Source organism: Methanomassiliicoccales archaeon (genome assembly GCA_038740345.1).
In the GTDB taxonomy this organism is placed as follows: domain Archaea; phylum Thermoplasmatota; class Thermoplasmata; order Methanomassiliicoccales; family UBA472; genus JAJRAN01.
In genome coordinates this window covers 87,992-145,662 of the sequence record JAVYMA010000001.1, presented here as the reverse complement: position 1 = coordinate 145,662, position 57,671 = coordinate 87,992, and the positions used below count along the sequence as shown (strand labels likewise).

47 protein-coding genes, 1 tRNA gene and 1 rRNA gene (1 of these 49 cut by a window edge) are annotated in these 57,671 nt (G+C 50.7%); 25 read left to right on the top strand and 24 right to left on the bottom strand.

Features of this window, described 5'->3' with window-relative positions; all coding sequences use genetic code 11:
- The 5 genes from QW520_00695 to QW520_00675 all read right to left on the bottom strand — a co-directional run.
- Positions 1-313, bottom strand: partial view of an isopentenyl phosphate kinase gene (locus QW520_00695; GenBank protein MEM0448329.1) — the 5' end (the start) only. Its footprint begins 473 nt before the window's first position; 313 of the gene's 786 nt are visible here — the first part of the coding sequence; its start codon is at positions 311-313; its stop codon lies beyond the left edge, outside the window.
- A gap of 41 nt (positions 314-354) precedes the next feature.
- The gene (locus QW520_00690; protein MEM0448328.1) at positions 355-1,224 is read right to left on the bottom strand and encodes a zinc-ribbon domain-containing protein; all 870 of its coding nucleotides are present in this window, start codon (positions 1,222-1,224) and stop codon (positions 355-357) included.
- A 140-nt stretch (positions 1,225-1,364) separates the two neighbouring features.
- A 5S ribosomal RNA gene (gene rrf / locus QW520_00685) occupies positions 1,365-1,485 on the bottom strand.
- A 190-nt stretch (positions 1,486-1,675) separates the two neighbouring features.
- A complete protein-coding gene (locus tag QW520_00680) occupies positions 1,676-2,407 on the bottom strand; it encodes a DUF92 domain-containing protein (GenBank protein MEM0448327.1) in 732 nt (243 codons plus the stop codon).
- 55 nt (positions 2,408-2,462) lie between these two features.
- A complete protein-coding gene (locus tag QW520_00675; protein ID MEM0448326.1) occupies positions 2,463-8,519 on the bottom strand; it encodes a PKD domain-containing protein in 6,057 nt (2,018 codons plus the stop codon).
- Between the two features lie 216 nt (positions 8,520-8,735).
- Here QW520_00675 and QW520_00670 point away from each other — a divergent pair, with 216 nt between their 5' ends.
- Positions 8,736-9,101 (top strand): hypothetical protein, encoded by a 366-nt coding sequence (locus tag QW520_00670; protein MEM0448325.1) that lies wholly within the window; start codon positions 8,736-8,738, stop codon positions 9,099-9,101.
- Between the two features lie 10 nt (positions 9,102-9,111).
- Here the strand turns inward: QW520_00670 and QW520_00665 are convergent, their stop codons facing one another.
- Positions 9,112-9,390, bottom strand: coding sequence for a hypothetical protein (locus QW520_00665; GenBank protein ID MEM0448324.1), 279 nt, complete (start codon positions 9,388-9,390; stop codon positions 9,112-9,114).
- Positions 9,387-9,923, bottom strand: a complete 537-nt coding sequence (locus QW520_00660) for an AAA family ATPase (protein ID MEM0448323.1) — start codon at positions 9,921-9,923, stop codon at positions 9,387-9,389. The genes QW520_00665 and QW520_00660 overlap by 4 nt, the downstream gene beginning before the upstream one ends.
- A 267-nt stretch (positions 9,924-10,190) precedes the next feature.
- On the opposite strand from QW520_00660, the gene QW520_00655 reads away from it, so the two are divergent.
- Positions 10,191-10,628 carry a roadblock/LC7 domain-containing protein gene (locus QW520_00655; GenBank protein ID MEM0448322.1) on the top strand — a complete coding sequence of 146 codons (438 nt, stop codon included), beginning with the start codon at positions 10,191-10,193 and terminating at the stop codon, positions 10,626-10,628.
- A gap of 185 nt (positions 10,629-10,813) precedes the next feature.
- On the opposite strand, the gene pyrI is transcribed toward QW520_00655, so the two are convergent.
- Genes pyrI through QW520_00640 form a run of 3 tightly spaced genes read right to left on the bottom strand, consistent with a single transcriptional unit; the run spans position 10,814 to position 12,645 of the window.
- A complete protein-coding gene (gene pyrI, locus QW520_00650) occupies positions 10,814-11,272 on the bottom strand; it encodes an aspartate carbamoyltransferase regulatory subunit (GenBank protein ID MEM0448321.1) in 459 nt (152 codons plus the stop codon).
- Positions 11,269-12,201, bottom strand: a complete 933-nt coding sequence (gene pyrB / locus QW520_00645) for an aspartate carbamoyltransferase (GenBank protein MEM0448320.1) — start codon at positions 12,199-12,201, stop codon at positions 11,269-11,271. Before pyrB ends, pyrI begins: the two co-directional genes overlap by 4 nt.
- 60 nt (positions 12,202-12,261) lie before the next feature.
- Complete coding sequence (locus QW520_00640; protein ID MEM0448319.1) at positions 12,262-12,645, bottom strand: helix-turn-helix domain-containing protein; 384 nt, start codon at positions 12,643-12,645, stop codon at positions 12,262-12,264.
- Between the two features lie 86 nt (positions 12,646-12,731).
- Between QW520_00640 and QW520_00635 the strand changes: the two genes are divergently transcribed.
- The 9 genes from QW520_00635 (at position 12,732) to QW520_00595 (ending at position 18,214) form a co-directional block, all read left to right on the top strand.
- Positions 12,732-12,962 carry a sulfurtransferase TusA family protein gene (locus tag QW520_00635; protein MEM0448318.1) on the top strand — a complete coding sequence of 77 codons (231 nt, stop codon included), beginning with the start codon at positions 12,732-12,734 and terminating at the stop codon, positions 12,960-12,962.
- Between the two features lie 255 nt (positions 12,963-13,217).
- A complete protein-coding gene (locus tag QW520_00630) occupies positions 13,218-13,628 on the top strand; it encodes a DsrE/DsrF/DrsH-like family protein (GenBank protein ID MEM0448317.1) in 411 nt (136 codons plus the stop codon).
- Positions 13,629-13,635: 7 nt separating this feature from the next.
- Entirely contained in the window at positions 13,636-13,938 is a 303-nt protein-coding gene (gene tusB / locus QW520_00625; GenBank protein ID MEM0448316.1) for a sulfurtransferase complex subunit TusB, read from the top strand.
- Between the two features lie 9 nt (positions 13,939-13,947).
- Positions 13,948-14,310: a DsrE family protein gene (locus tag QW520_00620; GenBank protein ID MEM0448315.1), complete on the top strand. Its 363-nt coding sequence runs from the start codon at positions 13,948-13,950 to the stop codon at positions 14,308-14,310.
- A gap of 4 nt (positions 14,311-14,314) precedes the next feature.
- Positions 14,315-14,674 carry a DsrE family protein gene (locus tag QW520_00615; protein ID MEM0448314.1) on the top strand — a complete coding sequence of 120 codons (360 nt, stop codon included), beginning with the start codon at positions 14,315-14,317 and terminating at the stop codon, positions 14,672-14,674.
- A gap of 213 nt (positions 14,675-14,887) precedes the next feature.
- Complete coding sequence (locus QW520_00610; GenBank protein ID MEM0448313.1) at positions 14,888-15,025, top strand: hypothetical protein; 138 nt, start codon at positions 14,888-14,890, stop codon at positions 15,023-15,025.
- A 155-nt stretch (positions 15,026-15,180) separates the two neighbouring features.
- Positions 15,181-16,905, top strand: a complete 1,725-nt coding sequence (locus tag QW520_00605; protein ID MEM0448312.1) for a DUF5591 domain-containing protein — start codon at positions 15,181-15,183, stop codon at positions 16,903-16,905.
- 191 nt (positions 16,906-17,096) lie between these two features.
- On the top strand, positions 17,097-17,249 hold the full coding sequence (locus QW520_00600) for a hypothetical protein (GenBank protein MEM0448311.1): 153 nt from the start codon (positions 17,097-17,099) through the stop codon (positions 17,247-17,249).
- A gap of 89 nt (positions 17,250-17,338) precedes the next feature.
- Entirely contained in the window at positions 17,339-18,214 is an 876-nt protein-coding gene (locus tag QW520_00595) for an MBL fold metallo-hydrolase (GenBank protein MEM0448310.1), read from the top strand.
- Positions 18,215-18,245: 31 nt separating this feature from the next.
- Here the strand turns inward: QW520_00595 and QW520_00590 are convergent.
- Positions 18,246-18,317 (bottom strand) — tRNA-Gly (locus tag QW520_00590).
- Positions 18,318-18,483: 166 nt separating this feature from the next.
- Between QW520_00590 and QW520_00585 the strand changes: the two genes are divergently transcribed.
- Positions 18,484-20,346 (top strand): PAS domain S-box protein, encoded by a 1,863-nt coding sequence (locus tag QW520_00585; protein ID MEM0448309.1) that lies wholly within the window; start codon positions 18,484-18,486, stop codon positions 20,344-20,346.
- A 33-nt stretch (positions 20,347-20,379) separates the two neighbouring features.
- The gene (locus QW520_00580) at positions 20,380-22,242 is read left to right on the top strand and encodes a GNAT family N-acetyltransferase (GenBank protein ID MEM0448308.1); all 1,863 of its coding nucleotides are present in this window, start codon (positions 20,380-20,382) and stop codon (positions 22,240-22,242) included.
- A gap of 16 nt (positions 22,243-22,258) precedes the next feature.
- Here QW520_00580 and acs read toward each other — a convergent pair whose 3' ends face one another.
- Both acs and QW520_00570 read right to left on the bottom strand, forming a co-directional pair.
- Positions 22,259-24,238, bottom strand: a complete 1,980-nt coding sequence (gene acs, locus QW520_00575) for an acetate--CoA ligase (protein MEM0448307.1) — start codon at positions 24,236-24,238, stop codon at positions 22,259-22,261.
- A gap of 237 nt (positions 24,239-24,475) precedes the next feature.
- On the bottom strand, positions 24,476-24,718 hold the full coding sequence (locus tag QW520_00570; protein ID MEM0448306.1) for a hypothetical protein: 243 nt from the start codon (positions 24,716-24,718) through the stop codon (positions 24,476-24,478).
- A 409-nt stretch (positions 24,719-25,127) separates the two neighbouring features.
- Between QW520_00570 and QW520_00565 the strand changes: the two genes are divergently transcribed.
- On the top strand, positions 25,128-29,402 hold the full coding sequence (locus QW520_00565; GenBank protein ID MEM0448305.1) for a tetratricopeptide repeat protein: 4,275 nt from the start codon (positions 25,128-25,130) through the stop codon (positions 29,400-29,402).
- A gap of 15 nt (positions 29,403-29,417) precedes the next feature.
- Here the strand turns inward: QW520_00565 and truD are convergent, their stop codons facing one another.
- The 5 genes from truD to QW520_00540 form a co-directional block, all read right to left on the bottom strand.
- Positions 29,418-30,782 carry a tRNA pseudouridine(13) synthase TruD gene (gene truD / locus QW520_00560; protein ID MEM0448304.1) on the bottom strand — a complete coding sequence of 455 codons (1,365 nt, stop codon included), beginning with the start codon at positions 30,780-30,782 and terminating at the stop codon, positions 29,418-29,420.
- Entirely contained in the window at positions 30,779-31,054 is a 276-nt protein-coding gene (locus tag QW520_00555; protein ID MEM0448303.1) for an RpoL/Rpb11 RNA polymerase subunit family protein, read from the bottom strand. Before QW520_00555 ends, truD begins: the two co-directional genes overlap by 4 nt.
- A 418-nt stretch (positions 31,055-31,472) precedes the next feature.
- Positions 31,473-33,233 (bottom strand): ATP-dependent DNA ligase, encoded by a 1,761-nt coding sequence (locus tag QW520_00550; GenBank protein MEM0448302.1) that lies wholly within the window; start codon positions 33,231-33,233, stop codon positions 31,473-31,475.
- A gap of 38 nt (positions 33,234-33,271) precedes the next feature.
- On the bottom strand, positions 33,272-34,900 hold the full coding sequence (locus QW520_00545) for a helicase-related protein (GenBank protein ID MEM0448301.1): 1,629 nt from the start codon (positions 34,898-34,900) through the stop codon (positions 33,272-33,274).
- A 53-nt stretch (positions 34,901-34,953) separates the two neighbouring features.
- Entirely contained in the window at positions 34,954-35,298 is a 345-nt protein-coding gene (locus tag QW520_00540; protein ID MEM0448300.1) for an iron-sulfur cluster assembly accessory protein, read from the bottom strand.
- 120 nt (positions 35,299-35,418) lie between these two features.
- Here QW520_00540 and QW520_00535 point away from each other — a divergent pair, with 120 nt between their 5' ends.
- From QW520_00535 to QW520_00525, 3 genes are all read left to right on the top strand, one after another.
- On the top strand, positions 35,419-35,877 hold the full coding sequence (locus QW520_00535; GenBank protein MEM0448299.1) for a GNAT family N-acetyltransferase: 459 nt from the start codon (positions 35,419-35,421) through the stop codon (positions 35,875-35,877).
- Between the two features lies 1 nt (position 35,878).
- A complete protein-coding gene (locus QW520_00530; GenBank protein ID MEM0448298.1) occupies positions 35,879-36,736 on the top strand; it encodes a DUF2099 family protein in 858 nt (285 codons plus the stop codon).
- An 88-nt stretch (positions 36,737-36,824) separates the two neighbouring features.
- Positions 36,825-39,164, top strand: a complete 2,340-nt coding sequence (locus tag QW520_00525) for an amino acid permease (GenBank protein ID MEM0448297.1) — start codon at positions 36,825-36,827, stop codon at positions 39,162-39,164.
- On the opposite strand, the gene QW520_00520 is transcribed toward QW520_00525, so the two are convergent.
- Positions 39,148-40,116 (bottom strand): DHH family phosphoesterase, encoded by a 969-nt coding sequence (locus tag QW520_00520; protein MEM0448296.1) that lies wholly within the window; start codon positions 40,114-40,116, stop codon positions 39,148-39,150. The two genes, QW520_00525 and QW520_00520, sit on opposite strands and share 17 nt — an antisense overlap.
- A gap of 87 nt (positions 40,117-40,203) precedes the next feature.
- Here QW520_00520 and QW520_00515 point away from each other — a divergent pair, with 87 nt between their 5' ends.
- Genes QW520_00515 through QW520_00505 form a run of 3 tightly spaced genes read left to right on the top strand, consistent with a single transcriptional unit; the run spans position 40,204 to position 42,629 of the window.
- The gene (locus QW520_00515; protein ID MEM0448295.1) at positions 40,204-40,914 is read left to right on the top strand and encodes a DUF429 domain-containing protein; all 711 of its coding nucleotides are present in this window, start codon (positions 40,204-40,206) and stop codon (positions 40,912-40,914) included.
- Positions 40,904-41,605 carry a YgjP-like metallopeptidase domain-containing protein gene (locus QW520_00510; protein MEM0448294.1) on the top strand — a complete coding sequence of 234 codons (702 nt, stop codon included), beginning with the start codon at positions 40,904-40,906 and terminating at the stop codon, positions 41,603-41,605. The genes QW520_00515 and QW520_00510 overlap by 11 nt, the downstream gene beginning before the upstream one ends.
- Before the next feature lie 40 nt (positions 41,606-41,645).
- The gene (locus QW520_00505; protein ID MEM0448293.1) at positions 41,646-42,629 is read left to right on the top strand and encodes an HD domain-containing protein; all 984 of its coding nucleotides are present in this window, start codon (positions 41,646-41,648) and stop codon (positions 42,627-42,629) included.
- Here QW520_00505 and QW520_00500 read toward each other — a convergent pair.
- A complete protein-coding gene (locus QW520_00500) occupies positions 42,626-42,895 on the bottom strand; it encodes a YkgJ family cysteine cluster protein (GenBank protein ID MEM0448292.1) in 270 nt (89 codons plus the stop codon). The two genes, QW520_00505 and QW520_00500, sit on opposite strands and share 4 nt — an antisense overlap.
- Positions 42,896-43,334: 439 nt before the next feature.
- Between QW520_00500 and QW520_00495 the strand changes: the two genes are divergently transcribed.
- From QW520_00495 to QW520_00480, 4 genes are all read left to right on the top strand, one after another.
- Positions 43,335-45,638: a fibronectin type III domain-containing protein gene (locus QW520_00495; protein MEM0448291.1), complete on the top strand. Its 2,304-nt coding sequence runs from the start codon at positions 43,335-43,337 to the stop codon at positions 45,636-45,638.
- Between the two features lie 27 nt (positions 45,639-45,665).
- On the top strand, positions 45,666-46,550 hold the full coding sequence (locus QW520_00490; GenBank protein MEM0448290.1) for a DUF72 domain-containing protein: 885 nt from the start codon (positions 45,666-45,668) through the stop codon (positions 46,548-46,550).
- Positions 46,551-46,757: 207 nt separating this feature from the next.
- Positions 46,758-48,863: an acetate--CoA ligase family protein gene (locus QW520_00485; protein MEM0448289.1), complete on the top strand. Its 2,106-nt coding sequence runs from the start codon at positions 46,758-46,760 to the stop codon at positions 48,861-48,863.
- On the top strand, positions 48,860-49,855 hold the full coding sequence (locus QW520_00480) for an AAA family ATPase (protein MEM0448288.1): 996 nt from the start codon (positions 48,860-48,862) through the stop codon (positions 49,853-49,855). Before QW520_00485 ends, QW520_00480 begins: the two co-directional genes overlap by 4 nt.
- 7 nt (positions 49,856-49,862) lie before the next feature.
- On the opposite strand, the gene QW520_00475 is transcribed toward QW520_00480, so the two are convergent.
- From QW520_00475 to QW520_00460, 4 genes are all read right to left on the bottom strand, one after another.
- Positions 49,863-52,379, bottom strand: a complete 2,517-nt coding sequence (locus QW520_00475; protein MEM0448287.1) for an SMC family ATPase — start codon at positions 52,377-52,379, stop codon at positions 49,863-49,865.
- Complete coding sequence (locus tag QW520_00470) at positions 52,274-53,392, bottom strand: exonuclease SbcCD subunit D (GenBank protein MEM0448286.1); 1,119 nt, start codon at positions 53,390-53,392, stop codon at positions 52,274-52,276. The genes QW520_00475 and QW520_00470 overlap by 106 nt, the downstream gene beginning before the upstream one ends.
- Before the next feature lie 73 nt (positions 53,393-53,465).
- Positions 53,466-55,238 (bottom strand): cation:proton antiporter, encoded by a 1,773-nt coding sequence (locus QW520_00465; protein MEM0448285.1) that lies wholly within the window; start codon positions 55,236-55,238, stop codon positions 53,466-53,468.
- 7 nt (positions 55,239-55,245) lie between these two features.
- Positions 55,246-56,808, bottom strand: coding sequence for an ATP-binding protein (locus QW520_00460; protein MEM0448284.1), 1,563 nt, complete (start codon positions 56,806-56,808; stop codon positions 55,246-55,248).
- A gap of 122 nt (positions 56,809-56,930) precedes the next feature.
- Between QW520_00460 and QW520_00455 the strand changes: the two genes are divergently transcribed.
- The coding region (locus tag QW520_00455) for a hypothetical protein (protein ID MEM0448283.1) at positions 56,931-57,671 on the top strand (741 nt) is incomplete at its 3' end.

Here is a 57,671-nt window from a genome sequence, read left to right as displayed (position 1 = left end):
CCCCGGGTGGTAAGGAAACAGCACTTACTCCAGCATTATTCAAGCAGCGCATTACCATGAGATTTAACTCGCGCACATCCATATGCACTCTCGATAGACCTTCCAGTTGCGTCCTTTCTTGATATCCTTCATGCAATCGGTGTTCCGCTGCTAATAAATGACCATATGAACCAGCTCCATGGACTAAAAACACCTCATGCGAGGCGCAGGCTATCTCCTTCGCTAGCCTTTCCATACTCCGTTGGTCGAAGCGACGGTAGGTAGCTTTATCAGTAATCACGCTGCCACCAAGCTTAACCAGAACTGCGCACACGCTTTACAGATTAATGCCAGATTATTAAAACGTTCTTCGATTCAGTCTGATCTCAACGGTAGCCCGCACTTACGGCAATAGGCGTCATCTACCCTTACCTTACTGGAGCAGCGAGGGCAGCGGATGTCTCTATCTATTTTCGTCCCGCAGCGAGAGCAAAAGATATCTCCAGGGTCCAATTCCGCTTGGCATTTGGCGCAATGAGAAGGAGGAGGCTGGATCACCACTGAGGGAGGAACTTTCTCAACGCTGTCTAAATTGCTTTGAGACCGCTTTTCATCATCCTTCGGCTCCTGTAAAATCTTGCGTGCTCTTAAAGCGTACTTCAAAGCCTCGGTATATTCTTCCGCCGCAAATGCCCGTTCCGCCTGTTCTAGACTCTCTTTAGCGGAGGTAACGTCCTTCCCTCCTCTCTCGGCCCCCTCTAGCTCATCTCTAACGGAGCATATCATGAATTTCGACTCCATAAAGTTCTTCGGCATCTTTCTTACTTCCTGGAAGGGGACCTCGCAAGATTTCTCCTCTTTATTCGTATCTCCTGGGGCCGCGATTTCCTCAACACTCTTCAATTCCATTTTAGCGGGTTGTTGCTCCTTTGCCGTTCGTAGAAGTTCTTTAGCTCTTTCCAATGCCGCTCTTGCTTCAGAATAATTATGACGGCTGAAGGCTGAATCAGCCTCCAAAAGAGCGAGATCTGCTTCTTTGGTATTTCGACCTTGGCGCTTCAGGGCGTTCGATACCGCTTTCGAGGTCACTATCTGATTATAGACACTATCAACCTGTATCTGGGCTATCTGGCGCTCTTTACTCCTCTTGCGGATGATTTTTATCTCATAGTAAGTCACAGCGCCAAGGATAACCAAAATTATCATGATGGCGTAAATGGTGGGGTCGGCCAGGACATCAGCCATGGTTTCACCAAACTGGCAAACACTAGGCGTCCCAAGTTTTAAAATGTTCGTCTCTAGGTATAATTACACGAAAACTCCGACCATCGAGTTAGATAAGGAATGCAGGATAATCAGAGGAGGGAATGAAAAGACACAAGAAGGGCTGACAGCTTTCCAAGCTTCCCGTGGGCTCGCGCACCACAGTACAACAGGGAACGCAATCGGGCTTAACTGCTGGGTTCGGATGAGACCAGGTGTTTCCCCGACGCTATGGCCGTCATACCCTTCTTATTTGCCTCGAAAGTTATTTTTGTATTTATACCTTACTTTAGAACCACCAAATATGAGTCCTATTAGAATCAGGTTAAAACAGACCGAGATCGATAAAGGGCTCTTTAATTTATCATTCGATGGTTCTTCGATGTTTCTCTCGTCTGGTATTTGCAACTATTGCTCAAGGCTTGAGTTTTACTCAGAAGAGCATAAGAAGTAAAACCGCTAGCGTCGTAGCGATAGCCATAGATGAAAGGTTGGTACCTAATTTGGATATCAAGCCCTTTCTTTCCAATGTTGCTCCGATTAAGCTATCAATATTGCAACCTATAAATCCCATGAAGATGGGGATAATTATACTGAATTCAGGCCATGTACCTGGAAAGATGACGGCCCAACCCAAGGAAGATGCTAATACCGCCCCCATAAAAGCCCAAAAAGTTCCCCAGATGCTCACCCCTCCATCTGTTCCTGCCGCTACTGGCACCCCACTGGTGATGAGAAAGGCCTTATCACTCAAAACTCCTAGCTCACTTGCTACAGTGTCTGAAGCGGCGACACTTATCGCCGTTAGATAAACGATACCTGCTTCTATCGAACGGCTTGCATCTAGCCTCCAAGATATGATCGCGATTAGCGCTGGTACAAGGCCATTTGCCAGGACGTTCTTCCATGTTCTCTCGCCCTTCCTGCCCTCTTGCACCCCACGTTCGATCTTCATATTCAGCCTGAATTTTGTTACCACAAAGCCAGCTAATGTGAAGGCTATCAGAAGAATAAGCCAATTTACTGAACCGAACACTCCTATCACTACGCCTACGAAGAAAGAGGCGGCTCCGCCGCTTTTCGTGAGAAGGCCAAAGCGATAAGAGAGCACGCTAAGCAGTAGGCAAATCGATAGCACTAGAGCCATATCTATCAGGAGGCTCATTGTCGAGGATGAATCTGTCATTCATTATAATCTTGGCGGTTTTTCATGCCTTTCGTTATCCTGTTTCGCTCTTCGATTCCTTACTCTTTTCACAATACTTCAAGAATGGGAGGGGCTTTCTGCTAAAGACGTTTTTTATCTCGTTCTTAATACCTCGGACCTTCTCTAGGTCACCATCCCAATCGGAAAGGGCGGTTTCATAGGATTTCTCTAAATCCTCGAGCAATTTCTGCATACGTCTTGGAATGTTACCAGCTTTCTTCCCATGTAACACAACCGCTAAAAATATGTGCTTGCCCTTTTCAACTAATATTTTCTTCTCGCCGAAATCGAGCCTCTGGAGATGGGTGGAGCTCTCATCCTTGAAGGAGTCCTTAACAAATGATTGGATGGCAATCAGCATAGAGCTCAAGATATGATCATCCATCCCCGGCTTCAACCGGCGTGTCTGATGCGCTATAAGTCGACCATCATGATATATAATGAATACTTCGTCCACCGCCACCGCTGCGCGAGCGAATAAATACCCTAAGGTGATGAGCAACGCTGCCAAGACCATTCCCAGTAATAATATATTGGATGATCCTGGAGGCTCACGTACCAGAAGAGCGAATTCCTGTGTAGTCTTTTCATTGTTGGCATTATCCTTCACCACTATCTTGTAGACTATTCTAGTGGCATTCGTCTGAGCTTCGATTATAGCGGTGAAGAGATTGGGTGATTGGCTTGGCGTCATGGGTACGCTCAGCTCAGGGCCATCGCCGATGCGGTAGACTAGCATGACAGATTGAATACCGCTCCCTGCATCAGTGATTAGGGCTGCGATATGTATCGCTGAGCCGACAGTCGCGTTCATCCCATCCTGCACCATCACCACGTGGGGGGGAATCCTATCTACGACGATGTAGACATACGCAGGGGAAGACTCCATATCATCATCGTCTTTGACTAGAAGCGATACCCGATAGCTGCCGTCTGCGGAGAAGGTGTGAGATATTAATTGATTATAGATGTAAGAGGTCCCCTCTCCATCACCGAAATCCCAGCGATAGCGGAGGCTGTTAATGTCATTGGGTGTGTCACTAGAGGAGCTTGCATTAAACCATACCATTCCCGGTATGGAAGAATCATTTCGCCATGTGAATCGAGCTACGGGGCGAACATTAATTATCTTCACCTGATATGTTTGCGAGTAAACTACCGTCCCATCAGAATCAGTTACTAATGCTCTTGCGATATATATTCCAGATCGTGTGTAGCGGTGAGAACTCATGTTAGCCAGAGGTGGGTCAGAGGATACGAAAACCCCCGTTCCCTCGAAATCCCAGCTGTATCGGATAATGGGGTCATGCCCTGGGGTAGCGGTGATTTGGAACCAGACTTGATCATATTCGTAATATGAAGTTAATCGATCCTGGGTCCCGAAAGAGATTATAATGGGGGAAGTATCTTGGACATAGATTTTAACTGTGGTTGAATTAACATCCAAATCTGCCTCTTGAACTGTTAAGGTGATGTTGTACCATCCTTGAGAGGCGTATTTTTTTGTCATCTGGCTCATTTCATATCCGCCCGCGGAATAGGTACCATCGCCAAAAGACCAATTCACATATACGATTTGATTATAGCTCTGAATCGAGCTATTAAGATATACGGGAATGCCTTCGATTAGATTTTTAGGGATGTATAAAGACAATCTTGGCAGAACCCTAACAACCTCAATGGTGAGTTCGACCACATCCTCGTTGCCATCGCTATCTCGCACTTTGTGGATAAGATGGAAGATCCCGCCCATGTTATAAGTGTGTGTGACGTTCTTTATGCCCTCCACAATGGTCCCATCCCCGAAGTCCCAGAACCAATAGACTATGGGATCCCATTGTGTTAGGGAGCGGTCCTTGAATACCGTGGCAATACCTTCAATCACATCTCCTACTTCTACTAAGGCTATTGGCTTGGTATCCTGTACCGAGAAAGTTCGATTGACATAACCTAAAGTGCCATCTGAATCTATTACCGTAAGATTGACCCAACATTGACCATCCTTGAAGGCTCGGGTTATGTTCTGCCCATAAAATATCGTGCCGTCATCGAATCTCCATATCCATTTTGAAATTGGGTCGAACGTATTGGCGGTGGCGTTCAGGAATACATATTGTCCCTCAATGATTTCTAAGGGCTCGATGGTGAAAGAAGGAGCTGGAATAACCTCAAGCACCAATAGTTTTCTTTGTGCCTTGCCAATACTGCCATCGCTATCCATAATAGTCAGACTAACAATGAATTCACCAGAGCAGGTGAAGACGTGTGTAATCTCTTTTCCATAGCCATAGGAACCATCACCAAAGTCCCAGTGCCAGGCCACTATGGGGTCTACAGGGGTATAGGATGAGTCGTGGAAATGAACCACGGTCCCCTCGAATATCTCATCCGGAAAGTAAGTGAAATCAGTGTCGAGGTCAGCCTCACTAATTATGATGTTTTTGGATAACGAGGCAATGCTTCCGTCGTAATCACGTACCGTTAGCCTTATTGTATATGTTCCTGAGTCTGGGAAAATATAGGTGATTGCTTTCCCAAACAGCGTTTCATGATTGATATCCCACGTCCAATTGACAAGCGGATCCCATGAAATACTATTGCAGTAGAAGGTGACGGGAATACCCTCATCTGGAAGAATCGGCTCCCAATCGAACAAAGGAATAGGTGAAGTATCAGTGACGCTAATGAAGAGCACGGCAAACCCTATTGAGCCATCCCCATCGCGTACAGTCAGGCCTACAGAATATGTACCATTTCTTTGGTAGATATGCTGAATTGTCCTACCGTAGCCAAGAGTACCGTCACCGAAGTTCCAGGTCCAATTTGAGATGGGGTCATAGCTTTCCGAAGTGTCTGTAAAGGTTATGGTAGTACCTTCAGGCGCATTATCGGGCGAGAAAATGAAGGAGACCTTTGGGGAGGTGTCAAGAACTTGGATGGAAATTCTCGATGAGTTGCTGGAACCATCCGAGTCAAAAACGGTCAAAGTTACGATGTAATTTCCATTTTGAATGAATGTATGAACTGCCTCAGGGCCGTAAGCCACCCCTCCATCACCGAAATTCCATGTATAGTTGATAATTGGATCATACCCTGCAATGGAAGTGGAAGTGAATGCGACGCTACCGCCCTCTAATAGACTGGTGCGATTCGCAACGAAGGTCACATGGGGATTAGTATCAGAAACAACAATCGTTCTGCGGTAAATTGGACTGATGGATCCATCCGCATCTCTCACGACCAAAGATACCTCATAGGTGCCCTGAGATTGAAAAACATGTATTGGATTTTTAACATATGCGAAAGTGGAATCTCCAAAGCTCCAGGTCCAATTAGTAATATTATCAGGATAGGATGAAGACTTGTCCATGAAGACGACAGCCTCACCTTCAAAGGGACTAATTGGAGTAAAGTCGAATGATGCGACCGGACTGTTGTCCAAGATGTTTAAAGTAATGTTGCTGTAAGCGCTCAATCCTGAGCGATCCGTAACTTTTAATGATACGAACTTCGAGCCATCTTTCATAAAGGCGTAGGTGAAATATTTTCCATATCTTATCATACCACTTTCCAGACTCCAGGTATAGTTGAGCAAGGCCAAATCAGAGAATGAATCAGAGGACCCGTTTGCGTTAAACGTTATGATGGCGCCCTCCCGCTCGAGATAAGATGAAGCTGAGGCGACTGCCAAAGGTCTCAGATTCTTTTGTAGCCAAAAGCTGAGACAAAAGCTGTTGGGTGACGAAGCCATCAGATCCATTCGGTCATCATCATTAAGGTCGCAAGCAATTAAATTAGAGGGGTTAGAACCAGTCGTGAAAAAGAAAAATTTGTCGAAGGAAGAAGATCCAGTCCTAAGTAAAACAATTGCTTCTGGCGAATCTAACAGACCGACAGCTATGTCATCAAGACCATCATCGTTCAGGTCTTCTGAGGTTATACTGGATCCTGCTCCTTTAAGCAAGATCGTTGCATTTGCCTCCGTGAACACATAATAATTATCGAAACCGATAGCTTGTTGTAAATAAACAAGAATTTTTCCAGATTCTGTAAGAATAGCGATATCATCTCTTACGCTTCCCCCAAAGTCACCAACGGCCAACCCAGAGAACTTCTCGCCTGTGCGGGCAAGCATCGCTCTAGGCATCAAGTCATAGTATTGACCTGGCGAACCAGTAGAGTTGCGTATATAAATTTCAACCCTATTCGAAAGCTGATTAATTATACCGAGGTCTGCTTTTATCCCATCTCCGTTGAAATCCCCGATTGTAACCCATGTTCTTTGTCCTGCAATTCCAGTACCCAATTCCTCAGTAACCATTGGATTGAAGTATTGTCCATTTTCAGAATTGAACAAGATTGTGGAGCCTAGAGAATGTGTTATTACAATATCATCAAATCCGTCACCGCGTACGCTTAATTTGGCGATTTCTTTCCCACCAACTATTCCAAGGCTTAGATTGGCGGTGGGATAGGAGGAGTTGAAGATATCTCCACCGCGGTATATGCTCACAGACCCCGAAACAGAATTCAAAATCGCAAGATCATCATCCTCATCAAGGTCGAATCTTCCCCAACATAATGAGATTGGCCCCTCTTGGGTTGGAAGTATCTTAGTCTTTCCCCCTTTTAAATCGTAAATCATAATCTGGTTGCTGGAAGAAAGGACCGTAGCGACAATTACATCACCTTTTTGTGTCTTACCAACATCTAAATCACCAGGTCCATTTGGAGTTGTGAAAGCGTTTAAATCCGCATTACCGACTCCTTCTGGTCTGCTAAGGAAAAATGTAATCGTCGAAGGTTGATTGTTTTCACCTTGACACAATACAAGAATCCCTTCAGGACTGCCAGTAGAACGATCTATAACCGTTTTTATAGGATTGACATCCAAGGGAATCTTTGCGCTAGGAACATTGCTAAAAGTACGGGCAGGACTCTGACAGTATAGGCTCGCATGTCTAGCAGTTCGGCTGAGGGCGATGACATCTGTCATCGAATCGTTTGCTAGATCCCCTATTGCGAGAGAAGACAACCCAATTGAAGTCTGGATTATCGAATGTGGATTTGAATTGAAACCGCTGCCATTATTTTCGAAAATCACGATCTGGGAGTATCCACCAATCTCAGCCGAGTTGGCGAAGACCAGATCATTGCGGCCATTTCCGAGAATATCGCCCAAAATAATATCTGCCGCTCTCGTCTCCAAAAAATTGATTGGCATCAGATAAGTGCTCCAATCAGACTTCCATGCATCTGGCTGATACATTATAAAAACATTTGCCCCTCCTTTATTCGCCACGACAATGTCATCCCTATTATCGCCATTGATGTCTCCAACAGTAAGGAACTCACTCCGTGAGAATGAGCTTATGCTTCCTATGGGATGAGTTCTACGATCATAAAAAGAAAAAGGATATTTCCAGATATCGACAAAATCATCATATTTCGCGTTGGGATCTCCTCTGCATACTACAGCAAGGCAGTTATCATCATTGGAAAAGACACCAATTACAATTTCAAAAGGCTCCAATGAAGTGGGAAGAGTTTTAGCTATGGCGAAGGAAGTAGATTGGTCTAAAATCGCAATCTTCCCTTCATAACTTTCATTATAGCTAACAGCTATGTCATTCAATCCATCTTTCCCAAGTAGATCACCAAGGACGATGCTTCTAACATCCGAAAACGATGGATTGGTTATTCTCCTCGGTGTATTATCAAAAGAACCTTGACTTGTTCGATTATATATGCAAATGCTCCTCGTGTAATTACTAATCGTCACCAAGTCCGCAAGCCCATCATTATTCATATCTCCTAAGGCAAAATCCTTGGTCCATGGGTCTAGTTTCATCACAAAGGAATAGTTCCCGAAAACCGCTTCCTGTTGGAAAATAGTTTGGGCAGAATATTGGAAAGGTGTCTCGACTGAAAAAGAACATGGTTTAGGCAATTCACCTATTATTGTTGATGAAATTAATGCTGATGAAGGAATGACGATGGATGAGGATAGGAACATAGCTACAGCTAACGCTACGATGCCCCATCTCACCAACCAACCCATGGGTCCCATCCCTGATAGTATTGAATTTATTTCCTGCGATATAAAACTTGGCCATATGCCAGACGTTGTTCAGTGCTTTGCTCTTATTTTTTCTACTAGTAATATGAACATTCTTTAAAAACTAAATTAACCAAATTAAATTAGAAAAACCTATCCAGAGAATCAAATCTGATAGTCGGATGGATTGCCGTTTATATTTGTTCTATCATGAAATCATGAGAACAGATGACTATTGGTGGAACGGAATTCAAGATCACGAAATTAACTTTCGATGATGACGTTCGTCGAATTCTTTCATTGACCACCAATACTGCGCTGTGCGTCAAGAGCATTTCAAATGCCCTCGATATACCTATAACAAAATGCTATCGCCTTGTTAGGCAAATGGAGAAACGCGGAATGCTTAAGAAATTTGAAAGCGCGGATAACGATGTGGCTATTTATCAATCAAACCTTCGCACCATTAATTTTAAAATCGAATCGGATAAATTATGTATAAATGTTGAATTCAATGATGGTGGCAAGAGAGTTTTTGAATTTTCACCGCGCACCCCAAACCAAAGCAACCTGACTACAGTAGGTGCTATCTAATGCACGCTATCTAAAACCCTGACACTTCCTCAAGAATAAGATAGAGCCTTTCAGCCAAGGATTTTGCTGATTCTTTATCCTTTAAGGGCTGAAGAGTCATCCTTCCATTTGTGTAGAATGTGATTTGTAGGTCATCTTTATTCGCCAATAGCATTACATCCCTCATCTCGATCTCGAAATCTCTCTCCCTTAAAATGTTGGCTGCACGCTCTAAATCATACCTTTTAACTTGCTGAGGAACCACTGAAAACCCCTTCGCTTGGCATAATTGAACCACTTTGAACTTCATTTACTGAGCTCCTCCAACAACGATCTTACACTTCTCTTGAAGCACTCCAGGGTGGATTCATTCACTAGCATAATATCTGCCAGAGCGATTAAGCTCCCGATTCCCCAGGATAGCTCCCTTTTGTCTCTTTCCTCGAATTCTTCAAAATTATTTGGTGCGTCTGCTCTTCCGCGCCTTTGCAATCTCTCGAACCTAGGTTTAGGAGAAGTATGGATTGCCACTACCTTTACAGCATCCTTAAAAGCTTCCTTGAACACAGATAGCTCATCAAGGCCTCGGCTACCATCAATTATGGTCTTCTCATGGTGTATGTGTGGTATGGTTCTTTTGGCCCAGATATCATACCCATATTTCAAGCGCTCGGAATGTGCGAAACCACCTATATTCTTGTCATTATTTATCACACCAAGGCGTTTCGCTTCTTCCCTCACTACGTCTCCCATCCTTACGACATCGTAGCCCATCGATATTCCGACCTGCACAAACTCTTCCTTTCCTGAACCGGGCATCCCGGTGAGAACTATTATCCGCATTTTTGATCAATTCATGCAATTCATTCATATGAATAGATTTTGCGCGAAAAACCAAGAAGCAGTTCATACTAGCTTTTAATCAAGTTATAAAATTATGTTGCAATATCTAGAAAAGCAATTAGAGAGGAATGATGTCTGGCTATTTTTGATATGGAACTGACTTTTAGTGATCATCTTTTTGGGTTTTTAATCGATTTGGTCCAGTGAACGGATATCAAATCTGAGAGGCTTTCCCAAAAGAATTAAAATGGGAGATGCGTATCCGATTTGATATCGGACGCTGATAATGCCAGGTCTGTCAGAGGGGATGTCCAAGTGCAGCAGACTAAATCAGTAGAAGGGATTCTCGATGAGATAATCCAGCAAGAGTTCGTTTCCGATCCTGGTATCTATTCCGTCTCTATCGTCTCTAAGACTGGTTTGATGATAGCTGGACGTTCTGCCTCACCATCTAAGCCAGAGACCTTCTCAGCAATGGCCGCGATAATGTATTCATCCGCAGAAGCCACTCGCACAGACGCTCTGAAGGACAAATTGGAATACATTCTTGGCATTTTCCGCAATAGCAAGCTTGTCATTTGTGAAGTAAGCTCATCACTTCTGATCGTGGTCACTGCAGACCGTAATATTGAGACAGAAAAAATCTTAGAAAATATGAATAAAGTAATAACAAGGACGAAACAGGAATTGGTCTGGCTTCGCTGAATCGTTACCCGTGATAGCGATCTCGCCCTTACACTCAGTTTTCAAAAGGATTTTTTTGGATGGTCTAAAATCCTTCATGGTCATTAGCCAGATTTTTAAATTATAAATGTTTTTAATGCAGCAAATAAAGAATAGGCGTTAATCAACATCAAACAGAACTCCTATTAGTAATGAGGTTCATATGCTCAAATCAATTGTTCCCCGATATCCTCCAGAATCCTATCACAGTATATGCATCTGAGCAAGGGAGGATTCTTTGACTCAACGGTGAACTCAGGCTCAACTGGTTCTTTAAGATTCGTTATACAGCTGGGATTGCCGCAACGGACTATACCCTTTACCACACTGGGCAAGGAGACTTTAAATTTCTCTGCGACATTAAAATCTCTAATAATATTGATGGTCGCATTTGGAGAAATCAAAGCTATCTTATCCACTTCTTTTGGGTCCAGTTCCCTGTCCTCTACCTTCACTACATCCTTGAATCCAACCTTTGAGGAAGGGACGTGCATCAGTACACTAACAGGTGAATGGACATTATTACCAGAAACACCGATTATTCTTAAGACCTTCAAGGCCATGCCGCAATCGATGTGGTCTATCACTGTCCCATTCCTTATCGGCGTTACCTTGAACTCCTTCATTCAAGCTCACCTCCGAGAACGAGCAGTAATAACGCCATCCTTACAGGTACACCATTGAATGCTTGTACGAAATAGCGCGCGTGCGCAGTCCCATCAACTTCAGGAGCAATCTCATCCACTCGAGGCAGAGGATGCATAACGATAAGATCTTTCTTGGCCTCACGTAGAAGGTCGTTATCTATTCGATAATACCCCGCTACCTTTTGGTATTCAGTCGGATCTGGAAACCTCTCCTTTTGTATGCGAGTGACATACAATACATCAAGATCTTTAATCACATCCTCTAATTTTGAGGTCAGCTTGGGCTTTCCACCGAGTCTTTCTACCTGACGTACAGTCTCACGCGGCATTTGGAGATTTGCCGGAGCGACGAAAGTGACCTCCGCTCCAAACATCGTCAATGCTTCTGCCAGGGAATGAACTGTGCGGCCATATTTTAGATCACCCACTAAGGCTACCTTGACACCTTCAATGCGGTTGAACTCCCTCCTTATCGTGAAGAGATCTAAAAGGGTCTGGGTGGGATGCTGACCCGCGCCGTCTCCAGCGTTAATGACAGGTTTCGAGGAGAAGTGAGCAGCCAATCTGGCTGACCCTTCATATGGATGTCTCAAGACAATGACATCAGAATAGGATTCCACCATTCGGATGGTATCTGCTAGGGTCTCACCCTTGGCGACAGATAACATTGAGGGATGAGCCATTTCCATCGTGCGCCCCCCCAAACGGGACATGGCCGTAGTAAAGGACATATGCGTACGTGTGGACGGCTCGAAAAAGAGGTTGGCCAAAATACGCCCCTCGAGCACCTTCGTGAAAGACTCACCTTTTGCGTATGGTATCATTTTTTCCGCTAGGTCAAGTATTCTATCCATCTCAGCTCTAGTAAGGTCTCGGATGGACACTATGTCCTTTCCCTTGAAATTCATGGTGCTCTCTTGTGAATCACACGGGGCACTAAAATACTTATTCAAGCTACCTTTGCTGGACTATCTGGTCCTAGCTTCTTCTAGAAATTTTTTCAAAACGTCTTGCATGCGTGAATACCAATCGTTAACGCATTTTTCCAATTTCTCCTTTAAGTCCTTCTTGCTAATGGCCTTATAAATATGATAATAGCCGCCCTTTTCCATGCTCTTCGTTTCTCTATACACCATTCCACAAGTCATCAGCTTCTGGAGTGATCTGTATACTGTGCTTCGGTCTCGTCCTATAATAACGGCTAGCTCGTCCGCTCGCATAGGCCCCGATTCCACTAAGGCATAATAGACGAGGACCTCAAACTCTCCCAAATTATAGGCGCATTGTATGAGATCCTGACAAGTGGTGATGTCTGAAACACGCTCGGGAAGCATCTCATAACCTCCGGGCATTCAGGTCTTCTTCTACGAAAGGCTTATAAGAAAGTTGGTTATATATAGTTGTCGCACAACCGTGCAAAACCGGTGGTGATGCGAAAATGCAAAAAGATGCAAGTTTGGATGCGAGAGGATTAATGTGCCCTATGCCCATCGTTAAATTGGCCAAAAAAATCAAGGAACTTCAAATAGGCCAGGTCTTAGAATTGATCGCTGATGACCCTGGGGCAAAAGAGGACGTTCCTGCCTGGTGCCAAAGGACTCAAAATGAGCTCCTGGAAACAAAACAAGAGGGCAAGATATTTTATTTCTATATCAAAAGGAAGGTTTGAAAATAAATGCGCACCAGATATTTGAATCAGGTCAAATCTCTGAGGTTGAGCAAGGAGTCTTTTATCTTCATGAAAAATGAGATGGTAATGAGAATGATTCGAATGATGGATCATATGTTTGAGAGGGCTCGATGTATAATCAATCCATGGAATTTATGCGCTAAGAGATTTGGCCAGCTTCATTTAGGAATGTTTAATGGGTCATGGATTGTAACGTCGATAGAAAATAGGAAGTTATGATTTGAGGTGAAAGGTATGACAGATGTCAAGAAAATCGCTATTGTAGTTTCTGAAGGAACATTTGACAAAGGTATGATGGCTATGATGATAGCCAACACCGCTACAAGCATGGGCATGGAAGTTCATGTCTTCGGTACTTTCTTCGGTTTGAATCTTTTAAAGAAGGGATATCGCCCCAAAGCCCCTGGCTTATTCCGTTTGTTCACAGGCATGTTCAGGAAGAAAATGAAAGCTGTGGGCGTTGAGGATTATCCGGAGCAGGTTAAGATGGCTATGGATTTAGGCGTCAATCTATATGCTTGCGGAACCAGCATGGGGGTAATGAACGTGAAAGAAGAGGATCTGTATCCAGGGGTGAAGATTTTAGGGGCAGCTGGGTTCCTGAACATCGCAGCAGATTCTGATATGCAATTTTTCATCGGGTGATACTATCATGCCCTCCATCCTCTTCATCATGTTAAAGTCTCCCCATGAGAACGTGAACTTGGATTTGGTGAATAAACTTGGTCAAGATTCCAAGAAGGGTGCCTTGCTCATTGAGGACGCAGTATATTATGCTGTGAATGAAAAGGAAAGGAAGAATCTAGAAGAGCGCGTTGACGAAGTCTTCGTAATTAAGGACGACTTGGCTGCTCGAGGATTCAGGGGTAAGGCAGGAGGGAGATTCAAGGAGATTGATTACCAAGAAGCTGTGGATTTAATCATGGAAAAGTACGAACGCACGATAACCATTTGAGGTGCTGATATGGCTAAGACCATGGTAATACAACTAAGGACGGGAAGCATGATGAGCATGGACTCCAACGTAGCCATTAAGTTGGCAAGGGCGGCACTGGAGAAGGGCTACAACGTGCGCATGTTCGGCTACGGGGAAGGAGTGACGGTTATAAAGGACGGACAAGACCCTAAAAGATTCCCAAATGTGGGTAAAGAGATAAAGGAGCTCGTCGAACAAAAGGGATTGGTCGTAACGGTATGCGAGACATGCTGTGCTGCCAGAGGAATACACCGCGGTGAGGAAATAAAGGGCACCAAGATCGGTTCTTTGACTAATGATTTTAGCAAGTTTATAAGCGAGGGTGACAGACTCGTGACTATCGCCAGGTGATGTTATGGCTGACAGCATACTATTCATCATGACGAAGCCTCCCTACGGTTTTGAGGAATTCTTCGCGGGCGCAAGAGCTTCTTTGGCCATGTTGGCCAGCGGGCTGATAGGAAGGTCCACCCTATTGTTGGTGGGTGATGGCACATTGAATGCAGTAGCCTCCCAGGATGCACAGGCCATAGGTATGCCTTCAAACGTCGAGGCCATAAACGACCTAGCCGATTTCGAAGGAGAGGTCTATTGCGTGGCTGAAGACCTAGAATCCCGCCTAGGCAGCGTTCCCATAGTCGAAGGAGTAAAAATGATATCTTGGGATAGAGCCAGGCAATTGGTTGATGAACATCAAGTGGTTACAACTTTCTAGGAGTCTTAAAACCTATAATTTTTATCAGCATTGGATTTTAATTTAGTTGCTTGGCTCTCAGCGATATTAGTTCGCTCTCTTCTTCTCTCCTTTGACGACCAGAATTCCAAAAAAAGCATGGAATGTATTGATTTCACATCCCGCCCCTAGGGTTGTGTGAAAACAAAAAATTTATTTTATGCAATAATTACGGAGAATCAGGAGGTGAGGAGAATGGACAACCTGAATGCCGAAAAGAAAAGCGCAGGTGAATTGAGCGCGACAAGCCAGGAAGAGAGAAGCGAGAGAAAGGGCATAAGGGCATTCTTTAAATCTCTGAGGAAGAGGAGCTCCGCAAAAGGAAGTAAGTAGCTCTATTCTTCCTGAGAAAATATCGAGCGCATGGGCCTCCTGACTTTTACAGAAGGCCCATCCGCTTTGATATTTTACGCCCATTTTAATGTCTATCCCATACTCCAATGCTCACACTCCAAAATCTATAATATTCATTAAGGATAGCCATAGTCATGATTGAGGTAACGGGGCGCTCATTTCACGGACGGACCACTGTATGGACCGGCCCTGGTTTTATCCTGCAGACTCCATCGATTCTATTCGTAAAAAGCCAAGGCTATGAGCTTCCCCCATATTCTGAGGCTTGGATCGAAGAGCAAAGAAACTTGGAGCACACCATAAGCATCTGGCAAAGGAGTGGCAAAGTGGCAGATCTCCCAATCAGAATTTTTCCCCCCATGTCACTTAAAAAAGACATGGATCCAGTCGAAATAGATTCATCTCTTGATATCTCTACCGTCAAGCTAGATGATGGAGAAGTAGCCATACTTCCTTTTAGCTTCGAGTTGCGACGGGACGCTCGAGCCTTCATCGAATCAATCAAGAAAGCCCGTCGACAGGTGGGCTTTGCACGTCTTATCTACGCGCCAGGAATCATGGATTTAAGCAATCTTGCCCTATTAATCTACATGGGTGTGGACCTTCTCGACTCCTCCCTTTTAGAGTATTATTCAGCCCGTATGGTCCTTTCTCGTCCTGAGGGTACTATCATGGCTCAGGAAGCACCTTGGTCGGAACTTAGGAAAGATGCGCAAAGAGTACGAGAGGCTAATCTGCGAGCTGCGTGGGAAGAGCTCCAGCTGGTTCGCCACATGATCAGGATAGGGCGGCTTCGTGAATTGGTGGAGATAAGAGCCAACGCTACTCCTTGGGGGGTAGCCGCTCTGCGGCTTTTCGATCTCGAAGGCTATGAGCATCAGGAAATTCAAGCTCAGCTCACGGGTCCTAGATTCTATGCCAATTCGAAGCAATCCTTGCAAAGGCCAGATATAATTAGGTGGAGAAGAAGGGTGATGGAGCGGTGGAGACCGGCCCCTCATAAGAAGGTGTTGCTGCTCCTACCTTGCTCGGCGAAGAAGCCCTACTTCACTTCGAAGAGTCATAAGGCTTTCCGAGAGGCCTTGCTTCAAGTGCCTAATCACGAGGTGGTGCAGGAATTGATTGTTACCTCGCCGCTAGGTATCGTGCCAAGGGAGCTAGAGCTATTTTATCCCGCCGCCCAATATGAAATTCCTGTCACGGGGCATTGGGATTTGGATGAGCAGAATATGGTGCAGGAGATGGTCTCTGCTGTCATCTCTAAAGGATTCGAAAAAGTCGTTTGTCATCTGGGCCATGGATACGATTTTCTTAGGAAAAAATTGGACACGATTGAAACATGCCAAGGTAACCCAACTTCTCGCGCATCCCTTGAAAAATTGGTGAATGAGCTCTCAAGCATTTGTCCTCATTATGTTAAACCTGCGAAAGGTGAGGATAGAGTCTCTGCCCTCACCTCCGCTGCCCTATTCCAATTCGGAGAAGGGGGAGAACGTCTCACAGCCGGTTGCTTGATAACTGGCAACTATCCTTATTCCAAAATAATGCATGGTGGGACGCAAATGGGTATCTTGACGCCCGAGCGCGGGATGATATCCCTAACATTAGAAGGTGCAGAGAGGCTCTCTGACCTAGGTGTGAACTGGGTGGAGATGGAGGATTTTGATCTGAAGGGAAATCTTTTCGCTGTGGGCATCAAGAGTGCACATGAAGGGCTACGCATTGGGGATGAGGCCATAGTGTTTAGGAATGGAAGATTGGAAGGCGTGGGCGTAGCTGTAATGAGCGGTATCGAAATGGTGCAAATGAAAAAAGGAGAGGCGGTACGTATTAGGCACAAGAGAAGAACGAAGGATTAGCCAAACTTAAATTTAACAAAAGAAATTTTGGAACAATAAGGTTCTAATGAAACGTTCCGTTGACAATATTCGATTTAAGGCACTTTTATTACAATCGCCCCTAGCCAGATTTTAATTAGGCTTGGCACTTTCACTGACCTCTTAACGATTCGATTTTAAATCGGATTACATTTTCGCATGTGGTGAACGTCATGGGGTCTGAAGCGGCCGATTATGGTTGGGAGGATATCTACCGATTGTATGGTGTTTGCAAGGACATCATTGACGATGCACAGCCATCCCTAGGTGAGAATGGGAGCTGCCCCGCTCCCCTCACCAATATCTATTCTAGTGCATGGTTTTGATGCCCATTCTTTGGTTTTAATTTTCATTACTTCGAATACATAAAAATTTGGATTACTTTTTTATATAATATTATCAACTTATTATTTTGATGCGTTCGCGCACCCTTTTCGTATTTTTGACTATCGCAATAATGATTTTTAGCTCCGTTCTTTTAGCATTTTTAGCTTATTCATATATCGGAAAACTACTCGAACCAGGACTAAAAGTCTACTTCTTTGATGTAGACCAAGGAGATGCGATTCTGATACGCACACCTGACCACAAAGACATCTTGGTAGACTGTGGGCACTTTGATTATGCGGAAGATCTCATCTACTTTTTGAAATCACTAGGAGTGAGGGAAATACATACATTCATAGCGACGCATCCTGACCCCGATCATATCGGCGCCGTTCCTGAACTCTTTGCCGAGTTCAATGTGCTCGTCGTCTACCACTCCGGATTCGTGAAAACGACTCAGACATACTATGATTTCATAGATTCTCTGCAAAAGGAAGGCTGCGCTGTATATGACCGTGATGATTTCGGTCCTGGAGAAATATTGCCTATTAGCTCAAAAGTGAGGTTCAAAGTTCTCTCTGTCGATCCCTTGGCCCAAGATTCGAATGATGCCAGCATAGTTTTGAAGGTCAGTTATGGCAATTTCGATATGATTCTTGAGGGCGATGCTTCTTGGAAAAAAGAGAGTTATATGATTCACCATTATGGGAACGAGTTGGACATAGAGGTGCTCAAGGTATCTCATCATGGCAGTATCAGCGCCTCTTCTTATGAGTGGTTAGAGGCAACTACGCCTGATGTGGCGGTGATATGCGTGGGGCCGAACGATTATGGCCTACCAAATCCAATTATATTGGACCGTTTGCAGCGGAATTGCAACAGTGTACTCATTACTGACGAGGAAGGTTGCATAATGATATCGTCGGACGGTAATAATTATGAGATTTGCTCCATAAACCTTTAGGACGCCAACAACTAGGATGTTTGTTGATAAGTGCAGGTGCCGGGATTCGAACCCGGGTATTTAGCTTGGAAGGCTAAAATCCTGACCGCTAGATTACACCTGCAGGCGGGCCACGTAATCCACGTGGCCTATAAAAATTGTTCCTTTTTGTAATTGAGTAGTATATCGAAAAGATAGAGAGAATAACGTTCTAATCGACCTACAATTGATATTAAGCGCATCAAGATAATATAACACCATGGGAATCTTGACCGTGGCCGTTGTAATATATGTCAGACGCTTCGAGCCTCAAAGTGCTGTTGGTGGACGATGAGCCATCATTATGCGAAGTAGCGAAGGTATTCCTTGAAGACCTTTTCAAATATGAGGTTTCGGTGTGCTCGTCTGCGAATATGGCAAAAGCTCTCCTGCTCAGCCAGCAATTCGATGCTGTAGTCTGTGACTACCAGATGCCAGTTGAGGACGGCATCTCCCTGCTCAAATGGCTTAGGCAATCAGGTCTTGAGGTGCCTTTCATACTATTCACCGGAAAAGGCAGGGAGGAGGTGGCGATACAAGCCTTAAACGAGGGCGCGGATTTCTACCTGCAGAAGGGAGCAGAGCCACGAGTCCAATTCATCGAATTAGGGAACATGATTAAGAAGGCTGCAGAGAGGAGCTGCGCACAAAAAGCTTTGCGGGACAGCGAAAGAAAATATCGTCTTTTAGCGGAAAACGTTAAAGATGTTATTTTTGAGCTGGATATAGACACTCTGCGTTTCACGTACATTTCTCCTAGCATCATGAACTTAAGAGGAATGACTCCTGAGGAAGCTATGCAGGAGAGCGCTGTTGATGCCATAGATCAGGAATCATCCGAGCGCCTCATGGCAGAAATGAGGCGGAGGCTGCAAAACTTCCATGAGCACCCTGAACTGATGCAGCCTTATAGGACCGTCGTAAAGCAAAAAAGAAAGGACGGAAACCTGATTGACGTTGAAGTTACGGCATCCATCGTCTTGGACCAGAATGGTAAGCCATGCAGGGTCATAGGCGTATCAAGAGATATCAGTGATAGGATAAGAGTGGAAAGAGAGCTAAGGGAAAGCAATCGCAGATTGCAGACTCTCATGAGCAATCTTCCTGGAATGGCCTATCGGTGCCGTAACGATCCCTATTGGACTATGGAGTTCGTAAGCGAGGGCTGTCTGCCATTGACTGGCTACACATCCTCGGATCTCATCCACAACAACAAGGTTGCTTATGCCGATCTTATCCTTCCCGAGGACCTCGATATGGTGTGGACAAAAGTTCAGGAAGCCATCCAGCAAAATGTTCCGTTCTTTATTCTTTACCGTATAAGAAGAGCGGATGGAAAGATTCGTTGGGTCCGGGAGCAGGGCAGGGGAATATTGTCGGAGAATGGCGAAGTGGTGGCCCTGGAGGGATTCATTCAGGATATCACAGAGGAAAGAGAAGCATTAAACAAATTGGCCTTGGCGAACAAGAAATTGAATCTTTTAGGCAGCATAACACGCCATGATAGCTATAACATCCTCACCGTCATAAGGGGACAGGCGGAATTGGGCAAGATGCGATCTTCGGAAAAGAGCACTATGGAACTTTTCCGTTCTATAGATCGTCAGGCTGTAAACCTCCAGAAGGTCTTCGATTTTGCCAATATGTATCAGGAACTATATTCACAAGAGCCTGTTTGGCTGAATCTGAGAGAAATTATAGAAAAGGCTACGAGCGAATTGGTGGAGAATGCTAAGATACGAGTATTGAACGAAGTTAGCGGTTACGAGGTTTGCGCTGACACTATGTTAGTTAAGGTAATCTATAATTTGATTGATAATACACTGCGCCATGGGGTAAGAGCTAGTAAGGCCGTTTTTTATTGCGTAATAGAGAATGAAGAGCTGAGGTTGATTTATGAGGATGATGGCCTGGGGATTCCTGAGAGTGATAAGGAACGCATCTTCCAAAGAGGAGTGGGACAAAATTTGGGATTTGGCCTCTTCCTTAGCAGAGAGATTTTGAGCATAACTGATATCGCTATTAAAGAGAACGGAGTTCCGGGCAAGGGGGTTCGATTCATTATAACCGTGCCTGCCGCCCGCTACCGCCGCATCGAGGCTAAAAAGGGATAATGATTATTTGACAGAGTCGCATATATAATGTGGATGTCAGGGATGGGACCAGAGCTCTTGGGGCCTTATAAGAGCAAAGTCAAAACCGCTGAGGAAGCGGTACGAATGATAGCTCCTGGCAGGACTGTTTTCATCGGTACCGCAGCAGGAGAGCCGCAAGCGCTGGTCAAAGAACTAGTTAAGTCGGCTAGTGAGATGGGGGACAACGAGATAATCCAAGCTCTTTCGTTATTCCTATCTCCGCAGCGCGGAGAGATGATGAAACATAACTTCCGATTCAACGCCCTATTCGTAGGTCCGGAGGTGAGGCTGGCTGTCAGGGAGGGTCGGGGAGAATACACCCCTACCCATCTCTCCGAGATGGGCAGCCTTTTTGAGGAAGGCTTAATTCACATTGATTATGCTCTCATCCAAGTGGCCCCTCCAGACTCTGAGGGAAGATGTTCTTTAGGAGTAAGCGTGGACATCACCAAGAGCGCCACTAAGGCCGCAGAACACGTCATCGCTCAAGTGAATCCTAGGATGCCGCGCACCTTTGGGGATTCGTACCTCCATATATCAGAAATTGACGCCCTCGTTTGGCATGAAGAACCTCTTCTGGAGTGGAAGCGCATCCCGGAGGAGTTGGAGCGCATAAACGAAATAGGCAGGCATGTGGCTGCGTTGGTAGAGAATGGGGATACCATCCAAATCGGATACGGTTCCATACCCGACGCGGTTCTGGCCTATCTGAGAGATAAGAAGGACCTGGGCGTCCACACGGAAATGTTCTCTGACGGGCTGATAGAACTGGTTGAAAAAGGGGTGGTGACATGCGCCAAGAAATCGATCCATCCCGGAAAGGTTCTCGCCTCTTTCGCCATGGGAAGCAGCAGATTGTATGAATATGTGAACGGGAACGAATTATTCGAGTTCTATCCCTCTTCCTATATCAACAATCCATGCACTATAAGAGCCAATAAAAGAATGGTAGCGATAAATTCTGCCCTCTCTGTGGATTTGACCGGACAGGTTTGCGCCGATCAGTTGGAGTATGAGTTCTATTCGGGGATAGGAGGTCTTGCGGATTTCATGCGCGGTGCCTCCATGTCCAAAGGCGGTAAAGGGATTATAGCTCTGCCATCGACGGCTCAGAATGGCTCCATATCACGCATCGTTCCGACCTTGCCTGAGGGCAGTGCCGTAACGGTGAACCGTTGCGATGTGCACTATGTCGTCACGGAATATGGAATAGCGGAGTTGAGAGGTAAAAGCATAGAGCAGCGTGCTCTCGAGCTAATCGAGGTCGCCCACCCCAAGTTCCGCGCTGCCCTGCTGGCGCAGGCGAAGCGACGAGGGTATGTGAGGTCAGAGGTATCTCCTGCACCCTTCCTAGGACGTCCTTATCCAGAGCACCTACAACGGACTATATGGCTTCGTGGCCAACCCGTGCGCATAAGAGCTTTAAAGCCTACTGATCAAGAGATGGTGAAGGATTTCTTCTATTCTCTCTCGCAGAAGAGTGTGTATGAGAGGTTCATGTCCTATGAGAAGATGATGCCTAAGGAAATCCGTGAAGTCATCATGAATGTAGACTATGATGCGCGTATGGCCGTAGTAGCCTTGATCCGACGAGAGGAGGGTCCGATGATCATAGGGATAGGAACCTATCATACGGATCCTAAGACAGGCTATGCGGAAGTAGCACTGGCCGTGCGCGACGATTGGCAGAATGTTGGCCTTGGCACCGAGCTGTTCAAGTCGCTTTTAGATTATGCAAAGGAAGTGAAGATAAAGGGTTTCACGGCGGAGATCTTGGCCACCAACATACGCATGCTGAACATCTTCCACCGCTCCGGGCTGAAGATTGAGACTAGGATGGTGGACGACCTCATCATGGTGCGGGCGGAGTTCTAAGGCTAAGCAAATCAGCTCAGCCTTTTCTCAGCTCGATCCTCCCTTCGATGAGACGGTCCACCACAGAGGGATCAGCTAAGGTGCTGGTGTCGCCTATGCTCTCCGTTTCCCCTGTGGCCACCTTTCTCAAGATCCGTCGCATGATCTTCCCGCTTCTCGTCTTGGGCATGCCGTCGGCGAATTGTATGACCTCTGGCGTTGCAATCGGCCCTACCATCTTGCGTACATGCTGAACTAGTTCTTTCTTTAAATCCTCAGTTCCGTGCACCCCTGCCTTTAAGGTTACATAAGCATAGATGGCCTCTCCCTTTATGTCATGTGGTATAGGAACTACTGCTGCTTCTGCCACTTTGGGGTGGGAAACCAGGGCAGATTCCACTTCCGCGGCACCGATACGATGGCCCGAGACTTTGATTACATCATCCACTCGGCCCATGATCCAGAAATATCCATCCTCATCCTTACGTGCCCCATCTCCAGTGAAGTATACTCCAGGCCAGCGCGACCAATAGATCTCCTTGAATCGCTCGTGCTGACCGAACACCGTCCTCATGATGCCTGGCCATGGCCTCTTTATCACCAGGTATCCACCTTCATTTACTGCCGCCTCACTACCGTCATCCTTGTAAATCGCAGGTTCCACGCCAAAGAATGGTTTCGTGGCAGAACCCGGTTTGGTGGTGGTAGCACCGGGAAGGGGGGTGATCAATATGCCTCCAGTCTCCGTCTGCCACCACGTGTCCACGATAGGACATCTTTCCCTGCCGATATGAGTATGGTACCAGATCCAGGCTTCAGGATTGATGGGTTCGCCCACGGTACCTAACAAGCGCAAGGAACTCAGGTCATGCGCTGCAGGCCATTTCTCTCCCTCGCGCATCAATGACCTGATCGCGGTGGGCGCGGTATAGAATATGTTGACCTTGAACTTCTCCACTATATGCCAGAAGCGATCCACCTGTGGATAGGTGGGAACGCCTTCGAACATGAGGCTGGTGGCCCCAGCGCTAAGAGGACCATATAATATGTAAGAATGTCCTGTGATCCACCCTATATCCGCCGTGCACCAGTATGTGTCCTCATCGCGGTAATCAAAGATGTACTTGAAAGTAGTTGTGGCGTAAACCATGTAGCCGCCGGTGGTGTGCAGGACCCCTTTGGGCTTTCCCGTGGAGCCTGAGGTGTAGAGGATGAAAAGCGGGTCCTCAGCGTCCATCCATTCGGGTTCACACTTGTCAGATTGCCTGGCGATGGCCTCATGGTACCAAATGTCCCTGCCTTCTTTCATCTCGATATTGAAGCCAGCTCGTTTAACTACTACAACCTTTTCGATGCTGGTCCCCTTCTCCATGGCCACATCCGCATTCTGTTTCAACTGCACATGCTTGCCGGATCGATAGGCCCCATCCGCCGTAATGAGAACCTTGCAATTCGAATCGTTTATGCGGTCGCGCAGAGACTCGGAGCTGAAGCCGCCGAACACAACGCTATGGATAGCACCGATTCTGGCGCAGGCCAGCATGGAGATTGCCAGCTCGGGTATCATGGGAAGATAGATTGAAACCCTGTCTCCCTTGGAGACGCCCAACTCCTTCAGCAGGTTGGCGCATCGGCATACCTCTCGATGCAGCTGCTGGTAAGTCAGGGTCCTAACGTCTTCTTCTGGCTCTCCCTGCCAAATGATGGCGGCCTTATTCTTGCGCTCGCTCTTGACATGCCGGTCCAGACAATTATAAGAGGCATTGAGCTTGCCCCCCTCGAACCATTTGATGATGACGTTCTCCTCATCCCATGAGAATGTGTTGGTCCAAGGTGAGAACCACTCTATCTCCTGCTTAGCCATCTTCGCCCAGAAGCCCGCAGGGTCGGATATGGATTCGCGGTACATGCGTTCGTACTCTTCCATGCTCTTAACCCTGGCCTTGGCCCGAAACTCAGGACTTGGCTCGAACCTCCTCTCCTCTGCCATCACCGATTCGATCGTCTTCTCACTCATGCAATAACCTCTGACTGGACCTTACGGAAACGCTTCTACATAGGATTTGATGAAGAGTTCTGTAGCGCCCGCGAGGGTCGTAAAGGGTAAAGCCGAGTTTCATATAATCGTTACGGATACTACTCACGTCAAATGACGAAATATTGATTACTTTAAGAATACCTTACGAAAATCGTAAAAATGAAATAAAAGACCGAGGGAGAGCGGAGGTATGAGACTCTTCCTTGCTGATAATTCTCAGACCGCAGGAGGCATTCTTTTTGTCTCTCCTTCCTTAGATGATACTATCTGATGCCACTCCTTCTCTATTTTCTTAAGCTCTTTATAGAATTCCTTCAGCTCGCTGGCGTCCTCGCCGTGCTCCTCCACTTCTTTGGCTAGAGCTTTGATCTCCCGAACCTTGTGCTGCTTCATCCACTCCACGACGTCTGGTTCGAATTCCATGCCCTCTAGGTAAACGTCCTCTGGTCTGGTCCTCATGTGTGCATCCCATCCCTAAGAGATTTGCTAATAGGTTTGAAGCATCCCATCCCTAATGAGTTTTGTCGAATGTCCGACTAACGTCAGACAAAAAATCATATTATGTCATACATTATAAATAGTTTTCTTCCTTCTCTTCTCATTTTAAAAGTCAAACTTTCCCATCCTTTGCCCCTCAAGATCATAGACTCGTGTGAAAGAATCATATTAAAAAGTGTCCACTCTCTCTAATTTTTTTAAGAAAAACGATGGAATATGAGGGTACTAATTTCTTAATTTATATTTCAGGCAGAAAGATATTTTAGTAGAAGATGGCATTGATGCCTGAATAGTGGGGTGTGCTCTAGTGGGCATCTTGGATTCACTTACTGATAAAGAAATAAAAGCGATTAAAAAAGCCCAAAAGCTCATGGAAGGGCCTGAGGCAGTTCTCAATTACGACTCGTTGGCACGAGCCGAAGAGGCATTGGCAGAAGCCAGCGTAAATCCTAACGTCATCCATCGCCAGGAATTCTCCGACTCATATGCAAAACTGTCTGAGCTATATGCACGGATGGGAAGAATGGAAGAAGCGGGAAGAGCAGCAGATAGGGCGATCATGTTCATGCCGGAGAATGTCAACGCCGTAATTGCCAAGTCCAGAGCGAATGCCGCGGCTGGACAGATTGAGGATGCGATCATCGCCTTAGAATGGTCGATAGCGCATAACCCCAACAATAAGTCCCTCTGGTTGGAAAAGGCCTGGATTCTTGACCGTGCAGGCAGAGGACCTGAAGCTTTGGAGTGTTTTAAGAAGGTGCAGGAACTGGATCCATTGGATGCCAGCATCTACGAGGTCTTGGCCATCAAAACGGGCCAGAGAGCGGCTTGGATGAGAAGAAAAGGAGAGGAACTCCTGGCCAAAGAGAGATACGAGGAAGCCCTGCGCGCCTTCGATGAATCGCTATCCGCCGAACCGGCCAACGTTCAAAGCCTGCTGGGAAAAGGAAGGGCATTGATGCTGGCGAAGCGTTATGACGAAGCATCTAACACATTCGGTCAAGTCCTTCAGATAGACCCCCGTAATTTCCTAGCCAACCTTAACCGGGCCAGGATAATGCGGGAGAAGAAGGATTTCCAAGGTTCGATACAGCATTATAAGGAAGCACTCCGCTCCAATCCCGCCGACAAGCATACTTGGATGGAGGTAGCCTCTCTTCTCGAATACTTGAACCGTCTGGAGGAAGCCCTTAAGGCCTACGATCGCTCGCTCGAGCTCGACCCTGATTACCTTGAAGGGCTGGAAGGGAAGTGCAGTGTGCTACGCGCTTTGGGGCGTCACCATGAGGTCGTATCCACCGCCGCGCGCATCCTTTCGATTAAGAAGGAGGACATTCTCATCGAGAGCATCATGATAGGGGCCCTGATGAAACTAGAGAGGTATGAGGATGCACTCGCAGCCATAGATGAGTCCTTGGCCAAACATCCCAACGATCGAGATCTTCTGGAAAGGAAGAGAACAGTGCTTAAAGAGCTGGGCAGGCATGATGATGTCATCGCCGTAGCGAGCCATACCGCTACCCACCATGCAGAGGATGCCAGCATCCTTTATGATTTAGGCATGGCGCATTTCTTAAAAGGCGAGTATGAAAAGGCCATCAAACCGCTGGAGAAATCCCTCAAGATGCAGCCAGAGAGGGAGAGCGCGGCAATCGCGGTGAAAGAAGCGTATAAACATCTGGGAGAAGATAAGGAGGTATTACGAAGCTGCGAGCGGATCCTGGCGTTGAATCCTAACAATAAAGAGGCCTGGGAGGACAAGGCCATAGCCTTGGATAGATTGGGGCGCAAGGAGGAGGCCATCGAGGCCTACAATTCTCTGCTGCAGAGATGGCCGGACGACGAGGAGATATTGGCAGATTTGAGCATCGCTTATTATACGACAGAGAAGTTCGAACTAGCATTGGAGCGTTCAAAGGAGGGCGTGCAAAAGTTCCCCCAGAATGTGATATTCTGGCGCGTGATGGGGGATAGCCTGTTCTCCTTGTCTCGTGCGGAAGAGGCCGTGGAGGCTTTCTCCAAGGCCTGCGAGCTATCCCCTCAAGACAAGCATCTACTTTACTCCAAGGGCCTGGCCTTGGAGGGAGTGCATAGGTTCGAGGAGGCGCTGAGCTGCTACGAGCAAGCGCTTCAGCTGGATCCTGCGGATAAGAACCTTCTGATCTCGAAAGGAGTGGCGCTGGAAAGCCTCGAGCGCTATGAAGAGGCGCTGAGCTGCTACGAGCAGGTGTTGAAGATGGACCAGGACAATCATTTCCTTTTGGTTAGAAAGGGCCATACTCTCGCCAAGCTGGGTAGATTCGAGGAGGCGGTGAACGCCTTTGACGAAGCTCTCAAGCTCAGCCCTAAGGATGTAGGGGTGCTGGAGGCCAAGAAGGATGGCCTCAAGCAGCTGGGCAGATATGAGGACATAATCAAGGTGGCGGAGCGTATAGTAAAGCTAGACCCAAGGAATGCCAAAGCTTGGGTGGATCGAGGCATATCTGAGCAGAAGATGAATAGGCTGGATGAGGCGCTGAGGTCCTTCGACCGAGCCTTGGAGCTGGAGCCGGACAACTTGAACATTTTGGAGCTCAAGAAAGCGGTGGTGATGAGTAAGGGAGATCTTGAACAAGTGGTCCAAGTGAGCGAGGAAGTTCTGCGTTTGGATCCGAAGAACATAGCGGCCTTGGTGGATAAAGCACTGGCCTTGGACAAGTTGGGCAGGAGCGAAGAAGCGGTGCGGGCTTATGAAGCTGCGTTGGCCCTTGACGAAACGAACAAATTGCTGTGGAATAAGAAAGGGGTGGCCTTGGTTTCTCTAGGGCGCTACCCTGAGGCGGTGCAAGCCTTCGAGACTGCGTTCAATATGGATCCCAGCGACGCTCGAACCCTCGATAATATGGGACGAGCACAGCTGCTTCAGCATGATTATGCGGCCGCGCTGCAGACCTTCGAGCGCTGCACATCCATGTCGCCGGAGACTGCACAATACCATTCTGACAGGGGGAGGGCCCTGGCATCCCTGGAGCGATATGATGAGGCGGTGAGCGCTTTTGACAAGGCCCTGTCCCTAGATTCCAAGGATGGGCAGATCTGGAAATATAAGGGTTTGGCACTGCTCAAATTAGGGCAGTACGCCCAGAGCGTGCAGTGCTTTGACCGCGCCATAGGCGTGGGCGTGGAGGATGCTGCGGTTTATGGCTCGAAGGGTCGTGCGTTGGAGGAGATGAACCGGCCTCAGGATGCGGTGGAATCTTATGAGAAAGCGGTGGCCCTCGAGCCCAAGGACGCTGGACTGTGGGCCCGGCTGTGTGGGGTGCAGGTCAAGCTCGGGGATTTCGAGAAAGCATCGCACTCTGTGGAGCAGTCCCTGAAGCTGGACCCTAATAACCAAAGAGCCTGGATAGCTAAGGCCAATATAATGGAGAAGCTAGGAAGGGAGGATGAGGCCATAAAGGCGTACGACTCGGCCATTGGATTGGATGGCACTGATGCCTTGGCCTGGAATGGAAAGGGTATGGTTCTTTTGCGTCTTGGTTCTCATGAGCAAGCACGGCGGTGCTTCCAGAAGGCCCTTGAGCTCGATCCTAGCCTTGAGTTGGCGAGAGAGGGGCTACGCATAGTTGAGGAGCAGAGTCGAAAAGAGACCATCACCAAATATGCAGAAAAGGTGCTGGAAGTAGAGTTCCATAAGGGAATGGAGATAGATAAGGAAGAGGCATTCCGCGAGTGCGGCATCCCCTATGCGGACTTAGATGACGTATTCGCTTTTTTGGAGCAGAGAGATACGGTGGACATAGGCTCCCTATCGAAAGAGGAAATGGCGGAATTCGAGGAGGCTTCGCGAACCGTGCTGTTGGAGGCATATAGCAACCCCTTCGTCTCCCAGCACGGCCTGAACTTGGCAGATGTGAAAGCCTATCTGCCAGGCGTAGACGTCATAGGTGCAAAGAAAGTTCTGGCATATATCGAGGCCGTAAACTCCATGGAGTTCACCGCGGAGAAACCTGATGCGGAGACAGAGAGGTTGTTGCGTCAGGTCATGTCTCTACCAGAGGATCAGAGGTCAGTCATCGGGATCATGCATAACATGCGTGTAGGCATTTACACGGCACGCCACCTCATGGCCTATTCGGACACCTTCCGTGGCAGACGTGGATATCGGGCACCTAAGGTGAAACTCAGGGAGATGCATCAGGCAAGCACGGAGGAGGTGGAAGTGCCGGCTCAAGATCTAGTGGAAAGGGCGACGCAGCAGGCTGAGCAGGAGATGGCACAGGAGACGCGCACGCGGCGCAAGTCCCCATACGAGGAGCCAGATATCTACTCCAGGGCCTACAAAGAGGAGAAGCGAGCAGCGGAGCGCAAAGCCCAACAGCCTGAGCTGAAAGGGAGAAGGTGCCTGTTCCATGGAGGCATAGCGGTCATGAAATGCCCCTCCTGTTCCTCCGTGCTTTGCAAGGATTGTACCATATCCGGAGCGTGTCCAAGGTGCAAGGCCGACCTCGGCACCGCACCTGCGAAGAAGCAGAAGGAACAGAGGACCCCGATGCTTGAGAGGGAAGCAGGCGAGGAAGGAGTAGAGGTGGAAAACTCGAAGGAGGAGCAAGAGGAACAGGCACCGGAGCCTGAGCCGCAGCCACGGGATTGGAGCAGGCTCTGAAGCTCTCAACTTTACTCATTTTGCAGCTGACGACTCTTTCTCCATCTCATACACCGCCCTGTCCGCCTCCAGCATATCCGATTTCATGACTTCGCGCAGAAGGGAGGTGGCATAGCAACCTTTGCCTAAGGAAAAGGATAAGAGGAGAGAGTCGCCCTGCGCCTCATAAAGCAGATCGTTGAAGCGCGCCACGATCTCCCTGCGGGAGCCAGTAGAGCTGCACTCTGGTATTAATGGTATCACGAAGTCCTCTCGTTTGACGCCCTCCCTCTCGATCATCATGCTTTCGATCTCCCCGGGCAATCCTTCCGCCAAAACGCTTTCCGAGCCGAAAAGAACAGCGCTTACTACCGCCCTGCCACTCTTTACTTGCGCCCACACCAAGTCTAGATTACCACGCGTCACTGGCACAGACTTGTCATGATCCGGAAGCCCGTCCTTATCTATCGGCAGTACCACATCACCTTCGAGAGGCTCATGCAGAGGAAGCCCTCGACGGATGCGCTCGCTGAGTATGCGATTGAATATGTAGGATTGGTATGCATGAACGAACATCATCTGCAAGTTTCTAGGAAGGGCACGAATGGCACCGGCGTAGTCCCCCGGTCGATGAGCTAAATGCTCCACCACCATCCGCTCGAATACCAGGTGACGAGGCATTTTTGATAGGGCTCCTTTCCAGTCTCTTGTTTCTTGCAGATAAAGTCGAGCCTCTTTGGCCTCCTCCCCTTCTTGGGGCACGGGGTTAGCGGCATAGGTCAGGCAGGCCTGCTCGAACTCACCTCTTACAATATGTCGACCAACTATGTGCGTTATAGGGCGCAGGGAGCCGAAGCGTTGCACGCCGAAGAAGTTAGGGAAACCCCCAAGCTCCTCAAGGAGAGAGAAGGTGGAGCGCGCTCGAGCCTTGAGCTCTTTCCCCTCGACCGTACAACCAGATATCCGAATCCTGAATGCATTGCCGATGAGATCGCCGATGGTGATGTTCCTTCTCGAGCGGTATGCATTCTCCACGCTCACCTGGTGCAATCGTAGCTCACGCACCTTCTCTAAAGGGGCCTCGAAGCACATCAGTTGAGAAGTAACTGCCCTCTTGTCCTTGGTACCAGCGAAGGAGATGCGGTGGCGAGATATGCCCAGCTGGTGTGCCAGAGCTCGCACCAAACGGTTGGTCTCCCAATTCGTCGAGGTCACTTTAGCGATGGTGAATCGCCCCTCAGGATCCTCAGGAGGAGGTCGGGAAATCTCCTCCACCACAAAGTCCTCTACTTTACGCTTCAGCACTCCTCCGGTTCCTGGGGTGTCTGTATAAAAGACTTCAAGCCCGATGCAGGCCTCAGCCGTGGAACACTCCAGGTATCCCATGGGAATGAATTTCACTTCAATTCCTTGGCCAACTTCTCCTTGGCCTCCTTGAAGTTGTTGGAGAGGGCTTTAGCAGCCCTTTTGAGGGCAGTCTGGGGCTTTCCACTGCTGACCTTCACGTAAAGGGTGGGAAAGCCCAGCTCAGGATGAGCGGCAGTGTATTTGACCTCGGTAACCAGCTCATCTTCTAAGAGCTCCTTGACCAAAGGTGAGATCAAGGTCATATCTGCATCCTTGATCTGGATCTTGATGGAGTCCTTTTCCTTATCGAGAAGCTGAATCTCCATGCTCCCCGCTTATAAGGGGCGCGTTAATAAAGCTTTTCATAAAACAGCATTCTCGCAGGATAATCACTGGCCTTAAGATAGGAATGTGTGCTAAATCTCGTAACGAGGGCCGCCTCAAAACAATTCTGAGCCAGCCCTATGTTTTAAACATGAAAGGCAGGACGAGGGAAGTCAAAATAGCAGCCATCGTCATTTCCTTCATATGACATCATTAACCTGCGCTACCGTGCGTGTTGAATGCATTCTCTGAGCGCCATCTCAATACATTGCATCTTCTCGAGGGATGATAAAGAGGCTGATTCGATCTCATGCTCACTTTAGCATAGGTGGTCCGATGCGAATTCATATCCCAGTCCGCGCTCCCCCATCCGGTTTTAGTTATCCCATCAGACCATGGAGAAGGTGAGGTGGTTCGACCTCAGCCCTCGATGGTCTTCAATTGTTTATGGTACATTTCCTCCAGCTCTTGGCTGGTCGTCGCTTCTCTTGGCCCCTTGTCGGTGCGCACCCTTCCGCTGAATCGAGGGAATCTTATGGCTAGACCAGATCCATCACGCACCTTGGACATGGCGGCGGTATGGATGGGGCTCACGGTGATCTCCGCGCCAAGGACCTCTAATACCACCGCCGGCTCGAACCAATGGTCCGCTTCCATGCGGGAGCGCACTCGCGGATGGCGTTGGCCCAGCTTATAGGGCTCTAACAGGGCAGGGAGAGATGCAAGCGTGGCGTCGTCGAAACCTGAGCCCAGCTTGCATACCGTCTCGAACACATCCTCAAGCTCATTGTAAGTGGCCATGAGCAGGGCACCGTACAATCCCGCTCTCTTGCCCCTCCCAGCGAAGGCTCCCACCACCACCAGGTCCACGGTGTCCGTCATCTCCGAGCGATACTCCTTCTTGTATTTTATCCAAAGGAAACCCCGCGCCCCTGCACGATACACCGAATCTGGCCCTATTGACTTCGCCATGAGCCCTTCGCATCCGTCCTTCAAAGCCTCCTGGAAGAACTCATCGACCTCCTTCTCGTGGGACAATATCCTCATCTCGGAGAAGGCCACTCGCTCGTCCTTGGTGAAGGCGGACTCCAGTGCCCTCCGCCTCTCCAAGAATGGCCTGGAGGACAAATCCTCGCCATCTAGATACACGCAGTCGAAGAGGAAGACCTTGACGGGATACTCTTCCACCGCATCCTCAAGTCCATGTTTGCGTCCCCTTCTATGGGATACCTCCTGGAAAGGGAGGAGCTCTCCCGTGTTCACGTCCACTGGAACGCATTCGCCCTCCACAATGGCAGTAGAGCCCCGAAAGGAGGCTCGCAGAGATACGCTCACATCGGGGAATTGCGACGTCAGATCTTCCAGCCGGCGCGAATACAATTTTATGCCCTCTTGGGTTATGTGAGCTTGAACTCTCACCCCATCATATTTGTACTCGAAAGCGGCCTTCCCCCCCAATCTCTCCAATATCTCTCGGGGCGAGCGCATTCTCTCTGCCAGCATTGAACGTAAAGGGCTTCCTACCGTCACTTTTATGCCCCTAACAGCCTCGATCCCTTGAGAGCACAGCACTTTGGCCACTTTACCCAGGTCCGAGGTGATGTTAAAGGCTCGCTCCACCTCATCTCGCTCTTCTTTGGAGGCAAAAGCCAGGGCAAGAGCGTCTACCAACGTCATGGAGGCCACGCCCAAACGCATCTTTCCCGTGACGATGCGGGAGATGAACTTCGCTTCTTCCATAGTAGCATCGCTTAGGAGCTTGGATAGCAGCTTCATCTTCAACTCTTGGGAACCAGCCCCCTCCGCTTCGGTTATAGACACAAGGTTCGCGTAAACCCTCTCCAAAGTCAGAGGCTCGGAGAACAAGGTCATCTGCTTGCGGCTCTGGAATACCTGCTGCGCTACCTTGCCGGGATCCCCCTCCTTGAGCCAGATAGTCTTTATTGTTTCCTCTTTCATCCCCGTGGCCATGACCATAGTCTTCATGAGCAGACGGTCCGCCAGGCCCAATTTGTTAGGGTAGAAATCAGGATACAGTTGGCCTTGGGTAAGATAAACCACTTTGTCGATGGAGGCGCAATCAACTTGGCGCAAGAAATTTGCCAGGAGTTCAGTCATCTCCAGCCGCGAGGATCTGGACTCCACCTCCTCATAAACCCTGGCCAATTCCCTGAAAAGCATACCAACGCTTAGATGATACGAGCAAATAAAATTAGCCGTCAGGCAAAATCCAATATCTCACGCTGCCCCTTTCTGGTCTTCCGGCCTTCCAGTGCCTCCGGCTGCTTCTTATCCTGTTTCATCTCCTCTTTTCTATCCTCCTCGGGCTTGGGTTCCAACTCCCTCTGAAGCCGGGATAGGCCTTTTCTCATGGCCCGCTCCTTGTTCATGCTGGCATAGAAATAAGCCTCGTCCCTGGTACGCTTGGTCACTAGCACCACTATCCTCCCCGCTCGTTTACGACCTGTCCTCCCGCGCCTTTGGATGGAGCGTATCTCGGATGGGACTGGCTCATAGAAGATGACCAGGTCGGTATTGGCCACATCCAACCCCTCTTCCCCCACGCTTGTAGCCACAAGGACGTTAAAGTGTCCTTCGCGGAAGCGCTCGAGCACATCGACCTGCTCTCTCTGCCTCAGCCCTCTGTCTCCGCATCGGTCGGCTTGTCCCACCAGCTTTGCTACCCTCGCCCCTTCTACCTCCGCGAGCTTGGAGGCCACCAAATCACAGGTGGTGCGGAAATGCGTGAAGACGATGATTCGTGCATCTGGCCTCTCCCCTATTTGTCTTGCCACTATAGTCATCAAACGACCTAGCTTGGGATGCTCCACCTTGGTGGCTTTCGCCAGATTCCAAGCTTTTTGGTATTCGGGTGCATTTATGATCTCCCTGGCGGCGCGTGTCCCCTCTTCCGACTCCGCCTCCTCTTTGAGGCGCTCGAGGTAATCAAGGAGGGCGCTGGTGCCCTGTGTCTCTGCCATTTCCAGGGCATGATCCACCTTCACCGCCATGGCCTGCAGGCTCATGGCCCTGAACAGATTCCTATGTCTCTCTCCAGCCTTATATCGAGCCTGAAGGGCATTCCCCAGCTCCAGGAGATGCTTGCGATTGATGGGGCGTCCTGGCTCTATGGCCTTCAATCGCATCAGCTCCTCCACATATTTTGCCAAGAGAGAGCGCAGGATAAGGACCAAGCGTTTAAGCTCAATGGGCAGCTCCATCTCTATAGCGTCCATTTGTATCTCATGGATGTACTTGGCCACGTCAGGGTCGGACTCGCTCCTCTGCTCAATGCGTTCGATGCCTAGGTTGGCGCATACCTCCTCGATCCGAGCCCTCTTGCTGCCTGGCGAAGCAGTCATGCCCAGGATTAGCTCCCCTCCCTGTTCACGATACTCCCTGGCCACCTGCACATAGGCGTAGTTGCCCACTGCCCTGTGGGCCTCATCGAAAATCAGGAGTTTGAACTTAGAGAAATTGACGCGTTCACAATGGAGATCATTGGCAACCACTTGCGGGGTGGAGACTATGACATCGTTCTCAATCCATATGGCCTCTCTTTCTTCAGGGGGGAACTCCCCTGTCATAACCCCAACCTTTTTTCCCATAAGGAATTGTTGAAGGAAGGCGGCATGCTGCTCGACCAACGGTTTGGTGGGCGCTAGGAATAGGACTTTGGCCCCCTTGCGCAGAACTTCAGCCATGACCCGCAGGGCTATGACCGTCTTGCCCATCCCGGTAGGCAATACGATCAATGTTGACGCTTTGGAGGCGATATCAGAGAGTGCCCTTTGGTAATCGCGCTCCTCCAATGCCTGGGGTTTGATCAGTGGATGCTCCACGAACACGATGAGCAATTAAGGACAATAATAGAAAAGGGTTTGCCCAGGATGGGCGAATCTCAATGACAGCCGCCGCCACAGCTGCTACAGCCGGTAGCGTTGGGATTATTCACAATGAGACCAGAACCATAGGGGGTTTCGATGAAGTCCACAGTGCAGCTGTCTAGCAGCTCCTTAGTCTCCTGATCGTAATATATGGAGAAGCCATCGGCCTTCTCTTCGATATCTCCCTCTTTCTTGCCTTGCTGGAAGGACATCCCGAACTGTGGTCCAGAGCACCCCATTCCGGATAGATAGATCCTAATGCCGTAGCCCTGCTTGTTATTCTTCTGGATGAGTTCGTTGATGTACTTCCCCGCCTCAGGCGTTATGGTGACCATGTAACTTTGCACCTCGCACCTCATCAACCATGAGGGATATTTAAAACATTGCCACTATATCATCGTCAATAATCTTCACTTTGGCTTCGCCAGTGCTTCTGTAGCACCCAAAGCATTAATTTCGCACTCGTCCGTTGTTCTGTCGTGTCGTCAGGGCTGCTCTACGTACCTTTGGAACGGGGAGATATCCCCTATCTGCTCAGGATGACGAGGGAGAATATGGCCCCTATCATTCGCTCAGCTTGGGGGGTAGATTGGAATGATGAGGCTCTGCTCGAACTGCTGCTGGATAAGAGTCTCATCACCGAGGTTTTAAAAGCGGGGGAAGAGATTTTGGGTTATTATTGCTTGGATCAGCGGGGAGATTTTCTTTTCGTGGTTTCCATACAGGTGTCGAAAAGAGCGCAGCGTAAGGGCCTAGGTCGAGACATGATGCAACGCATCGAAAGCCTGGCGGTCAGGGCTGGCCTGGAGGGAATCGAGCTATGCGTACAGATAACCAATGAGAGAGCCATCGGATTCTATGAGCACCTTGGATATCGGACGGTAGCCAGGGTGCGCAACAATCTAGTCATGAGGAAGCTGTTGCGAGGAGGAAATTGAAATGGCCAGACATGTGGTGGAGATGGCCAAGAGCGTGATCGAGGTCGAGGATGGCAAAGTTAAGGTGATCGAAAGACCTAGGATTCGCAGGTGCCCCCTCAGGCGCAGCCTTTATGGCTGCGAGAGCGAGGATGAGTGGACCGTGCGGAGAGTTCTATCCTCTCATATCGAGGATCTGGGAATGTACACTTCCAAGCGGGTGCTGAGGCTGCGCGAGGACCCTGTTAGCTTCGGCGCCTCCGAGATGCTGAGCGATGCCCTCCAAGAAGGTCTGCTTGACGCTGCAGTGGTGGTCTGTGAAGGCGTAGGCAGCGTGATAATCGATCGGCCAGAGGTCCTTCAGGCCGTGGGCGCTCACATGACTGGTATAATCTACACAGAGGAGATTCGCGACACTCGCCGGCGCTTGGAAAGGATGGGGGCCACGACCCTGGGAGAATGCCGCATCGATCAGGTGGCGGGCTTCGCTTTGGCGGTGGAGAAAGGATATCGAAAGGTAGCGGTGACCGTCACAGGTTTGAAACCCGAAGAGGCCTTGAAATTGAGAAGAATGGGGCGCTACCTGGGCCAAAGGGCCACGATTCTCGCGGTGCATACCACGGGCATAAGCGAAAGGACGGCGAGGAGTCTCTCCCGCCATTGCGACCTGGTGTGGGCGTGCGCTTCCTTGCATGTACGCAGGATAATCGGCCCCAGGGCGCTGATGCAAGTGGGCACAGGCATCCCTGTTTTTGCCCTTACCCAGGAAGGTAAGAGGATTGCTCTCAATCGCGCCTTCAAAATCAAGGAACCGATCATAATACAAAGGTGCGGACTTCCTTGTCTGGACGAGGCTAAGCAGCCGGAGCCATTGCTCTAAAAACATAGTCCACAACATTCTCCCTCCTGGCGTATGGAAAGCATTATCAGCATCTCTCCTGATAAGCCCAATTTATACCATGGAGAATGTGGCAGAGGTCACCAAGCCTGCCGGCTCAGGAACGAGCGGCGTCGAGGTCACCCTAAGGAGAGACCTGGGCATGCTCGAGGTGCTGATGATCGGCATAGGCCCTAACATCGGCTCCACCATCTTCGTGTTGGTGGGCATAGCCATCGGGATTGCCGGGCCAGCCATAATGCTGGCCTTGACCCTGAATCTTATTGTCACCCTCTTCACCGCCATGTCCTATGCTGAGCTGGCCAGTGCCATGCCTGAGACGGGAGGAGGCTATCTCTGGATAAAAGAGGCTCTCTTCCCTCCCTTCGGTTTCTTGGGAGGATGGATGTCCTGGGTAGGGCATTGCATCGCGTGCGCCGTGTACGCGGTAGGGTTTGGCTTCGGGGTGGCAGGCATCTTCTCCAACCTCGGGGTGGATTTCTTTGGGTTTTCCAGCGATATCATATCAAAGATCTTCGCTGCTCTTATTTCCCTGTTCTTCATCTACTTGAATTGGAGAGGGGTGAAAGGAGCGGGGCGATCTCAAATCCTGATATCCATGGTCCTCCTTGGCATAATAATCACTTTTCTCCTTTTCGCCACCCTATATCTTATGAAGGGCGATATTGCATCCGATGCCTTCGAGCCTTTCTTCATAGAGCCGGCGCTCATGACGGTGGCCACATCCATGGGTTTTACCTTCATGATCTTCGAGGGCTATGAGATCGTGGCCCAGACGGGGGAGGAGGTCAAGAATCCTCACCGCACCGTCCCGCGGGCCATGTTTCTCTGCATCCTCATCTCTGGCTCTCTCTTTCTGATCATGACCATGGCCACACTCATGATACTGGGATTCGAGCGAATATTGGAATTGGATCTCATGAACCGAGGCCAGGACGTCCTGGTGGTGGCTGCCGATGCGGTGGTTCCGGTGGTGGGAGGGCTGCTCATCTCCATCGGCATCATAATCGGTTCCATAGCCGCTGTCAACTCAGTGGTCTTCTCCACCTCTAGAGTGTCTTTCGCCATGGGACGGGATGGCAACCTCCCCTCCCTTTTCGGAAAGTTGAATCCTGTTAGGCAAACTCCTTCCTTCGCTCTCTTCATAAGCGGGGCGATAATCATCCTAGCCTGTGTCAGCCTTCCTATCAATCAAGTGGCGGCCGTGGCGGATATTTTCATCCTTATCCTCTTCATATTGGTCAATGTCGCGGCGATTCAGATGCGTCGTAGAAGGCCTGACCTGAAGCGCAGCTTCATCATGCCCCTGTTCCCCCTCTTCCCTCTAGCTGGCATCAGTGCGAAATTCTTCCTGGCCGTGACGCTGTTTGATTATGAGCCTTATGCCTGGTGGCTGGCGATCGCCATCATACTGATTGGCCTCCTCATGCACTATTTCGCCAAGGGAAAAGAGGAGATCGAGCGCGTTCCTTTGCCTGCGCGTGCTCCTATGTCAGAGGAGGAGCGCAGCAAATACCGCGTACTCATCCCTCTTGACGAGCCGAATCAGGCAATCATAGACATAGGTCAGATATTGGCCCAAAGGCATGAGGGAGAGATTCTTCTGACCTCAATCGTAGAAGTGCCCACCGCTGTCCCTCTGAATGCTATCGACCCTAAGCGCATAGAAGAGAAGAAGAGGATGCTAGAGAAGATAAAGCGACAAGTAGAGGCGCATGGAATACCCACTCGGGCGTTGGTCTCGGTCTCGCATGACGTGGCTACGGCTATAATTGATACCGCGAAGGAAGAAGCGGCCAACATGATCCTCATGGGATGGAAGGGCTATACACGGACCAAGAAGAGGGTTTTAGGTCGCAAGATAGATGAGATCGTCAGGAGGGCTGTATGCGATGTGATAGTCCTGAGGGCAGAGGACCGTCTCGCCCCGAAGAACATATTGATCTTATCTGGTGGGCTGTGGCACGTTTCCGCCGCCACTCAAGTGGCTGCGGATATCGCAGTGGCCAATGCCTCACGTGTCACAATCCTAAACGCCATGATCCACGACAAGTACCTCTCCAAAGCGCGCGACTATGCCAAAAGGCTGACCGCCATCGTGGAGGCGGCGGGAGTGCCCGTGATCATCAAGGAGATACATCCTGAGACCATAGTGGGAGGAGTGGTGGCCGAGTCCTTGGACTATGATCTGCTGGTCATGGGAACTTCCGCGGTGAGGCCTTGGGAGCATTTCGATTTCGGACCAATACAAGATAAGATAATCAAGAATGCCAAGTGCCCTGTCCTCATATACAAACGGGTGGTGACTACCACTCCTGAGGAGAAGAGGCAGAAGGAGAGAGAAGAGGCGGAGGAGCTGGAAGAAGAGAGGTTGGAAAGAACCCTGGAACGGACTAGCGGGCTGAAATAGCCATAAACCTATCCAGGAAGAGACCTGTCACCTGCACTGGTATCCGGGCGCCAGCGCTTGTGGGGTGGCCACCTCCTTCCAGGCCGTGTTCTAAGGTGAAGTCTTCCACGAAACGGCCCAAATTAACACCTCCTGGTTGTAGGCCACGCATGCTCACTGAGGAATGCTGTCGGCGCTCATTGATCATCACCGCATATGCGCATCCTTTCTCCTTAGCCACCTCTACCAGAGCGCGAGTGCCGAATCCGTATAGGGAGCGGTTCTTATCACGTGAGTGCAAGATGGCCGCGCTGCCTCGGATGCGCATATTGCTCTTTACCCTGGCCAGCGCCTTCGGCCAGCGCTGTTCATTCAACACTTGAAGATATCGTCGGCGCACGCAACTTACCTCCGAGGGCCAGCTCCCACGAGAAAGGTGCAAGGCAGCTTGCATGCGGTAGCTATCGTCATCTATGTCCAAACGCCAGGAGAAGTCGAGCGTGCGAGCTTCCTCTTCTATCTTGCTCAATCCATAAAGAGCGCTCATCTCTCGTAGCAGGGGGGTGTCGCAGAACTCTACCATATCCGCTATGGCCACCAACCCTTTGTAGCGGGACCCGATGTGGAAATAGTGATACATTATAGAGGCCGCGCTCATACCCTCGCGCAATATCATCATCTTCCTTACAGGCGAGTCGTGTTGCTGATGGTGGTCGAAGGCCACCACCTCAGAACGTTCATTGGCCTCACAGATGCGCGCCTCCAGCTCAGGTACCAGAGCTAGGTCGCTGAGGTATATGGCGGAGGAGGAGTGATCTCTGGCCACAACTCTTGCACCTGCCGCAGGAGAGGTCACGAAGGTAACCTTGGCGGAGGGAAAAACGCTAAGGAAAAGGGCAGCGGAGACTATACCGTCGACGTTGCCCCGAGTTATCAGGTGCTTGTCCCGGTCATCCCTGGAGAAGCTATCCATCCCTTCCAGTTGGTATATGCACTCGCTACATATATCAACACTTTGTATGTAAAATACTATTTGGACAGGAGAGTGAGGTAAGAATATATGATGTTCCTGGGACTGGATTTGGCATGGCGCTCAGATCCTTATCCCCTCTCTACAGGGGCATGCTTGATTGACTCCGGCGGTGAGGTGGTGTTGTTAGGACTGGTCACCACGAATGAAGAAATCCTGTCCTTGCTTGACAAGGATAATCAGATGTGGGTGGGGATAGACGCACCGCTTTGCGTTCCTAACCTCACAGGAATGCGCAGATGCGAGCGAATTATGATGAGAATGGGCCTTCCCTGCCTCCCTTCTAACCAGCGCTTCATGGAGCGTCATTTCGGTGGTAGGAGAGGAGAAGACCTCGCCAGAGCATTGCGTGGCCGGGGGTTCGTGCCCGCTTCGCCAGAGGTGAGGGGTGAAAAGGTTTACTTCGAGGTCTATCCTAGCGGTGCCCTCCGCATCCTGTGCGGGAAGATCCCATCTTATAAAAGAGGAAGGCTATGCGACCGGCGCAAAGCCTTGGAACAGGTGATCGAGGCCATGGATTCCTGGCATTCCCCTCCTGACCTCTGCCTTTCGTTGCGTCAAGAAATCGAGAATATGAAGTTGCATAGAATCAAAGGATTATGCGATATCCTAGATGCAGCCCTAGCCGCAGCCTGCCTGTATTGTCATTACATAAAGAATGGAAAGAACACTCAATTGCTAGGCGATGTAGAGCATGGATATGTGCTCTTGCCGACCGAGAGGAATATGCATGATGGATGAGAGGGAGATGCAGTACGCCTTTCAGCGTGTGGGGGCTCGATTTGGCTTCCATCATGTCCAGGCCAGCTATTATCCTTTCAAAGAATTCAAGACCACTTGGAAGCGCATTGGCACCACTGTCAGCTTCAAGGTGACGGATTACATACAAGGCGCGGCTGAAGAGGTGATAAATGATTTCGCCTTCTGTCTTTTCGAGCGTATGCAAAGGAGAAGGAGGGAGCTGTACACCGCTAGGGTATCTGAGTATTTATGCTCTGATGCCTTCTTGCGTTCGAATCGAGAGAAATATTTGAAACGCAGCCGCAATCTCACTCTGGACGCAAAGGGCAAGGAATATGATCTGAGTTCCCTTCTCACTTCATTGCAGGATCGGGGATTAGTGGGCGATTGCCACGGTGCTTTCCTTACCTGGACGGAAAAGCCTAATCGCTTCCGCCTGGGCTACTGTAGCTTGATTATGAGAGTGGTGGCCATTTCCTCTGCCTTGGACTCAAGTCAGGTGCCAGGGTACGTCGCCGAGTATGTCCTTTATCATGAGATGCTTCATCTGCTAACGCGCTCCGATCCCCTTCGCTCTTATCATGATGCGGAATTCAGACGCCTGGAGCGGAAATATCCTCGCTGGAGAGAAGCGGAAAATTGGCTTAGGCTCTTATCCAGCAGCCATTTGGCTGGAGAAGGATCTGCTTGAGCTACGAGGCGATAGTCATAAACAATCGAGAAGTGATAGCATGCACATGGAACCTGAGGGCAAGCGGCAGTTCGTGCGGGATCTCAAGGTGGGAGAAGATGTTGACTCTCTCTTCTCTGTCAAATTCAAGAAGCCTCCTAAACCCTACTCCAAAGGTTCGGTATTCGAGGTAAGGCTGGCCGATCGCACCGGCGAGATGACGGCCAAGTATTGGGGGTCGAAGGATGAGGAGGCAGTGAAAAGTGTGTACAATTCCTTCGATTCCAACGATGTGGTGAGAGTCAGGGGTTCGGTATCTTCTTATAAAGAAACGGTGGAGATAAGCATCAGCCCTGATAAAGGAGGGACAGTGGAGAAGGTCCCCAAGGGAGACTATCGCCTCACTGATTTCGTCGCCAGCTCCTCCAGGGATGTGGATCAGATGATGACATCATTAAACTCCGCGGTGCGCAGGGTGCAGAATCGTCATTTGCAGCTGCTCCTGGCATCCTTTTTCGGCGACGAGTCCTTTGTGCAAAGGTTTAAGAGTGCGCCCGCCTCCATGTGGATGCATTGCAATTGGATGGGGGGCCTGGTGGAGCATACCCTCAACGTGCTGGAGATATGCGAGTTCCTGGCTAAGCGCTATCCCAAGCTGGATAGAGACCTGCTCATTGCCGGTGCTCTGCTGCACGACATCGGTAAGGTGGAGGAATACGAGGTAACGACGAACATCGATGTGTCTGAGGACGGAATGCTGAGGGGACATGTGACCATAGGAGCCGAGATGGTGTCCCGAGCCTGCGACAGGATAGAGGGAATGCCCAAGAATCTAAAGCTCAAGGTGGTGCATATGGTCCTGGCCAGCCATGCCGAGCCAGAATATGGCTCGCCCAAGAGACCTCAATTCCCCGAGGCTCTGGCAGTTCATATTGCGGACGAGGCGGACGCCAAGCTGGAACAGTATATATCTGCCAAAGAGAATGCTCAGACTGAGGACCCTTGGATCTATGACCGTAGATTAGGCCACATATACCTTCACTAATCGGGAATCTCGGTGAAGCGATAGGAGCAATTGGGCAGGCCCTTGAGGTTGTCAGGGTGCCAAGGGAAGGCGCGGCAGTGCTCACTGCGTCGTGCATGAATGGTACAAGTCCACTGTCCGTCGATCAGAGCAAGGAATTGACACTGCCCATTCTCCGGCAGTCCGTTGGCACGGTACCATTCCCTGGCATCCTCATCCACAGGAAAGCGCGGCTTGCAGCAGTCGCCGCATCTATTACACTCTCCACTCCTAATATAGCGTGGCATTCAACGGCCTTAACCATCTGCCAAGGATAAATAGATGAGGTGTCCCCCGAACCCTAACAGATCGGTTCATGGACGGGCATAGCCCTAATCTCCCCGCACTGACCCAGGCCGGGGGGGTTTTGTTGTGCTCCGGGGTTGTCCTCCAGTCATGACGCGACGTCCCGTCGCCGTTCCTGCAGGGACCCATTGTACGGTGCACTGTTCGCCCCCAGCCTATTCTAGGGATCACACGTCACCCTCGCGTTCGTTGGAGGCAGAGGTTACTAGGGCGATTGTGTATTTAAGGCTCTCGATAACCCACCAGCATCTCTTCTACCCAAGAGCAACAAGCCTCCTGACTCCTCAGCATGATGGTATCAAAAGCCGATAACCATGTCCTCACTCTTATAATCGATTCGGGAAGTTCCTTTTGAGACGGTAAAGGGCAGAGGAGAAAAAAGTGAGAGCTAACACGCTTAAAATATCAGCATTCATCTTCACTGCAGTCCTAATCTGCACCCTTTGCATAGATACACACGATGCACAGGCAGCAGATCCCTTACCATCTCAGTTGCCATCTGCTCCTCGGAGCCTAACCGCCTCACCCGGTAATGGTAAGGTAACCCTGACCTGGAGCCCTCCGTTATACTATAACGGCTCTGCTATCAGCGAATATTGGATTTACCGGGGGACCGAGCCTGGAGGAGGCACTCTCTGGACTACGCTGGGGAATGTGACCACCTATACTGATATAGGCCTCACCAATGGCCAGACATATTACTATAGCGTCTGTGCCCGAAACGCATTCGGAATCGGCCCACGTTCTAGTGAGGTTAGCGCTACCCCCCGCACCACCCCCTCGGTTCCTTTGGAGGTCAGCGGCATCCCCGGGAATCTATTCATCAACCTGACCTGGAAGCCTCCCGCCTTCGATGGTGGCGCTCCCATCCTCGGCTATCGCATCTATCGAGGCACATCGCCAGGCAGTGAGACCTTCTTGGCAGATGCGGGGAACTTCACTTTCTACATCTGTTCACGGCTGCAGATCGGTAGAACCTACTATTTCAGGGTCTCAGCCTACAATGTTGTAGGAGAGGGGCTAAAGAGCAATGAGGTGGCCGCCGCTCCGGATGTGGTCCCGGGAGCCCCCATCGCTCTGGTGGCGAAAGAGGGTGTACGCCAAATCACCCTGACCTGGAGCCCCCCAGAGCCCAATGGAGGATCCCCTATCCTCGGCTACCGCATCCTTCGTGGCTTGGCTCCAGGAGAGGAGAAACTTCTAACCAACGTCAGTGTGACCACCAAGTACGAGGATGTTGGCTTAACTAACAACGTCACGTACTATTATAAAGTGGTGGCGTACAACGCCGTTGGCGATGGGGCAGAGAGCAATGAGATCTTTGCTACCTGTTGGGATGTGCCAACTCCCGTGGTCCTAAGCATCCTGGAAGGGAATCGCCGCATCACCTTATACTGGAACACCTACGACAACGGCGGCACTGAGGTCCTGCGATACTGGGTCTACCGCGGTACCAAGGCGGGCCAGACCCAACTACTGATCACCCTGGATAATGTGCTTTCCTACACTGACACCGGCCTTACCAATGGTCAGACCTATTACTATCGCATCGCGGCAGAGAATGCCGTGGGTATCGGTCTCTCCAACGAGGTATGTGGCACGCCACGCACCGTACCATCCGCGCCCGTGGGGCTCACAGCCACCCCCGGTGAACGCTTCATAAAGCTCAATTGGACCAAACCTCAGTCAGACGGTGGCTCCCCGGTCCTGGGATACAAGATTTACCGAGGCTTGGCTCCAGGCTCTGAGACCTTCTTGGCAGACGCGGGTAACGTCAATAGCTTCATCGCCGCTGGCCTGATCAATGGTAAGACCTACTACTTCAAGGTCTCGGCCTATAACGAGGCAGGTGAGGGGCCTTTGAGCGCAGCGGTCTCTGAAATCTCGGGTTTGGTACCAAGCGCCCCCTTAGACCTGAACGCTCGGGCCGGTGATCAGTTCGTATATCTTTCTTGGAGTGCGCCCACCATCTCGGGAAGCGGGCCAGTACTTTCCTATCTCATCTTCCGCGGCCTGGAGCCAGGGAAGGAAGCTCCCGAGCCTATAGCTGAAGTCACCACCACGACGTACAATAACACTGGGCTGACAAACGGCCAAATGTATTATTATAAGATTAAAGCCAAAAACGCCATAGGAGAAGGACCTTTTTCTAGCGAGGTAAGCGCTAAACCAAGCACCCCTGGGAGCGCGCCCTCCGTGCCACTGAATGTACAGGCGGTGGGAGGATACAAGCACATTCTCATAACTTGGAATCCTCCCCTCTCTGATGGCAACAAACCTATCCTGGGCTACAAAATCTATCGTGGTCTATTCTCCGGAAACGAGGTCTATCTCGCCACCGTATCCACCAATTATTATAACAACACAGCTCTGGAGAACGACACCACGTACTACTACCGTGTGGCAGCATACAACGAAGTCGGCACGGGGCCGCAATCGGAGGAGGTCTATGCCACCACCCAACCTAATCCCCAGCCGCCTCAGCCCACGCCTGCCTCTTTCGACATCATGGCATTTCTAAGCAATTCCGTATTCCTCGCTGTGGTGCTAATCATAGCCCTAGCGGTGATAATATGGTACATCAGGGAGAAGCGCAAGGCCAAGCTGCAGGCGAAGAAGAACGCGGAAAGGCTGAAAAAGTCAGCCAAAGCCGCGGCTCTTAAAAAGGGTCCAGGCGTGAAGTAGATATGCTCGGGGGCGCAATGATGCCTCATGATCCTGGTGGGCTGTAGTGGCTGGTCATATGAGGATTGGTTGGGAAGATTCTATCCATGGGAGCTGGCCAACAAGAGAGGAGAGTGGCTCCGCTTCTATGCTGAGCATTTCCACACCGTAGAGATAAACTCCACTTTCTACCGTCCTCCCCCGCCACCAATGGTCCGTCTCTGGATCAAGAAAGCAGAGGGATTAGAGGGCTTCGAATATTCGCTGAAGATGCCTAGGCTGGTGACGCACGAGTCAATGGTTCAGCTTGATAGCCAGACATCGGCAACTCAGGCAGTCTCATTCGAGCGCATGTGCGTGAAGGAGTTATCGGCCGCGGCACGAATGGGAGCCTGCCTGCTGCAGCTCTCCCCTTATTTCAAGAAAGATTCCCGCTCCATGGCGGTACTAGATGCTACTCTGGAGGCCTTGGATACCCAGGCCTACCACTATGCCGTCGAGTTCAGGCACCGGAGCTGGCTGGGAGAGGAGGGCAAAGAGATCGACCCTGAGGCTCTGGATCTGTTGAAGAGGAATAAGGCAGCCACGGTGATGGTCGACGGGCCAGGATTTCCCGTGATTAAAGCCACCACAGCAGAACATGCCTACATCCGATTCCATGGCCGCAACTATGACATTTGGTTCAGGGAAGAGGGAGAGGAGGATCACCGCCTGAACCGCTATGATTATCTCTACACCAAGGAGCAGCTGTGGCCCTGGGTACCGCGCATCCAGGAAGCGGCTAGGGACCATGAGAAGGTGCGCATCTATTTCAACAACCATGGGCGCTCCAAGGCCGTGAGGAACGCCTTCGATCTCATGGACATGCTGGGCATCCCGCACAAGGCCAGGGAGATAAGGTTGCAGGACCAGTACACTCTGGGTAACTTTTAGCATTTGGTAGGCGATTTTTCTAGTTTTCGCTATTATACACACTGCCCCTGAGCCACGGTTCGAAGACCGAACAGGAGGCTACTTAGAGTGCTCGTATTCAAAGAAAACAGAGCGCGATGGGAAAAAAAAATCTGGTGCTCGTTCCACCCCCTACACGTCCAGGCGACCAAATCGTATTAATATTCTAAGGACGAATCGCTGCGCGTCATGGTAAGGGAGCTGTTCGAGCCGGATTCCATCGCTATCATTGGCGCTTCCAGGGAGGAGAAGAAAGTCGGTCATATCGTGCTGAGGAACCTCATTTCATCAGGCTTCGCCGGAGCCCTTTATCCCATCAACCCCCAGGCCAAGGAGATACTGGGCATAAAGTGCTATCCTAGCGTGCTGGAGGTCCCCGGGAGGATAGACCTGGGGCTGGTATGCGTCCCTAACATCCTCGTGCCGGATGTCATGGAGCAAATGGGCAATAAGGGGGTAAAAGCGGCAATCGTGATCTCCGCTGGCTTCAAGGAGACGGGAAAGGAGGGTGCGGAGCTAGAGAGGCGGACAGACTCAATAGCCAAGGCGTATGGCATAAGGGTGCTGGGCCCCAATTGCCTCGGGCTAATCAACACTCAGAGGCGTATGAATGCCACTTTCACCAATAACTATCCCCGAGAGGGTAGCATAGGAATATCCTCTCAGTCCGGGGCCATATGCTCCGTGCTCCTGGATTGGGCCTCGAGAACGAAAGCGGGCTTCTCCAAATTCGTCAGCCTGGGGAATAAGATGGATATCGAAGAGGCGGATGTGTTGCGATATCTTCGCGATGATCCCAAGACCAAGGTCATCGGGATGTATATCGAAGGAATAACCAGAGGAGCCGATTTTATGCAGCAGGCAGAGGCCACTTCCAAGGTGAAGCCGGTGATAGCCTTGAAGGCAGGGAGGACAAGCAGCGGGGCCAAGGCCGCCTCCTCTCACACGGGCGCCATCTCTTCTGGGGATAAGGTTTACCAGGCGGCGCTGGAGCAGTCTGGTGTGATCAGGGCGCATGATATCGAAGAGCTCTTCGATCTGCTCATGATCTTCAGCAGCGCCCGCATGCCCCGGACCGAGGGAGGCGTGGCCATCGTCACCAACGCAGGAGGGTTGGGAGTGATGGCCGCAGATGCCTGCGGGGATCATGACTTGGCCCTAGCCACATTTTCCCATGAGACGGTAGAACGCCTGCGCTCCTACCTCCCCGCTGAAGCCAATGTATACAATCCCGTAGATGTGATAGGGGATGCCACTGCGGACCGTTATGACTTCGCCATACGCACGGTCATGCAAGACCCGGCAGTGTCCTCCGTGCTAGTACTGTTAGCGCCTACCGATCTGGTGGACATTCCGAGCGTGGCGCGCATTGTGGCCTCGCATGGGAAAAGCAGCGCTATGCCCGTGGTGGCGTGCTTCGCTGGCGGCAATGATGTGCATGAGGGCTTGGAGATACTCAGGCAGGCGGGTATACCTGATTTCGAATCACCGGACCGAGCGGTTCGGGCCCTGAGCGCCATGGTGGAGTATCAGAAAGCGCGTTCTCGCAACGTGTCCGAGACATTCCCCACCTTCGAGGGCGACAAGGAGAGGGTCAGGGCATTGCTGGCTAAGGTCAAGTCCCAGGGAAGGGTGGGGCTGAGCGAGAGCGAAGGCAAGGAAATCCTCCGGGCATATGGCATCTCTGTACCCGATGAGGGGATGGCCAGGACCGAAGAGGAGGCGGTGGAGCTGGCGAGAAGGATAGGATACCCCATCGTCCTGAAAGTGGAATCTCCCGACATCGCGCACAAGACTGATGTGGGAGGAGTGGTGGTGGGGCTGCGCCGCGAGGAAGAGGTCCGCCATGAATTCAACCTACTCCTATCCAGGGTAAGGGCTATGGCCCCCCGGGCCAGGGTGGAGGGCGTCTTAGTGCAACGCATGATATCGGGCAGGGAGGTCATAGTGGGGATGGTTCGCGACGACCAGTTCGGACCAGTGGTCACTTTCGGTCTGGGGGGCATTTTCGTAGAGGTCCTCAAGGACGTGGCGCAGAGGATCGTACCCCTCTCGAACGCGGACGTGACAGATCTGATCCGCTCCATCAGGGCCTATCCTATCTTAACAGGCGTCAGAGGTAGGAAGCCTGCGGATCTGGAAGCCTTGCGGCAAGTGATACTCAAGGTGGCGCAGGTGGCGCAGGACTTCCCCGAAATCACAGAATTAGAGATAAACCCCCTCATCGTCGGCGACGTGGGGGAGGGGGCTGGTGCGGTGGACGCGCTGGTCACTATAAGGAGGGAGAGCGCATGAGCACTTTATTTCTAGGGTCGGTCACGGAAAGGTCAGGCAAGAGCATGGTATCTTTGGGCTTGGCCTTGAACCATTCGAGAAAGGTGGGGTATTTCAAGCCCTTTAGGGAGACCCTGCGCAATGACCGCGAAAGGCTGGTAGATCAGGACGCATATCTCATGAAGCGAGCGCTGCGCCTCGATGTGGAGGAGGAGAAGCTCTCCCCCTTCACTTACGACATCCATAGGCCGTTGGACATAGAGCGGATAGTGCGCGCTTACCAAGAGGTCAAGGGCTCCTGCGAGGATATGCTAGTGGAGGGAACCAGGGATGTGCTCACTGGTTTCCTCCATAACGTCTCGGGCCTGACTATTGCTGAGGCCATAGGGGCCGAGGTGGTGTTGATATCCTCCAAGCAGACTGGTTCCTTCGACAAGCTGGCTATGCTAGTGCAGCTGATGCGTTCCTACAAGGTCAGGTTCAAAGGAGCCATCCTTAACTTCGGATGCGGTGATGAGGAGAGAAAGCTGTTGGAACGAAGGGGCATCAGAGTCTTAGGCAGCATACCGGAAGCGCCAGAGCTTAGGCATTTCAGGGTAAGGGAGGTGGTGGAGGCTCTGCGCGCGGAGGTGGTGGTGGAAGAGGGCCTAGACAATCGGGTGGAGGAGGTGATGATAGGAGCTATGAGCCCTGAGACGGCGATCAGGTTCATGCGCAGAGCCAGTCACAAGGCGCTCATCACCTGCGGAGACCGCTCGGACCTTCATATGGCGGCCCTAAGCACCGATACCTCCTGCCTCATCCTGACCGGAGGATTGTATCCTGAGAAGCAGGTGGTGGCCAAGGCCTATGAGCGCAGAGTGCCAATCCTGCTTACCTCGTTGGACACCATGAGTGCGGCCGAGGCGGTGGATCATCTCATCGCCCGCATAGACCCTGAGGACCAGGTCAAGATCGATAGGATCCGCGGCTTGGTGAAAGAGAACGTCGATATCCAGGCCATCTGGAGCTGAAGGTCCTTCAAATAACCACGCTGGCGGAGCTGCTTCCATCCTCGTTCTCCCTGACCACGATGGCCGCTCCCACCATGTCCTTGACATCGTCTATATGAGTGATGAGAAGGATCTGCGAGAACTGCCTGGACAACTGAGAGAAAGCTTCCATTATGTTGCGCTTGCGCATCTGGTCCTGAGAACCGAATATCTCGTCCAATATCAGCAGGTTGAGCGCGCTGCCTGCCCTCTCGGCGATGACCTTGGAGATGGCCAACCTAAGGCAGAGGTTAGCCAGATCTACTTCCCCTCCGGAGAAGCGCATCAGGGGATATTCCTCTCCTCTGTCCAGTATGCTGATTTCGTAATCGCTGTCCAGCTTCATGCCTACGTATCGTCCATCGGTTAGCTCTGAGAGCAGGCGCGAGGACAGCTCAGACAGCGTGGGCACCACCCGCGCCATCATACTCTCCCTGAAGGCCCGCATGGCCTGTCCCAAGGCGGTCTGCTCCATCACCTGCACCGTCAGCTCAGCCAGTTTCGCCTCCTTCTCCAGGAGCTCCGAGAGCCTGTTCTCCTTCATGCCTGACTCTGCCCTAAGACGGGAAAGCTCATTCTGCACCCTAGAAATTTCCTTGTCCAATTCCTGTTTCTGCCGCAACAGCTCGTCCAATGCTCGCTGGGCCTCCTGCCGTTCCCCTTCCTTGTATCCTAGCTGAGTGATCTCTTCCTCCAGGCGCTCGATGAGGGAGGTACATCTAGCTATCCTCCTCGTCTGCTCCTCCTGCTCCTTCTGCCAGCGCTCCAAAGACTGAACCTCTGCCAACAGCTCTTTTCTCCTCTCCCACTTGGGCTTGAGGTCTGCGAGCCTCTGCTTAAGCCTAAGATATTCTTTTTCATCGTATCTCAACGAGTATAGAGGAGAGAGCTCCTGTTCCAGTCGCATCTTATCCCTTTCCATGGTCAGGAGTTGCTCCAGTAGCGTTTTCTTATTCGTCACTGCCTTAACTTGCTGCTCGTACTGTCCTTGTAGGTGCTTTCGGCGCTTGTTGAGAGCTTCTAATCTCTTGTCCTTCTGGGCCAACTCTTCCCTTTCCCGCTCCGCTTCGGAGTTCAAGCGAGAACGTTCCCGCTCCATGTCCTCCATCTCCTTCCTCAATTTCTCCGTGAGGAAGGAGTGCTGGTCGCAAAGCTTGCGCTCGCAGGTAGGGCATACACCTTCTGGCCCTAACCTCTCGATCTCCTTTAAGCGCAATCTAGCCTTATCGATCTCTTTGGTCAGGCGCTCCGCTTCTGCCATCCTCACCTTGAGACTTTCACGCGTGCTTCCTTGTTCCGCTTTCAACTGTTCTATGCTCGCCTCCACAGCGGCCAATTGGTCATTAAGCTCCTGACGGAGTTTTTCGGCATTTTCGAAGGAGCGCAATGATTCTCTGAGTCGGGAAATATTCTGTACTAGCGAGGAATGCTGCCTTTCCAACTCATTCTTCCTGGCGTTCTCCTTGGCCAAGCTGTCCAGCTCTTCCTTTCTTGATTGGGATTTCTCATATTCTTCTGCCTCGGCCTGCAGCGCTGCCGCTTGCCTGGCCTTGCTTTTCAACTCTTCTATCATCTCCACCGCTCGGGTGAGCGCCGCCTCCGCTGCCTCCTTATCCTTGCGGTGCATGAGAAGGGAGGTCTGAAGGCTTCGGTACCTCTCTTCTTTCTTAGTGAGCAAATCCCTTCTGGATGTCGCTTGCGCCATCGCTGCGGACATGCCCTGCTCTTGAATGGCAAGATTGCGAAGGACCTCTTCTGCGCGCTCTATCTCCAGACGCATCGAGTCAAGCTCTTGCCGCAGCCTTTTGGAATAGTATCTACCCTCCTCGTCCTGAAGGTCTTTTTGCAAATCGGAAAAGCGGTCCTGCAGGCGGTTGCGATCGCGGTCTATCTCCTCCACTGTCCTAGTAAGGGACTCTATGCCAAGCATTCGCCGCACCACCTTCCCCCTCTCCGCAGGCTTGAGGGCAGAGAGAGCGTTCAGCTCCTTTTGCCTGGCAAAGACGGAGATAAAGAAGGATTTGTAATCCATGCCTAAAATGCGTCGGACCTCCTCGGTGACGCCCTTATCGCCCCGTGCCAACTGTTTGCCGTTGACGGTGAGTTGTGCCTCCACGCTCAGGCTTTTACCCTTCATGGCGCGATACACTTTGTATTGATCGCCAGATATCTCAAAGTCTAGGGTGACCGAGCACTCATCATTCATGCTAGCAAGTGCCGATCTCACGCCTGCTTTCCCCTGACGAACGATATCCCCCTCGTTGCCGTAGAGCGCCCAGGCCACGGCTTCCATGAGCGTGCTCTTCCCCGACCCATTAGGGCCCAATATGCCTACCACGCCCTCAGGGATGTCCAGTGAGGCGTAGCGGAATCTCCGGTAATTGCGCAGCTCCAAATGCCTCAATCTGATTCTTCCACCCCCTTGGCCAAGTACTCCAATCCCTTGGCGCGAACCTTGGATTTGTCTACCTTCTCCAGGGGATAGCTCTCCAGGAAAGCTATCCATTCCCGGTCCAGTGAGGCGAAGCCAGTATAGGCCGCGACGGCCCCCGCTTCCCTGGGCAGGAGTTCTGCCTTGATCTCGAAATGCGCTGCTCTCGCCGCCAATTGTCTCAGCCAATGGAAGTCGAGACTGGAATAGCATTCCTGGCTGAGATTGGTCATCCTCAGCCTCACTATTTTCCCCTCCAGTTCATGGGCTTCCAAGACCCTCATCAGCTCCTTCCTCAGCTGTGCCAAATCCATGTGCTTGGCGTCTATGGGCTCAAGGTCTACCATGGGTCGGGTGGGCATTTTCCTGAACCTCACCTTGAGAGGGGAGAGTTCCACCTCCAACAGGCCCTTATCGGAGCCTGCCTCAGCGAAGGACAATCTCTCGCCTGAGCCGGCGTAGTAGGCGTTCCTGGTCACCTGAGAGAAGTCATGATAATGGCCAAGGGCGATGTAGTCGAACTCAGGCTTTAGATAGGAGGCGGGGAGGATCTGCTCATTAAATTCATTCATGCGGAATACGTTGAGCGAGGATATGCCCACATGCATCATGGCCACATTATATTTTCCCTGAAGGGGAGACATCCTTGCCGCCTCCTTTTGCAGATGCTCCCCCTCAGCATGGGGCAGCGCGTGCACCGCCAGGTCTCCCAAGTCCACTATCTCATAACTCTCTTTGTATACCGGATGCACATGCTCCAGATGCTCGAAGATCTTGAATACTGACCCCGTCTCCCGCAGTTTTGGGGAAGAGTGATTTCCGGATATGATCACGGTATCGATGCCTGCCTCATTTAATCTGAGGAACTGCTCCAGGGCGAAAGATATTGCGCGATTAGTCGGACGGACGGAGTCGAACACATCACCCGAGTGCAGCACCACGCGAGGCCTGATTTCCAGGCAACGGTCGATCTGACGTCTGAAGGCCTCATAGAAATCGACCTCTCGGAGATTAAGGCCAGTCGCTTCATCCACCTTGGAGAAGGCAGAGTAGCCGATATGCGAATCGGAGATGTGCACCAATTTCATGTCTTATCTCCATTATACCCACCACAACCTATGTCTGTTTAAAAGGGATTGCTGAGACAGTAGCGAAACTGCCCTAACCTTTCTCTCTACGTTCCTCTATGAAGTTTTTTTCCAAAGCCATCGACCACTTCTCATAGCCCCTTCTAAGCGTATCCCATATGAGGTAACCTAGTATCAGGCCCAATATGATGAATACGAGGCTAAAAGCCCGAGCGTATTCATCCACAAAGAACTCTATTGGCGCCAGGCTGAAGATGAGGATGATTAGAACAGTGATGTAGGTGAGCCTCCGAAGGAGGCGGAATGCTAAGGTTTGGCTCACGGCCTTGAAAGTTTTGCTATCGGTGAGCGCAGAGGCCATTAGTGCCACCACCTTGCGGAGGCGCGAGATCAAGTCTACGATGACAGGCAGTGACAGAGCCACGCTGAGCACTAAGGCTACAGCGGTCACGCTGACTCCAAGGCCTTGGGCCCATTGCCTCAAATCCTGGATGGCCAGGAACATGATCAGGCCCAGGAACTGAATGAGCAGTAGAAGGGTGACGTCAATCATTAGCAGGAAGAGCTGACGTCCTATCTCTTTACGGCGCTGGACTGAGGAGCTAAGACGCTGGCGTAGCTCCATGCGCACCCCTTCTATGGTCTGGAGGGAGCGAAGGGCTCGGGGAGGGGTGTGACGCACGATCCAAGCGAACTCCCGAGTGGCCCTTTGTACACTTAGCGGCAGCAGTATCATGGTGAGGATGGCTGCCCCGATGATGGAGGAATACAACTCAGGGGGTAGGATTCCAGCGCGCATGCCGGAGTTGGCGATAACGAAGGAGATCTCCCCCATGGCCACCATGCTAGCGCCAGCCAAAAAGGAGGTGCGCGCTGGCAGATTGGCGGTGTAACATCCGACTGCCACGAAGGCGGTCTTGCCTAGATAAAAGACCGCCGCTATGAGCAGCGCTAACGGCAGGCCCTGCAGGACCAGCCTTGGGTCGACGAGCATCCCCACCGATACGAAGAAGACGGCCATGAACATCTCTTTGATGGGCTCGATCTTGCGCACCACATCCTCGCTGTGCTGGGAATGAGAGATGAGCACGCCCATGACGAAGGCGCCGATAGTGAGAGAGAGCCCCAGTCCCACGGCGGTGAGGGCGAATCCGAAGGCTAGCCCCAGAGATACCAAGAGCAGGGTCTCGGAGGAATGCCTGAGTGCTACGCGGTCTATCAAATTAGGTACGACCGCGAGCCCTAATATCAAGCTGAATATGAGGAATGCCGCTATAGAGATCGCTATCAGGAGGATGCTGCCTAAATTGACGACCTGGCCAGTGAGCAAGGGCGAGGTGAGGGCGAGGAGGATGACACCTATCAGATCCTCCACGATGAGCACCCCGATCACCGGCTCCGTCCACTCCTCCTTCAATTTTCCCGTGTCGTGCAGCACCTTGATTATGACCGCCGTGGAAGAGATGGCCATGATGGCGGCCAGGAAGACGCTCCCCACATCCCCTAGACCTATGATCTGGCCTAACCAGTAACCAGTGAGCATCATCAATGCCACTTCCACGCTTCCAGCGACGATGGCGAAGCCACCTATCTTGTGCAGTCTCCTAAGGTTGAATTCCAGACCTATGGAGAACATGAGCAGGGCGATTCCCATGTTGCTCAGGAAGTCGATGATATCCACATCGAAATATACCAAAGAGCCTAGGATGCCTGGCCCCAAAAGCATCCCCGCCACCACATATCCGATGACAGAGGGGAAGCGTAACTTGGCGAAAATGACTGAGCAGGCGCCGGCGATGATGGCGATGAGAGCTATCTCCAAAATATATTGCGTGGCGGTGTCCATGTACCTCCTAGAAAAACCCCGCATCCACTTTCGTCAGGTTCGGCTTTCTCGCCTTCTCCTCCAAGGCCTTGGCATTCTCCCTTTCCAATAGTTCCTCGAACAGATGCACCTTGATGGGTACGGCGAAAGGCGTGAAGGGCGAGGCCAACAGAGCCTCTCCCGGCATGAGCATTTGTATTTCGTTGTCCAATACCGACAGGTCGTGCTTGGCGCTGTTGCGCAGGATATCGCGGTCCCGCTTGTCCGAAAGGCCCAAAACAAAGAGCGTGTTGAACTGGGAGAGGATCTCCTCGTTAATCAGCTTAGGCTGTTGGGATACTGCGCATATCCCTACCTTGAACTTACGCCCTTCCCGTGCGATCTGCGCGAAGACGGTACCTTTGGATTGAGAGAGCACGCGCTGCGCCTCCTCCAAAGCTATCAGGAGGGGAGGGATGGAATCGAACTTCTGCTTGTCCGCGTAAAGAGATTTGTTCCTCTCGAACACCGCGCGTGCCAGAACCGTCGATACCAGAAGCTCCTCGGCCTCGAACATGTTACTGGTGTCAATGAGCACCACTTTCCCTGAGTGAAGAGCGCATATCACCCTGGAGGTGATAGAATATTGGGGATCGGTGGTGATGAGATCGAAACGGAAGATGTTCTCCAGGCGCCGCTTTATTACATTTATGGAACCCTCATGAAATCGTCCTCCTAGCTCCAGCCCGATGGTTTCAGGATCCTTGCGGTGGAGATCGATGAGATAGGAAGGACCATAGCGCCATTGCGCCGCCTGTAAGCACTCTAACTGTGCTTGAGTGAACTCGTATAGATTGGCCAGGTCATCTATCTCAATCTCTGTGGCAGAGATTTTGAGGGGGTTGTGAGGCCCATCCAGGCGCCGGGAGGAGAACACCTCCAATCCCTCCTGCTGAACATAATCCCTCAATCCCTTCTTGCCCGCTATGCCCCCATCATAGTACTCGCCGTGAGGATCGAGGATCAGGAATCCATAGCGACGCAGGCGCATGCAGCTGAGGGCGATGTCCTTCATGAGATTGCTCTTGCCCATGCCAGTGGTGGCGAAGATGCCGATATGATGGGGCATGGACCATCCCCAGAATCCCACGGGCATGCGCAACACCTGGTCGCCCGAGCGTAGCCTGCCTACCTCCACATCCCCCAGATATGAGCGGAGGAATTCGTAGTCTGAGTCAGCCGTCCTTCGCACCAAAGAGAAATGCGAAGGGATGGACTTGGCCTTCTTGAACGCCCCTGCGCGGATGCATCCCAGAGGAGTGCACACCCCCACCTTGTAAAGCGGCACCACGAGTTCGTCGGCAACTCCCACCTCAGACTCTCTCCGGATCAGCTTCCCGGCCATTCTCTCTAGGCTATCGAAGGGCTCAAGGTCAGCGCCGTGCTGCACATCCGTGACTCTAACGAGGTAGCGATCCTCGGAACCATCCTCTATCATGAACATCTCCCCCACCTGGATGGCCGCATCTGGGAGCGAGCGGAAGCGAATGTCCATGACGCGCTCGCCGAAAACTATGCCTATCCTTTCTCCCTCATTCCCTGTTTCGTTCATGTCTAGTCGCGGGTTAATCAGCGGTGAGATAATAAACGATTCCTACTGGCCCAGCGTTTTCGATAAAAAGGAAGCACCAGCGGACCGAAAGGCTATTACAATCTCCTTCCTATAATCCATGCATGGCTCAGGAGGTGTCGCGGCTAGGTCATGGAGAGGCCAGAACCCGGCCGCGCATTAAGCTAGTGGGCGTCGGGGGCGCCGGCTGCAACATTATCGCCGACTCGGGAATGGAGGCGGTGGCGGTGCTTAGGGACGAGGAGGCGCACGAGATCCCCCTGGCCAAAAGATGCGTGTTGACCAGCGAGCACGTCAGATTGTTCAAGACCACCTCCCCCCAGATGTTCCACGCCATTGGAGGGACCCTCAAGAGCGGGATATTCAGTTGCATAGGCGAGGCGGACATCATGTTTATCTTTACAGGTCTGGGGGGAGAGACAGGGAGCAGCGTCACTCCAGCCCTGGCCAATATATGTCGCAAGCATTGCAAGCTGGTGATAGTATCGGCTGCGCTGCCCTTTTCTGTGGAGGGAGGGGAACGCAAGCACACTGCGGCCTTGGCCATGACTAAGGTTATGGAGCATTCCGACATGGTCATCACCTATCACAACGATTCCTTGCTCAAAATAGCCCCCAATCTCCCCCTACGAAAAGCCTTCGGGGCCATGGACATCATCATGCTAGCTCCTGTTCTAGAGCTGGCCAATGCCCTCACGGTGGAGGATATCCAGCAGCTTCGTTCCGATTTCGGCAGCTGTAAGCACGTTCGCGCTGGCGTAGGCATATCATCTGGCCTGGATAGAATACTTCGGGCGGTGGAAGAAGCTTTTAGCTCACCATGGTTCGACTTCGATGTGCGCAGC

Bases quoted from the DNA above. Each gene is read 5' to 3' on its own strand.
- acs (MEM0448307.1), bottom strand. From the start codon at position 24,238: ATGAGTGAGAAGACGATCGAATCGGTGATGGCAGAGGAGAGGAGGTTC.
- QW520_00620 (MEM0448315.1), top strand. From the start codon at position 13,948: ATGGCTAAGACCATGGTAATACAACTAAGGACGGGAAGCATGATGAGC.
- QW520_00640 (MEM0448319.1), bottom strand. From the start codon at position 12,645: ATGCCCGGAGGTTATGAGATGCTTCCCGAGCGTGTTTCAGACATCACC.
- QW520_00675 (MEM0448326.1), bottom strand. From the start codon at position 8,519: ATGGGACCCATGGGTTGGTTGGTGAGATGGGGCATCGTAGCGTTAGCT.
- QW520_00610 (MEM0448313.1), top strand. From the start codon at position 14,888: ATGGACAACCTGAATGCCGAAAAGAAAAGCGCAGGTGAATTGAGCGCG.
- QW520_00485 (MEM0448289.1), top strand. From the start codon at position 46,758: ATGGTAAGGGAGCTGTTCGAGCCGGATTCCATCGCTATCATTGGCGCT.
- QW520_00470 (MEM0448286.1), bottom strand. From the start codon at position 53,392: ATGAAATTGGTGCACATCTCCGATTCGCATATCGGCTACTCTGCCTTC.
- QW520_00615 (MEM0448314.1), top strand. From the start codon at position 14,315: ATGGCTGACAGCATACTATTCATCATGACGAAGCCTCCCTACGGTTTT.
- QW520_00605 (MEM0448312.1), top strand. From the start codon at position 15,181: ATGATTGAGGTAACGGGGCGCTCATTTCACGGACGGACCACTGTATGG.
- QW520_00475 (MEM0448287.1), bottom strand. From the start codon at position 52,379: ATGGATAGCTTTCCTGGAGAGCTATCCCCTGGAGAAGGTAGACAAATC.
- QW520_00515 (MEM0448295.1), top strand. From the start codon at position 40,204: ATGATGTTCCTGGGACTGGATTTGGCATGGCGCTCAGATCCTTATCCC.
- pyrI (MEM0448321.1), bottom strand. From the start codon at position 11,272: ATGAAGGAGTTCAAGGTAACGCCGATAAGGAATGGGACAGTGATAGAC.
- QW520_00635 (MEM0448318.1), top strand. From the start codon at position 12,732: ATGCAAAAAGATGCAAGTTTGGATGCGAGAGGATTAATGTGCCCTATG.
- QW520_00465 (MEM0448285.1), bottom strand. From the start codon at position 55,238: ATGGACACCGCCACGCAATATATTTTGGAGATAGCTCTCATCGCCATC.
- QW520_00505 (MEM0448293.1), top strand. From the start codon at position 41,646: ATGCACATGGAACCTGAGGGCAAGCGGCAGTTCGTGCGGGATCTCAAG.
- QW520_00490 (MEM0448290.1), top strand. From the start codon at position 45,666: ATGATCCTGGTGGGCTGTAGTGGCTGGTCATATGAGGATTGGTTGGGA.
- QW520_00665 (MEM0448324.1), bottom strand. From the start codon at position 9,390: ATGAAGTTCAAAGTGGTTCAATTATGCCAAGCGAAGGGGTTTTCAGTG.
- QW520_00630 (MEM0448317.1), top strand. From the start codon at position 13,218: ATGACAGATGTCAAGAAAATCGCTATTGTAGTTTCTGAAGGAACATTT.
- QW520_00580 (MEM0448308.1), top strand. From the start codon at position 20,380: ATGTCAGGGATGGGACCAGAGCTCTTGGGGCCTTATAAGAGCAAAGTC.
- QW520_00555 (MEM0448303.1), bottom strand. From the start codon at position 31,054: ATGGAGATTCAGCTTCTCGATAAGGAAAAGGACTCCATCAAGATCCAG.
- QW520_00510 (MEM0448294.1), top strand. From the start codon at position 40,904: ATGATGGATGAGAGGGAGATGCAGTACGCCTTTCAGCGTGTGGGGGCT.
- QW520_00530 (MEM0448298.1), top strand. From the start codon at position 35,879: ATGGCCAGACATGTGGTGGAGATGGCCAAGAGCGTGATCGAGGTCGAG.
- QW520_00500 (MEM0448292.1), bottom strand. From the start codon at position 42,895: ATGCCACGCTATATTAGGAGTGGAGAGTGTAATAGATGCGGCGACTGC.
- QW520_00660 (MEM0448323.1), bottom strand. From the start codon at position 9,923: ATGCGGATAATAGTTCTCACCGGGATGCCCGGTTCAGGAAAGGAAGAG.
- QW520_00595 (MEM0448310.1), top strand. From the start codon at position 17,339: ATGCGTTCGCGCACCCTTTTCGTATTTTTGACTATCGCAATAATGATT.
- QW520_00585 (MEM0448309.1), top strand. From the start codon at position 18,484: ATGTCAGACGCTTCGAGCCTCAAAGTGCTGTTGGTGGACGATGAGCCA.
- QW520_00540 (MEM0448300.1), bottom strand. From the start codon at position 35,298: ATGAGGTGCGAGGTGCAAAGTTACATGGTCACCATAACGCCTGAGGCG.
- tusB (MEM0448316.1), top strand. From the start codon at position 13,636: ATGCCCTCCATCCTCTTCATCATGTTAAAGTCTCCCCATGAGAACGTG.
- QW520_00460 (MEM0448284.1), bottom strand. From the start codon at position 56,808: ATGAACGAAACAGGGAATGAGGGAGAAAGGATAGGCATAGTTTTCGGC.
- QW520_00550 (MEM0448302.1), bottom strand. From the start codon at position 33,233: ATGCTTTTCAGGGAATTGGCCAGGGTTTATGAGGAGGTGGAGTCCAGA.
- pyrB (MEM0448320.1), bottom strand. From the start codon at position 12,201: ATGAATTTCAAGGGAAAGGACATAGTGTCCATCCGAGACCTTACTAGA.
- QW520_00520 (MEM0448296.1), bottom strand. From the start codon at position 40,116: ATGGATAGCTTCTCCAGGGATGACCGGGACAAGCACCTGATAACTCGG.
- QW520_00480 (MEM0448288.1), top strand. From the start codon at position 48,860: ATGAGCACTTTATTTCTAGGGTCGGTCACGGAAAGGTCAGGCAAGAGC.
- QW520_00570 (MEM0448306.1), bottom strand. From the start codon at position 24,718: ATGAGGACCAGACCAGAGGACGTTTACCTAGAGGGCATGGAATTCGAA.
- QW520_00565 (MEM0448305.1), top strand. From the start codon at position 25,128: ATGGAAGGGCCTGAGGCAGTTCTCAATTACGACTCGTTGGCACGAGCC.
- QW520_00670 (MEM0448325.1), top strand. From the start codon at position 8,736: ATGACTATTGGTGGAACGGAATTCAAGATCACGAAATTAACTTTCGAT.
- QW520_00690 (MEM0448328.1), bottom strand. From the start codon at position 1,224: ATGGCTGATGTCCTGGCCGACCCCACCATTTACGCCATCATGATAATT.
- QW520_00600 (MEM0448311.1), top strand. From the start codon at position 17,097: ATGGGGTCTGAAGCGGCCGATTATGGTTGGGAGGATATCTACCGATTG.
- QW520_00680 (MEM0448327.1), bottom strand. From the start codon at position 2,407: ATGAGCCTCCTGATAGATATGGCTCTAGTGCTATCGATTTGCCTACTG.